The organism is Halobacillus litoralis (genome assembly GCF_009856415.1).
Lineage (GTDB): Bacteria > Bacillota > Bacilli > Bacillales > Halobacillaceae > Halobacillus > Halobacillus litoralis_C.
In genome coordinates, this window is the sequence record NZ_WMEZ01000002.1 from 113,179 (window position 1) to 170,849 (window position 57,671).

60 protein-coding genes, 1 tRNA gene and 1 other RNA gene (2 of these 62 only partly in view) are annotated in these 57,671 nt (G+C 44.6%); 15 read left to right on the forward strand and 47 right to left on the reverse strand.

Annotation, left to right across the window (positions count from 1 at the left end; genetic code table 11):
- On the reverse strand, positions 1-476 hold the beginning of the coding sequence (locus GLV98_RS06265) for a zinc-binding dehydrogenase (RefSeq protein ID WP_160913198.1). Its footprint begins 505 nt before the window's first position; 476 of the gene's 981 nt are visible here — the first part of the coding sequence; its start codon is at positions 474-476; its stop codon lies off the left edge, out of view.
- A 152-nt stretch (positions 477-628) separates the two neighbouring features.
- On the opposite strand from GLV98_RS06265, the gene GLV98_RS06270 reads away from it, so the two are divergent.
- Positions 629-1,015 carry a winged helix-turn-helix transcriptional regulator gene (locus GLV98_RS06270; RefSeq protein ID WP_160913200.1) on the forward strand — a complete coding sequence of 129 codons (387 nt, stop codon included), beginning with the start codon at positions 629-631 and terminating at the stop codon, positions 1,013-1,015.
- A gap of 14 nt (positions 1,016-1,029) precedes the next feature.
- Here the strand turns inward: GLV98_RS06270 and GLV98_RS06275 are convergent, their stop codons facing one another.
- Positions 1,030-1,635 carry a YpjP family protein gene (locus GLV98_RS06275; RefSeq protein WP_160913202.1) on the reverse strand — a complete coding sequence of 202 codons (606 nt, stop codon included), beginning with the start codon at positions 1,633-1,635 and terminating at the stop codon, positions 1,030-1,032.
- A 272-nt stretch (positions 1,636-1,907) separates the two neighbouring features.
- Between GLV98_RS06275 and GLV98_RS06280 the strand changes: the two genes are divergently transcribed.
- From GLV98_RS06280 to GLV98_RS06290, 3 genes are all read left to right on the forward strand, one after another.
- On the forward strand, positions 1,908-2,534 hold the full coding sequence (locus tag GLV98_RS06280) for a spore coat protein (protein WP_160913204.1): 627 nt from the start codon (positions 1,908-1,910) through the stop codon (positions 2,532-2,534).
- Positions 2,535-2,717: 183 nt separating this feature from the next.
- The gene (locus GLV98_RS06285; RefSeq protein WP_160913206.1) at positions 2,718-3,335 is read left to right on the forward strand and encodes a LysE family translocator; all 618 of its coding nucleotides are present in this window, start codon (positions 2,718-2,720) and stop codon (positions 3,333-3,335) included.
- A 62-nt stretch (positions 3,336-3,397) separates the two neighbouring features.
- Positions 3,398-4,153: a YqcI/YcgG family protein gene (locus tag GLV98_RS06290; RefSeq protein ID WP_160913209.1), complete on the forward strand. Its 756-nt coding sequence runs from the start codon at positions 3,398-3,400 to the stop codon at positions 4,151-4,153.
- Here GLV98_RS06290 and GLV98_RS06295 read toward each other — a convergent pair.
- Complete coding sequence (locus tag GLV98_RS06295; protein ID WP_160913211.1) at positions 4,142-5,458, reverse strand: amino acid permease; 1,317 nt, start codon at positions 5,456-5,458, stop codon at positions 4,142-4,144. The genes GLV98_RS06290 and GLV98_RS06295 overlap by 12 nt on opposite strands.
- 120 nt (positions 5,459-5,578) lie before the next feature.
- Here GLV98_RS06295 and GLV98_RS06300 point away from each other — a divergent pair, with 120 nt between their 5' ends.
- Together GLV98_RS06300 and GLV98_RS06305 are read left to right on the forward strand one after the other, a co-directional pair.
- On the forward strand, positions 5,579-6,520 hold the full coding sequence (locus GLV98_RS06300; protein WP_160913213.1) for an arginine deiminase family protein: 942 nt from the start codon (positions 5,579-5,581) through the stop codon (positions 6,518-6,520).
- 325 nt (positions 6,521-6,845) lie between these two features.
- Entirely contained in the window at positions 6,846-7,283 is a 438-nt protein-coding gene (locus GLV98_RS06305) for a YndM family protein (RefSeq protein WP_160913215.1), read from the forward strand.
- Between the two features lie 127 nt (positions 7,284-7,410).
- Here GLV98_RS06305 and GLV98_RS06310 read toward each other — a convergent pair whose 3' ends face one another.
- The 3 genes from GLV98_RS06310 to smpB form a co-directional block, all read right to left on the reverse strand.
- The gene (locus GLV98_RS06310) at positions 7,411-7,836 is read right to left on the reverse strand and encodes a universal stress protein (RefSeq protein ID WP_160913217.1); all 426 of its coding nucleotides are present in this window, start codon (positions 7,834-7,836) and stop codon (positions 7,411-7,413) included.
- Between the two features lie 270 nt (positions 7,837-8,106).
- Positions 8,107-8,469: a transfer-messenger RNA gene (ssrA, locus tag GLV98_RS06315) on the reverse strand.
- Between the two features lie 97 nt (positions 8,470-8,566).
- Positions 8,567-9,031 carry an SsrA-binding protein SmpB gene (gene smpB / locus GLV98_RS06320; protein WP_089651385.1) on the reverse strand — a complete coding sequence of 155 codons (465 nt, stop codon included), beginning with the start codon at positions 9,029-9,031 and terminating at the stop codon, positions 8,567-8,569.
- Positions 9,032-9,188: 157 nt separating this feature from the next.
- On the opposite strand from smpB, the gene GLV98_RS06325 reads away from it, so the two are divergent.
- Complete coding sequence (locus GLV98_RS06325; RefSeq protein ID WP_160913219.1) at positions 9,189-10,055, forward strand: GNAT family N-acetyltransferase; 867 nt, start codon at positions 9,189-9,191, stop codon at positions 10,053-10,055.
- A gap of 94 nt (positions 10,056-10,149) precedes the next feature.
- The gene (locus GLV98_RS06330; protein ID WP_160913221.1) at positions 10,150-10,569 is read left to right on the forward strand and encodes a Thoeris anti-defense Tad2 family protein; all 420 of its coding nucleotides are present in this window, start codon (positions 10,150-10,152) and stop codon (positions 10,567-10,569) included.
- 41 nt (positions 10,570-10,610) lie between these two features.
- Here GLV98_RS06330 and rnr read toward each other — a convergent pair whose 3' ends face one another.
- From rnr to secG, 3 genes are all read right to left on the reverse strand, one after another.
- On the reverse strand, positions 10,611-12,896 hold the full coding sequence (rnr, locus tag GLV98_RS06335) for a ribonuclease R (RefSeq protein ID WP_160913223.1): 2,286 nt from the start codon (positions 12,894-12,896) through the stop codon (positions 10,611-10,613).
- Between the two features lie 40 nt (positions 12,897-12,936).
- Positions 12,937-13,680: an alpha/beta hydrolase gene (locus GLV98_RS06340; protein WP_160913225.1), complete on the reverse strand. Its 744-nt coding sequence runs from the start codon at positions 13,678-13,680 to the stop codon at positions 12,937-12,939.
- Positions 13,681-14,310: 630 nt separating this feature from the next.
- On the reverse strand, positions 14,311-14,544 hold the full coding sequence (secG, locus tag GLV98_RS06345; protein WP_146816818.1) for a preprotein translocase subunit SecG: 234 nt from the start codon (positions 14,542-14,544) through the stop codon (positions 14,311-14,313).
- 347 nt (positions 14,545-14,891) lie between these two features.
- Between secG and GLV98_RS06350 the strand changes: the two genes are divergently transcribed.
- The 6 genes from GLV98_RS06350 (at position 14,892) to ytzI (ending at position 20,736) form a co-directional block, all read left to right on the forward strand.
- Positions 14,892-15,641: a DeoR/GlpR family DNA-binding transcription regulator gene (locus GLV98_RS06350; RefSeq protein ID WP_160913227.1), complete on the forward strand. Its 750-nt coding sequence runs from the start codon at positions 14,892-14,894 to the stop codon at positions 15,639-15,641.
- Positions 15,638-16,552: a 1-phosphofructokinase gene (gene pfkB / locus GLV98_RS06355; RefSeq protein WP_160913229.1), complete on the forward strand. Its 915-nt coding sequence runs from the start codon at positions 15,638-15,640 to the stop codon at positions 16,550-16,552. Before GLV98_RS06350 ends, pfkB begins: the two co-directional genes overlap by 4 nt.
- A gap of 15 nt (positions 16,553-16,567) precedes the next feature.
- Entirely contained in the window at positions 16,568-18,445 is a 1,878-nt protein-coding gene (locus tag GLV98_RS06360; RefSeq protein WP_160913231.1) for a PTS fructose transporter subunit IIABC, read from the forward strand.
- A 56-nt stretch (positions 18,446-18,501) separates the two neighbouring features.
- The gene (locus GLV98_RS06365) at positions 18,502-18,768 is read left to right on the forward strand and encodes a phosphocarrier protein HPr (RefSeq protein ID WP_160913234.1); all 267 of its coding nucleotides are present in this window, start codon (positions 18,502-18,504) and stop codon (positions 18,766-18,768) included.
- A gap of 4 nt (positions 18,769-18,772) precedes the next feature.
- The gene (gene ptsP / locus GLV98_RS06370) at positions 18,773-20,491 is read left to right on the forward strand and encodes a phosphoenolpyruvate--protein phosphotransferase (RefSeq protein ID WP_160913236.1); all 1,719 of its coding nucleotides are present in this window, start codon (positions 18,773-18,775) and stop codon (positions 20,489-20,491) included.
- 83 nt (positions 20,492-20,574) lie between these two features.
- A complete protein-coding gene (gene ytzI / locus GLV98_RS06375; protein WP_160913238.1) occupies positions 20,575-20,736 on the forward strand; it encodes a YtzI protein in 162 nt (53 codons plus the stop codon).
- An 8-nt stretch (positions 20,737-20,744) separates the two neighbouring features.
- Here ytzI and GLV98_RS06380 read toward each other — a convergent pair whose 3' ends face one another.
- From GLV98_RS06380 to GLV98_RS06430, 11 genes are all read right to left on the reverse strand, one after another.
- Entirely contained in the window at positions 20,745-21,335 is a 591-nt protein-coding gene (locus GLV98_RS06380; RefSeq protein WP_160913240.1) for a nitroreductase family protein, read from the reverse strand.
- 10 nt (positions 21,336-21,345) lie between these two features.
- A complete protein-coding gene (locus tag GLV98_RS06385) occupies positions 21,346-21,927 on the reverse strand; it encodes a YdcF family protein (RefSeq protein ID WP_160913242.1) in 582 nt (193 codons plus the stop codon).
- Positions 21,928-22,017: 90 nt separating this feature from the next.
- The gene (gene eno, locus GLV98_RS06390) at positions 22,018-23,304 is read right to left on the reverse strand and encodes a phosphopyruvate hydratase (protein ID WP_160913245.1); all 1,287 of its coding nucleotides are present in this window, start codon (positions 23,302-23,304) and stop codon (positions 22,018-22,020) included.
- A 13-nt stretch (positions 23,305-23,317) separates the two neighbouring features.
- Positions 23,318-24,856 carry a 2,3-bisphosphoglycerate-independent phosphoglycerate mutase gene (gpmI, locus tag GLV98_RS06395; protein ID WP_160913247.1) on the reverse strand — a complete coding sequence of 513 codons (1,539 nt, stop codon included), beginning with the start codon at positions 24,854-24,856 and terminating at the stop codon, positions 23,318-23,320.
- Positions 24,849-25,610: a triose-phosphate isomerase gene (gene tpiA / locus GLV98_RS06400; protein WP_160913249.1), complete on the reverse strand. Its 762-nt coding sequence runs from the start codon at positions 25,608-25,610 to the stop codon at positions 24,849-24,851. Before tpiA ends, gpmI begins: the two co-directional genes overlap by 8 nt.
- 18 nt (positions 25,611-25,628) lie before the next feature.
- Positions 25,629-26,810 (reverse strand): phosphoglycerate kinase, encoded by a 1,182-nt coding sequence (locus GLV98_RS06405; RefSeq protein WP_160913251.1) that lies wholly within the window; start codon positions 26,808-26,810, stop codon positions 25,629-25,631.
- Positions 26,811-26,989: 179 nt separating this feature from the next.
- Positions 26,990-27,997: a type I glyceraldehyde-3-phosphate dehydrogenase gene (gene gap, locus GLV98_RS06410; RefSeq protein ID WP_160913254.1), complete on the reverse strand. Its 1,008-nt coding sequence runs from the start codon at positions 27,995-27,997 to the stop codon at positions 26,990-26,992.
- A gap of 38 nt (positions 27,998-28,035) precedes the next feature.
- Positions 28,036-29,064, reverse strand: a complete 1,029-nt coding sequence (locus tag GLV98_RS06415; protein ID WP_160913256.1) for a sugar-binding transcriptional regulator — start codon at positions 29,062-29,064, stop codon at positions 28,036-28,038.
- A gap of 152 nt (positions 29,065-29,216) precedes the next feature.
- Entirely contained in the window at positions 29,217-29,438 is a 222-nt protein-coding gene (locus tag GLV98_RS06420; RefSeq protein ID WP_160913258.1) for a glutaredoxin family protein, read from the reverse strand.
- A 94-nt stretch (positions 29,439-29,532) separates the two neighbouring features.
- Complete coding sequence (locus GLV98_RS06425; RefSeq protein WP_160913260.1) at positions 29,533-29,757, reverse strand: hypothetical protein; 225 nt, start codon at positions 29,755-29,757, stop codon at positions 29,533-29,535.
- A gap of 258 nt (positions 29,758-30,015) precedes the next feature.
- Positions 30,016-30,091: transfer RNA gene (locus GLV98_RS06430), tRNA-Arg, on the reverse strand.
- Positions 30,092-30,968: 877 nt separating this feature from the next.
- Here GLV98_RS06430 and clpP point away from each other — a divergent pair.
- Positions 30,969-31,556: an ATP-dependent Clp endopeptidase proteolytic subunit ClpP gene (gene clpP, locus GLV98_RS06435; protein WP_089651364.1), complete on the forward strand. Its 588-nt coding sequence runs from the start codon at positions 30,969-30,971 to the stop codon at positions 31,554-31,556.
- Positions 31,557-31,656: 100 nt separating this feature from the next.
- Here clpP and GLV98_RS06440 read toward each other — a convergent pair whose 3' ends face one another.
- From GLV98_RS06440 to lgt, 27 genes are all read right to left on the reverse strand, one after another.
- Positions 31,657-31,911, reverse strand: a complete 255-nt coding sequence (locus GLV98_RS06440) for an HPr family phosphocarrier protein (protein WP_160913262.1) — start codon at positions 31,909-31,911, stop codon at positions 31,657-31,659.
- Positions 31,912-32,041: 130 nt separating this feature from the next.
- Positions 32,042-32,998 carry a DNA-binding protein WhiA gene (whiA, locus tag GLV98_RS06445; protein ID WP_160913264.1) on the reverse strand — a complete coding sequence of 319 codons (957 nt, stop codon included), beginning with the start codon at positions 32,996-32,998 and terminating at the stop codon, positions 32,042-32,044.
- A gap of 33 nt (positions 32,999-33,031) precedes the next feature.
- Positions 33,032-33,985: a gluconeogenesis factor YvcK family protein gene (locus GLV98_RS06450; RefSeq protein WP_160913266.1), complete on the reverse strand. Its 954-nt coding sequence runs from the start codon at positions 33,983-33,985 to the stop codon at positions 33,032-33,034.
- Positions 33,986-33,988: 3 nt separating this feature from the next.
- Positions 33,989-34,873 (reverse strand): RNase adapter RapZ, encoded by an 885-nt coding sequence (gene rapZ / locus GLV98_RS06455; protein WP_160913268.1) that lies wholly within the window; start codon positions 34,871-34,873, stop codon positions 33,989-33,991.
- Positions 34,874-34,889: 16 nt separating this feature from the next.
- Positions 34,890-35,357: an 8-oxo-dGTP diphosphatase gene (locus GLV98_RS06460; RefSeq protein ID WP_160913270.1), complete on the reverse strand. Its 468-nt coding sequence runs from the start codon at positions 35,355-35,357 to the stop codon at positions 34,890-34,892.
- 414 nt (positions 35,358-35,771) lie between these two features.
- Positions 35,772-36,722: a thioredoxin-disulfide reductase gene (trxB, locus tag GLV98_RS06465; RefSeq protein ID WP_160913273.1), complete on the reverse strand. Its 951-nt coding sequence runs from the start codon at positions 36,720-36,722 to the stop codon at positions 35,772-35,774.
- A gap of 117 nt (positions 36,723-36,839) precedes the next feature.
- A complete protein-coding gene (locus tag GLV98_RS06470) occupies positions 36,840-37,856 on the reverse strand; it encodes a tetratricopeptide repeat protein (protein ID WP_160913275.1) in 1,017 nt (338 codons plus the stop codon).
- 89 nt (positions 37,857-37,945) lie between these two features.
- Positions 37,946-38,569 (reverse strand): bifunctional phosphoribosyl-AMP cyclohydrolase/phosphoribosyl-ATP diphosphatase HisIE, encoded by a 624-nt coding sequence (hisIE, locus tag GLV98_RS06475; RefSeq protein ID WP_160913277.1) that lies wholly within the window; start codon positions 38,567-38,569, stop codon positions 37,946-37,948.
- Complete coding sequence (gene hisF / locus GLV98_RS06480) at positions 38,566-39,324, reverse strand: imidazole glycerol phosphate synthase subunit HisF (RefSeq protein WP_160913279.1); 759 nt, start codon at positions 39,322-39,324, stop codon at positions 38,566-38,568. The genes hisIE and hisF overlap by 4 nt, the downstream gene beginning before the upstream one ends.
- A complete protein-coding gene (hisA, locus tag GLV98_RS06485) occupies positions 39,325-40,056 on the reverse strand; it encodes a 1-(5-phosphoribosyl)-5-[(5-phosphoribosylamino)methylideneamino]imidazole-4-carboxamide isomerase (RefSeq protein ID WP_160913281.1) in 732 nt (243 codons plus the stop codon).
- A gap of 12 nt (positions 40,057-40,068) precedes the next feature.
- Positions 40,069-40,698: an imidazole glycerol phosphate synthase subunit HisH gene (hisH, locus tag GLV98_RS06490; RefSeq protein ID WP_160913283.1), complete on the reverse strand. Its 630-nt coding sequence runs from the start codon at positions 40,696-40,698 to the stop codon at positions 40,069-40,071.
- Complete coding sequence (gene hisB, locus GLV98_RS06495; protein WP_160913286.1) at positions 40,698-41,291, reverse strand: imidazoleglycerol-phosphate dehydratase HisB; 594 nt, start codon at positions 41,289-41,291, stop codon at positions 40,698-40,700. The genes hisH and hisB overlap by 1 nt, the downstream gene beginning before the upstream one ends.
- Positions 41,288-42,562 carry a histidinol dehydrogenase gene (gene hisD / locus GLV98_RS06500; protein WP_160913288.1) on the reverse strand — a complete coding sequence of 425 codons (1,275 nt, stop codon included), beginning with the start codon at positions 42,560-42,562 and terminating at the stop codon, positions 41,288-41,290. Before hisD ends, hisB begins: the two co-directional genes overlap by 4 nt.
- Entirely contained in the window at positions 42,562-43,197 is a 636-nt protein-coding gene (gene hisG, locus GLV98_RS06505) for an ATP phosphoribosyltransferase (protein WP_089651350.1), read from the reverse strand. The genes hisD and hisG overlap by 1 nt, the downstream gene beginning before the upstream one ends.
- On the reverse strand, positions 43,190-44,374 hold the full coding sequence (locus tag GLV98_RS06510) for an ATP phosphoribosyltransferase regulatory subunit (protein ID WP_160913290.1): 1,185 nt from the start codon (positions 44,372-44,374) through the stop codon (positions 43,190-43,192). The genes hisG and GLV98_RS06510 overlap by 8 nt, the downstream gene beginning before the upstream one ends.
- A gap of 230 nt (positions 44,375-44,604) precedes the next feature.
- Positions 44,605-46,266 carry an acyl-CoA dehydrogenase family protein gene (locus GLV98_RS06515; protein WP_160913292.1) on the reverse strand — a complete coding sequence of 554 codons (1,662 nt, stop codon included), beginning with the start codon at positions 46,264-46,266 and terminating at the stop codon, positions 44,605-44,607.
- A 13-nt stretch (positions 46,267-46,279) separates the two neighbouring features.
- Positions 46,280-47,797 (reverse strand): class I adenylate-forming enzyme family protein, encoded by a 1,518-nt coding sequence (locus GLV98_RS06520; RefSeq protein ID WP_160913294.1) that lies wholly within the window; start codon positions 47,795-47,797, stop codon positions 46,280-46,282.
- Entirely contained in the window at positions 47,794-48,186 is a 393-nt protein-coding gene (locus tag GLV98_RS06525; protein WP_160913297.1) for a MerR family transcriptional regulator, read from the reverse strand. The genes GLV98_RS06520 and GLV98_RS06525 overlap by 4 nt, the downstream gene beginning before the upstream one ends.
- 823 nt (positions 48,187-49,009) lie before the next feature.
- Positions 49,010-49,828 (reverse strand): hypothetical protein, encoded by an 819-nt coding sequence (locus GLV98_RS06530; protein ID WP_160913299.1) that lies wholly within the window; start codon positions 49,826-49,828, stop codon positions 49,010-49,012.
- Positions 49,829-49,940: 112 nt separating this feature from the next.
- On the reverse strand, positions 49,941-51,608 hold the full coding sequence (locus GLV98_RS06535; RefSeq protein ID WP_160913301.1) for a glycerol-3-phosphate dehydrogenase/oxidase: 1,668 nt from the start codon (positions 51,606-51,608) through the stop codon (positions 49,941-49,943).
- 232 nt (positions 51,609-51,840) lie between these two features.
- A complete protein-coding gene (gene glpK / locus GLV98_RS06540) occupies positions 51,841-53,340 on the reverse strand; it encodes a glycerol kinase GlpK (protein WP_202409946.1) in 1,500 nt (499 codons plus the stop codon).
- The gene (locus GLV98_RS06545; RefSeq protein ID WP_160913303.1) at positions 53,337-54,155 is read right to left on the reverse strand and encodes an MIP/aquaporin family protein; all 819 of its coding nucleotides are present in this window, start codon (positions 54,153-54,155) and stop codon (positions 53,337-53,339) included. The genes glpK and GLV98_RS06545 overlap by 4 nt, the downstream gene beginning before the upstream one ends.
- Positions 54,156-54,260: 105 nt before the next feature.
- Positions 54,261-54,821 carry a glycerol-3-phosphate responsive antiterminator gene (locus GLV98_RS06550; protein WP_160913305.1) on the reverse strand — a complete coding sequence of 187 codons (561 nt, stop codon included), beginning with the start codon at positions 54,819-54,821 and terminating at the stop codon, positions 54,261-54,263.
- Positions 54,769-55,350: an acyltransferase gene (locus GLV98_RS06555; protein WP_160913307.1), complete on the reverse strand. Its 582-nt coding sequence runs from the start codon at positions 55,348-55,350 to the stop codon at positions 54,769-54,771. The genes GLV98_RS06550 and GLV98_RS06555 overlap by 53 nt, the downstream gene beginning before the upstream one ends.
- A 4-nt stretch (positions 55,351-55,354) precedes the next feature.
- On the reverse strand, positions 55,355-55,993 hold the full coding sequence (gene ppaX, locus GLV98_RS06560; protein WP_160913309.1) for a pyrophosphatase PpaX: 639 nt from the start codon (positions 55,991-55,993) through the stop codon (positions 55,355-55,357).
- Complete coding sequence (locus GLV98_RS06565) at positions 55,968-56,924, reverse strand: nucleoside recognition domain-containing protein (RefSeq protein ID WP_160913311.1); 957 nt, start codon at positions 56,922-56,924, stop codon at positions 55,968-55,970. Before GLV98_RS06565 ends, ppaX begins: the two co-directional genes overlap by 26 nt.
- A gap of 13 nt (positions 56,925-56,937) precedes the next feature.
- Positions 56,938-57,671 carry the 3' portion of a prolipoprotein diacylglyceryl transferase gene (gene lgt, locus GLV98_RS06570; RefSeq protein ID WP_160913313.1) on the reverse strand. It continues 100 nt past the right edge of the window, so only the last 734 of its 834 coding nucleotides appear in the window; the start codon falls outside the window, past its right edge; the stop codon is at positions 56,938-56,940.

A 57,671-nucleotide genomic window follows, 5' to 3' on the forward strand; every position in this document is an offset into this window, starting at 1 on the left:
ATACCGAAACCTCCGACACCTCCTGCTCCTGCGTGAATCAAAATGGTTTCCACTTGATCTAAAGGAAGCTTACGGTGGATCGCTTGGTAAGCGGTGTAACCAGCTGTCGGTAAGGCAGCCGCCTCTTCAAAGCTGATTTTATCTGGAATTCGTGAGATCGTATGGGCTGTTGTTACAGTATATTGCGCATAAGCCCCTTTCTTTAGCAAATCACCATGGTAGACCACTCGATCTCCCTTCTTCCACTCCGTCACACCCTCTCCAATCTCGGCAATTGTACCCGCAGCATCCAGACCGAGGATATGAGGATACGTCCAATTGGGATTCCCATTCGTTGCGGTTTTATAATCGACAGGGTTCAATCCAGCCGCATGAACCTCAATAAGAACTTCTCCTTTTTGTGGGTGAGGCTTTTCTACTTCCTCCACCTTCATTTCTTTCCATTGATTTTTATCTTGTAAAAGAAGGGCTTTCATCCGTCTTCATCTCCTTTTTAAACAGTTTCCTTCAACATGTGAAACGATATACTATATACTAACGAGAGGTTCAGATAGAAACAAGAAGGCACTTTTCAGTAACTGAGTTACTAAAGGGTAACCTAACTATGGTTAGAAATGAGGGATACACAATGAAAGAACTGCAATCGGAATACCAATGCGCCATCAATTTAGTGATAGATTTAATTGGAGGAAAATGGAAGGTGTTATTACTCTGGCATTTGAATGAAGGGGACAAGCGGTTCAATGAATTGAGAAGAACCATCCCTGAGATCACTAAAAAAATGCTGACACAACAATTGAGAGAGCTTGAGGGACATGGACTTGTTAAGCGGACAGTTTTTGAAGAAGTTCCTCCGAGGGTGGTGTACTCTACGACCGACTTCGGCCGCAAGCTTCAGCCTGTGCTTTATGGAATGTGTCAATGGGGTGATGATTACGCAGAAAAAGAAGGGATTCAGATGAACAGCTGTTGGACGGGCCAGGATTTTATGGAAAATAAAAGCGACCTTTTGTAAGGTCGCTTTCTTTGTCAGGACATCCACTTCGGCGGCGTATTTTTTTCCCAATAAACCTCGCCGAGTTCATGGTGTTTCATGAAGTCATCCTCTTGCAAATGATAATGGAAATTAAACCAGTATCCTTCACCAGGCCGTTTATCCCTGCGGACATGAAAACGGGCAACTTCTTCATCTGTATGTTTGTTTTGGATATTAAAAATTCTTTCTCCGTATCCCGGAGACGGATCTTCAGTAATTTCATAATAAGGGACTTCATTTTCATCCGCAGATGTAAGTATCTCTTCCATGACTTCTTCGATCTTCGGTAAAATCGTTGTCGTCATGTCTTCATCTACTTTTTCAATAATTCGCGGCCCCATCTTTGTAAGTGTCTGTGTTTTCGCTTGCTCCGTAATTGTTTCAATCCAATCATCAGTCGTCAAAGGCTCTACAGATGATGGCGGTGTTATATCGAAATCTTCCGTTTTAGAGGTATGAGGTGAATCTTGAATATGCCGATCGGCCGACAATTCTTTTTTATCGGCTGCATCTGTGTCGATCTGCATTGGTGGTACGTATAGGCCTAAAGTCATGACAGATATGAGTACAACAAATATTTTTCTCAATAGCGGCTTCATTTCAGACAATCTCCCTCTACTTCAGGATGACTTCATTTTACCATTTTCTACGAAGTTGTCCATAAGCAAAAAGAAACCGTTTCCAGTTCCTCACTTTTATACCTTTTTTTAATGGTCCCCGTCATACCAATACGGGTCTCGAAAGAATAGATCACTTCTCCAGACCGTGCCTTCATTTCTTTTCCTTGGGTTTTTCATGTGGGTTTCTTTCCCCGTACATGAAAAAAGAAAATAAGGAAAACTTAAAAGATGAAAAAGGAGGAGGAAAAGATATGAATCCAAACCAAAGCCAAAACCAGAATCAGCAAGGGCAGCCAATGCCCCAAAATATGATGAATCCTAACCATGGAGGTCACGAGTTATTTGATGCTCATGAAGTCATCGCAAGCTTAATCAATATGCTTGATCAATACCAAATGTATGCACAGCATATTCAGGACCCTGAGCTCCAAAGCATCCAGCAACGCCAACATGCGTTTGTAACCCAAATGTACAATACAATTGTACAAAGTTTCAGCACAGGTCAGGATCCGGCTCAAGAAACCCAACAATACAAAATGCAGCAGAGCAATGAAGTCGTTTACGGAATCAAACCCGGTCAACCAAAGAAACCGAACCAATCAGTCAATGAACTTGCAGATAAAGGGCTTTCTGCCTATATGCTGGGACAAACAAAAACGCTTGCGACTTTACTGTCCATGACTGCCCTGGAAATGACGAACCCTGTTTTGCGCCGTGTTGTTGCAGATAGTGTTCCAAATTTCATCGAGATGAGTTATGAGATTTTCCTTTATCAGAACAAGCATGGATACTACCAGGTTCCACAGTTGCAGCAACAAGACATGAACCAAATGCTGCAAAGCTATACAACCGCACCCCAAGGCAACATGCCACACTAAACAAACAAGGACGCCAGCTTTTCAGCGGGCGTCTTTGTTTGTTTACCTCAAAACTACGTTTGTCACCATCCCTGTGTCACGCACTAAAAAGGAGAACCATTCATAAAAGAGGATTTTATTAATACCCATAGCATTGTTTTAATATAGTATAGGGACAAGCACCTATAAAGGAGGCCCTTTACTTTGCTATTCAGTTATATTCTGCTCGGCTTATCATTATCCGCTCCGATCGGTCCCATCAACGCTGCTCAGTTGGACAAGGGAATTCGGTACGGCTTTTGGCATGCCTGGCTTGTCGGTGTGGGAGCGATGTGCGCGGATGCCTTGTTCATGCTGATGATTTACTTTGGACTTGCTCAATACGTAGAGCTCCCTCTTGTGAAAACATTCCTTTGGTCTTTTGGAGCTTTTGTATTGATTTATACTGGAATTGAAAGTATGACAGCCTCCTATACGGATGAAACGCATCGGTCCTATTCATCGACAAAAATGAAGTCTTTCCGAACAGGTTTTTTTATGGCTTTATCAAACCCTTTGAACATTCTTTTCTGGATCGGTATTTACGGTTCCATTCTAGCCCAGATTTCTTCTCAGTATGAACACACTCAACTCCTTATTTACAGTGGGGGCATCTTTATTGGAATCATGTTATGGGATTTTACGATGGCTGGAGCAGCATCGGGAGCTAGAAGGTGGATGACAGCCAAGTTGTTAAGAGGGGTTTCCATACTTTCAGGACTATTCCTGATTGGTTTCGGTGTTTATTTTGGTTTTCAGGCCGTCAAGATGTTTATCGGGTAGACAGTCACCTATATCTGCTCTCTCCAATAGGATATGGATGTATCCTAGGAGGGAGATTTTTTATGTTGTACACCAAAGAAGAGATAGAGAACCACGTCATTGACTTCGACCTCTGGCAGCATGAGGTTTATGAACAATTTTCGAGCATGATGAATCAGCGGGAAACCCCATATCCATGTGTCCCTGGAATTCAAGGGTTCATGAAAAATATGTTACGTTTCGGGTTTGTGGACGATCCACGTACAGATAAAAGTACAGATCAGTTAGCTGGTTTATTAAAAGAATATGGAGAAATTTCAAGAGATACAGGGAACTATGCTTCGCTCGTCATCTTTTGTGATACACGTGCACTTTTGGAAGAACAAACAACCATCGATCAATATGAAGAGCTTTTCTGGACTATGCTCAACGAAACGCATAAAAAAGACCCGTCCCCGTGGCCTGAAGACATCCCCAAAGAACCTGAAGACCCGGCATGGGAATTTTGTTTCAATGGAGCACCTTACTTTGCTTTCTGTGCAACCCCGGCCCATGAAATAAGGAACAGCCGCCGCTTCCCTTGTCTGTTGCTCGCTTTTCAGCCACGTTGGGTTTTTGATGAAATCAACGATTCTACTCCTTTTGGCAGGAAAATCAAAAAGGTGATCCGCCAGCGTTTGGTGGAGTATGACGGAATTCCTACACACCCCGCATTAAAGTGGTATGGGCAAAAAGATAACCACGAATGGAAACAGTACTTTATAAAAGATGATGAGTCGACCTTATCCAAGTGTCCTTTTACGGCATTGAAAAATAAATGGAAAAGTTTACGCCCCTGACTGGGGTGTTTTCTTTTGTTTCACCCATGTAGCGATTGCGATAATCACTAAAAAGAAAAGACTGACCAAAAAACCGATGCGCGTCATGGAGTCGATCCATGTCCCTGTGACAGCAACAACGATCAGGCTGATACCAAAGAACACGAGCGCTGTCCCCTTTTTTCCTTTCACCATCAATTTTCGATAAGATAGTAAAATAAAAACCCAGTTGTATAAGAGCATCAAGCCTGCTGCTGTCGTTACATATTCGAAAATTCGATCAGGAAGCAGGACGGCAAGAATAATGGAAAGAATAACAACTCCGATCGTCAAAAGAAACGCAGGCTTTGAGACTTTCCCTTCCTCTTTTTCTGCAAATATTCCTGGTGCATCCCCTTCTTCACTCAACGTCATCAACATCGTTGTAACAGCATATAGAGAAGCGACCATCGTTGAGAAACCGGCGATGATCAGAACGCTATTGAACACATGAGGGACCCATGGAAGAGAATATTCCGTTAAGGCGGTAAGAAAAGGACTTTCTTCTGTCGAGATATTCTTCCACGAGGTAAGAGTGATAACAAAATAAAAGGCGGCAACATAAACACCGGTGAGTACAATAAGCATCAACGTTCCAGACTTTGGTGCATCTTTCGGATCTTTCAATTCATTAGCCATTAACCCCATGACTTCAATTCCACCAAAAGCATAAAACGCATAGAGGAGGGCAATCCAAAGTCCTGACCACTCTCCATCAAAAAAAGTAGACACCGGGTTCGTGACAGCCTCCGGTCCGCCTCCTCCAATGACCCCGGTCATAGCAAGAATGGCAATTAGAATGAACATGACAATCGCAGATATTTTAATGAGTCCGAAAACATTCTCCATTCGCTCTACTTGTTGTACCCCAAGCCAAATGACCAAGAGACCGAGGACAGAAAAAACACAGGCCAACATCCACAATGGAATCTTCTCAAACCAAAACTGTGCAAAAATGGCGAGGGCTGTCAGCTGACTCCCCATAATCAACATTTCTGAGGACCAGTAAACCCAGCCGTTACTGAATCCTGCCCATGGACCAAAGGCTTGTTTGGCATAAGTTCGAAACGACCCTTTTTCAGGATGGTTCGCAGTCATGGCGGCCAGTGAACGGAAGACAATATAAGTTCCTACCCCCGCCAATAAATAGGCAAGCAAAACAGCAGGTCCTGCTTTTTCAATGGCGATGCTGGACCCTAGAAAAAATCCTGTTCCAATAATACATCCAATCCCGATGAAAGATAGCTGCCACCAGGATAACTTTCCTTTTTTATGTACCTCAGCCATTCCCACCCCTCCTTCTGCCTATAGTTTGAAATGATTCGTCAGGATTATGTGTAGGAAAGGAAGAATGTTTTTTCGCGGTGGGGAGAAAGTATCAAGAGATGAAAAAGGAGCGTGGCACTTATGATTACATGGACCCCTAATTGTTGGAATGAATTTGACGAACTTAAAAGTGTCGTCGTTTGTACACCTTCTGTCCTCCCTGTCCCTGACAAACAAACGGCAACGGACCTTCGATGGGAAAAGACAGCAGACAGCGAAAAAATGAGCCGTTGTTTTAACAAAATGGTCGATGCCATGAGTAACGAAGGTGTTCAAGTGGTTGACTATTCCACTTTTCTCAAGGATGAGGAAAAGGCTTTCCATGAACAATTAATCAACCGCGTGTTTGTCCGTGACCTCGCCTGTGTGTTCGGAAAAAAAGTGATACCAGGTGAAGCAGGGACAACGATGAGAAGACCAGAGTATGTACATGCCCATAGGGTGTTTGAACAATGGTTTGACGCCGAACAATATTCCATCCACGAAAATGACAGGGCTAATGCTTTAGAAAACGGAGATGTGTTTGTATTAAGCAAAGATGCGGTCTTTATCAATGTTGGAATGAGATCAAGCTACGAAAGCGCAAAAGCCTTAAGAGAAAAATTAATTCCTCTCGGTTTTTCTGAGATTGGTGTCATTGACCTTCCTCGCCGCGGGGATACGATGCATCTCGATATGAATTTCAACATTGCAGGAGAAGGACTAGCTTTAGCCAAAAGCTATATGCGTTATTTTCCTGTCGAAGTTTTATCTGCAAAAGGATCCTCGTATGTGATGATGCACGAATTCCTTGAACGTCACGGCTATGCCATCATTTGGACCGATGAAGTGAAACATACGGTGGCCGATATCAACTTTTTGAACCTGGATCCAGACACATTACTCATCAGCACGAAAGCCCATAAAAAGATCTTCCAACATGAACGATTGAAAAAGAAGCGGTTGATTGAAGTGGATGTTGACGAATTGGAAGCGGGTGGGGGCGGAATTCGTTGTATGACGTTGCCTATCGAACGACGTTAGAAAGCATGTGGAGGCATGCTTTCTTTTTTATGAATAGACAATCAGCACGAGCACACATATGGGAAGGGAACAAAAAAGGGGGCTACAGATCCATGGGCGAATGGTGTAGCCCCGGATGGAGGTGGACAGTTCCGTTACGTCAGTAATCCTGCTCCTTATGGATCAAAGGCCAAGTTGCCGCCCGCACCATAAGACGTCCATGAAACCCCTCCCTACAGCAAATAACACAAAACCGTTTCCTTTTTTCTTCCCTCTGCGTTCTTTTCCTTCTTACGAATGATGAGCAAAGAACTGAGAAAGGATAGAAACGAGGAGGGGTTTTATTTTGGAACACCTTAAATTATTCGCAATGAAATTCTTTTTTACATTTGCGATCCTATTTGTCCTTTTAGGCGCTGGTTTTGAAGTCTCTTTTGAAAATATTTTCCTCATAAGCTTGGTTTTAAGTCTAGTGGGTTATGCTGTCGGGGATCGGATTGTTCTTGACCGTACAAAAAACTCGACAGCCACACTGGTAGATGTCGTGTTAATTTTCGGCTTTGTTTATTTTATGACTGACGCCCTTACAATCGGAGACGGAGTTCTGATCGCATCGGTTCTCTCTGCTTTATCTTTAGCCCTATTTGAATACTTCTTCCACCAATCGGTCGTCAGGACCATGGAAGAAAATGAAACCGACAGCGAGGCTTTCGCTCCAGCAGGGGAATTGCGCACAGAGGTTTCCGAAGAACTGACGCCATACGAAGATGACGAAGGGAAATAGTGAAATACCTGGTCCTCCGACAATAGGAGGACCAGGTATTTTCATTCATAGTTATTCATTCCTTTACTGGTGACAGGAATTCATTAGTATCGGATGTGTTAGAGACTGAATTTAGTTCTGTTTTCACTTACTTAACCATAGTCACTGGACAAGACGCTACATGCAGGACATTAAAACTAACACTTCCTAGAATCTTACTCTTTATAGCACCTAAACCACGCGACCCCATTACGATACTATAAACATTTGATTCCTTTGCTTCTTTAGCAATTTCATAGTCTGGTGAACCAATTCTGATTTTTGTGTGTACCGTTACCTCTTCATTCTCAATGTCTTTCAGTGCATCATCCAATACTTCTTTCGCGTTTTCTTGCTGGTATCTACGCACTTGTTCTTTGCTTACAAAGCGATTAATATTGGGGGAATTGTAATTATATTGAACATTTAAAAGAAGAATCTCAGCATCCATTGCTTTTGCTATTTCCATCGCATGTTTTAAAGCTCTTAGCGAGAAATCTGAACCATCAATCGGCACTAAAATTTTTTGCGACATTAGAATTCGCCCCTTCATAGAATTATGATTAATATACAGCTTAACAAACCAGGGAAAACGCTTTCAATTAATCCCATAAAAAAACCACTCAAACTCATGCTATTCATTTATTTAATTTTTCACTAACTCATTGTTTAAAGGTTTCTTTAAGTGTATTTTATCAAATTTATTCTGTTATATATAAATAATATCTTAATTTTTGGAATGAATTGAGGAGAAATCATGGATGACATCTATAATAAAGCATAAAAAAACCACCAATGTATGTATTGGTGGAGACGGTGGGAGTCGAACCCACGTCCGGAGATATCGGCACTCGGGCTTCTACGAGCGTAGTTGATATATTATATTTCACTGCCTCTTCAGCCTACCAACAGGCTTCCGAGGAGCTAGCCTGATTGTTCTCTTCGTTTTTCCTCAGGCGGTGGAAAAACGCGTAGCCCACTTTAGTTTGAGACCCTTCATCTAGCACATGGGCGATACCAGGAAGGATCAGCTATAGACTACTTACGCAGCTACAGCTAGGTTTTCGTTAGATTCGCCAGTTATATTTAGGCAAATGACGGTTTTACGAGGCGTCGCTCGACTCGCAACCCGAGCTCGACCTATCCCCGTCGAATCCGTAACGTCCCCGTTAGGATTAAGGGATAACAGTCAAGCTGTTCATCCATGTCGTGTTGACGACAAATATTATTATAGCAGAAATATAATATTTTTCAAGGGGGAGACATTAGCGAAGGCTGTCCTTGATCGCACGGTCGATCTCACGCTTCTGCTGTTTACGTTTCAAATCTTCTCGCTTATCATACTTCTTCTTGCCTCGACCAACTCCAACAAGCACTTTAGCCACACCATTTTTAATATACACTTTCAATGGTACTAAAGAATAACCTTTCTGTTGGGTTTGACCGATCAGCTGGTTGATTTCTTTTCGGTGCAGCAACAGCTTACGTGCCCGTGTTGGTTCATGGTTGTAAATATTTCCCTGCTCATATGGAGAAATGTGCATGTTGTGTAAATACACTTCCCCTTTATTGATGCGGGCAAAGCTGTCTTTCAAGTTCAAACGTCCATTACGGATCGATTTGATTTCTGTCCCCTGTAAGACGATTCCTGCTTCGAACGTTTCTTCTATGGCGAAATCGTGGCGGGCTTTTTTATTTTGGGCTAATGTTTTTCCATGTCCTCTTGGCATACCTTTTCCTCCTCTGTTGCGTCCCTTCATTGTACCAAAACTCATAGTCATTTCCAATTGATATCAGGCGGATGAAATTTAATCTTTCTGAATAGACTTTTTCTGTCAGCGTGTGAGAATATAAAGTTGCACATGCTTGATAAAGGAGATACCACACATGGAACAAGTCATGAATGTAAAACCCTTAACGATTGAAGACTATCCGACTCTCAAAGAAATGGACACAGGGATTGAAAACGACTATGTGGTTCGGATTTTTGATCGACTCGTCACTTCTGACAGTCATGAACTCTTCGGTCTTTTTCAAAATGGACAAATGCTTGCGGTCGGTGGTTACAGCTTATTTGGTCAGGATAAATTCGCCATGCTCGGCCGGTTGCGAAGTGATCGGCGCTTTCATATGAAAGGAAATGCCACAGAATTACTCAAGCCTGTCGTTGATCAATTGAAAAAAGATCCAAGAGTTAGCTGGATTGGCGCGAACACACACCTTGGAAATTTACCGGCAAGACGTGTCCTTGAAAAGATCGGGATCGATCAAGGGCCTATCATCCACTACTTGACTCTGAAACGTCCAGATTTATTGACAGGGCACACGCCAGGTCCTGTATGGACGCCTGTCCATGATTTAAAAAGGAAGCGCGACCTACTGACCGGTTTGAATGAAAACGCCTTAGGAACATTTCCATACGAATGCTACTATCCCTTCCCTTTTGACGAGGCTTTTTTCACCGATGATTATTTACAGGCCTGTTCCTTTTTTGAAAATCCCGATCAAAGTCGCTTCGTCATTATAAAAAATGATACAAAAAAATACGATTATTCTCATGTCAAATACTTCTGGGACGATCATTATGATCAGTCCGGCTTGTTTGAAACACTCCTCCATCATTGGAATAACAACCCGGATAATGTCGGTTGTTGGATTGATTTCTCCGACCAGGGATTTAAGAACATTCCTGAATTGACCGCCTATGACGTCCAGGAACCATGGATCCTTTACGGCACTTGGAAAAAGGCATAATTATAAGAAATCTCCCGCATATATTGACAAGCCTCTTCATAGTATTTAGAATCCTCTAAAGGAAAAATTTTAACGCAAGAAAGGATTAAAGACTATGAACTTTATGCAAGCCGTACAGCTGTTAGATGAAGGTCATGCTTTGGAACGTCATACATGGAAGAATTCCGGATATATCGTGAAAGATGAAAAAGGAAAGATTGTTTTCTTTGATCATAATGAACCTACTTTTTACTCTTTAACAACAGAGGATGCTCTCGCTTCTGATTGGGAACAAACAGAGAAGGACCAGTGGACGATCGTCTCTGTCTCTCACGATCGGGAATTGATGCAGGGAAGACTATTTGTTTCTTATCACATTTGTTCTGAAAATGGAGGCAGCATCATGAATAACCACCTCGTGGAAGCAGATGAATTGTCTCAGTGGTCCCGTTTTGTAAATCTGGATCTTGCCAATTCAGCCCGCTATCTGAATGAACAAGATGTAGCCACTGTTCAGAATACAATTAGTGCTTAAAACATAAATGAAAAACGCGCGAATGATTTCGCGCGTTTTTCTTATTTTTTCTTTTTGCTTCCTTTTTTAACGCCTTTGTTTCTGTAAAAAGGTTTGTTCCCTTTTTGTTTGTTTTTCTTTTTATCTTTTTTCCGGTCCGGCCCTTTGGATTTGATCTGTTTCGGGCGCTCTGGACGTTTCCGTTCTTTCCTCGGTTTCATGCCATCAATTTCGAAATCAACCACTCGTTCTTCAATATTAACGTTCGTCACTTTGATGGTTACTTCATCACCGATTCGGTAAACATTTCCTGTGCGTTCACCAATCATGGCATACTGTTTTTCATGGTAGTGATAGTAATCGTCGGTCAATGTACTGACATGCACCAGACCCTCAACCGTGTTCGGAAGTTCTACGAACATCCCAAAGCTGGTTACAGAACTGATGACACCTTCATACTCTTCTCCAATTTTATCCTGCATGAATTCTGCCTTTTTCAGATCATCCGTTTCCCGTTCCGCATCCACTGCCGCACGTTCCATTTCGGAAGAATGACGGGCAATTTCCGGCATTTGATCTTTCCAATGTTTCCGTGTCTTATAATCCAGCTTTTCTTCAACCAAGTATGTGCGGATCAGACGGTGGACGATCAAGTCCGGGTATCGGCGGATCGGAGAAGTGAAGTGGGTATAGAAATCTGTTGCCAAACCGAAGTGACCGAGACCTTGTGGGTCATACTTCGCCTGCTGCATGGAACGCAGCATCAGCTTCGAGATAATCATATCTTCCTGTGTACCCTTTACTTCTTCTAATACTTTCTGCAAGGCCTGTGGATGAACATTATCTGCCGTTCCTTTAACGGAATACCCCATATTGGCAACGAACTCAAAGAAGTTCTGCAGCTTATCTTCATCCGGGTCCTGGTGAATACGGTGAATGAACGGCACATCCATCCAGTGGAAATGTTCCGCTACGGTTTCGTTCGCAGCCAACATGAATTCTTCAATCAGGCGCTCTGCCACAGAACGCTCACGGAGACGGACGTCGACAGCTTTACCTTCTTCATCCACGACAACACCGGCTTCTTTAAAGTCAAAATCAATCGCGCCGCGTCCCATTCTTTTGCCTCTCAAGATACTCGCAAGCTTCTCCATATCTCTGAACATCGGCACAAGCTCTTCATATTTTTTAATCAATTCAGGATCTTCGTCCTGTAAAATGCTATTCACATCTTTATAGGTCATTCGTTCATTGGTCTTAATGACACTTTGGAAGATTTCGTGGTTCACGACTTCCCCTTGGCTATTGATTTCCATTTCACAAGTCAATGTCAGACGATCGACTTGCGGATTCAAGGAACAGATGCCGTTGGACAAACGGTGCGGAATCATTGGAATAACACGATCCACTAAGTACACACTCGTCGCACGTTCTCTCGCTTCCTGATCAATCGGTGAGCCTTCTTTTACATAATAAGTGACATCGGCAATGGAAACCCCAAGCTTATAGTTTCCGTTATCCAGCTTCTTGACCATCACGGCATCGTCAAGGTCCTTAGCATCCGCTCCATCGATTGTCACAATCATTTCATCACGCAGATCGCGGCGGTTCTTGATTTCATCCGGGTGGATTTCATCCGGCGTGTCTGCCGCTTGCTGCAACACTTCCTCAGGAAAGTCCACTTTGATCCCATGCTTATAAATGATGGAGATGATATCAATGCCAGGATCATTTTTATGTCCAAGGATTTCTACGATTTCCCCTTCAGCGCTCATACGGTCTTCAGGGAACTTCGTAATATTCACGATAACTTTGTGTCCATCGATGGCGCCATTGTTCTGACTCTTCGGAATGAAGATATCATTAGGAATCCGCTTATCATCGGCAATAACAAAACCGAAGTTGCGGCTGGATTCATATGTTCCAACAACACGTGTCGTAGCTCTTTCCAGTATACGGATGACCGTACCTTCCGGCCGCGTCCCATCCTCTTTCCGTTTCTCAATGCGAACAAGGACTTTATCATTGTTCATGGCCGAATGAAGGTCGGAATGGTGAATGTACACATCATCCTTATCCTCTTCATCAGGGATCAGAAAAGCGAAGCCTTTCGCATGCATTTGAATACGTCCGCGAATTAGATTCATCTTCTCTGGAAGACCGAAGCGGTTTTTGCGCGTCCGCACAAGCTCTCCCTCTTCCTCAAGTTCATTCAGTACCTTCATGAGGTCCTTGAATTCATCAGAACTCCCAAGTTCCAATGTCTCTTCAAGCTCTTGTACAGATAGTGGTTTTGATGCTGTTTCTTTGAAAAAGTCTAAAATTTGTTGTTTTAACTCTATACTCAATTGTCTTACCTCCTTATAAATGAAGGACAAGACTCCGGCGTCATGACCAGTCCAGAGACTCAAGGAAAGCGAGGACATCTTCGTGCAGCTGCTCTTTTTCCTTATCCATCGTGATCACATGACCAGAGTTTTTGTACCATTTAATATCTTTTTGATCAGCTTCTACTTGTTCATAAATATAGTTTGCACTTTCTGTGTTAATCATTTCATCATTTTCTGCTTGTACAACAAAAGTAGGCGTGTAGATTTGATCGACTTCATCATGGACTTCCGTTATAAATCCGCCTAACTGCTTGAACATCTCTTCTGATTCATTAAGAAGTTCCTGTACTTCGCGATCAATGGTTTCTTTATCTTTTCCTTCTAATTGTTTATACTGTCTCGCTTTGAATTCAAACCCTTGAGTCAATTGTTTCTCATTATCAAAAAACATCGGCGAACACATGGTAATGATGCCTTTGATTGGCTCCGAATACGCAAGCTTCAAGCCAAGGACACCTCCAAGGGACAACCCTGCGACAGCAATTTTCTCATATCCGAGTTCGCGCAAATGGTTCAAGGCGTCCTGAACATCTGCCCACCAGTCCTCGGGTCTTGCTTCAATCAACGCCTCAAGCTCTTTTCCATGTCCTGCATAAATCGGAGCATGAGATGTATAGCCGTGCTTTTGTAAAAACCGGCCTAGCATCCGCACATCGGCAGAGTGGCCCGTAAATCCATGTAGTAATAATACCGCACGTTCTCCTTCCTCAAACGTAAATGGCTGAGGTTGTTTAATTTTCATGTCATTCTCTCCTTACTTCATCTATGTCCTGTTTTTAAGATTTCATTCTAAAGTGCAATGTATTCTATTTTACCAAAATTAAGTTCCCCTGGCACATTTTGAACTTGAACAAGCTATTTCCAGCTATTATTAAGCCAAATGGCAGGATTGTTGAAGGCTCAGTTTCGCGATGTCTCCGGGGTTCGTTGCCTTGTTGGGCGCCAGGGGTGGTGATAAACGCCCCCCTTTCCTCAAAGGAGGGACAGTCTACCCGCTGTTATAAGCATAAAGCTTCTATATTGAGCTTTCAGAATTCAATTACATATAGGATAGAAATTTAACGCTCACACTTCCATCAAGCTGGAAAGCTGCTTATTCCAGATGTATTTTCGAGAGCATTTATAAGGTAAAGGGGCGGAGGGATAAGGTGAGACACCTATGGGACTTGCGGGACAGGTGAGACCCCGCAAGGCGTAAGCCTGAGGAGGCTCACCGCCTGCCCCATGGAAAGCGAACCTTTTCCCGCAGCCCCTAAATCACACAAAAGTCTCGAAACTGAGTCTTCCACAATCGGGAGCTATCGTGCAGGATCAAGTTTGAATAGGAGAACATAAAAAAACTGCGCTTCGTTTATGAAGCGCAGTTTTTTGATTAACCGATAATATATGCAGTTAAGAAAGCTAAAACAAAGAAGAGAACGCCTGTTACAACCGTCGCTTTGTGCAACACTGCGTCAATTCCTCGTGCTTTCTGCTTCCCAAATAGTTGTTCCGCTCCGCCAGAAATCGCTCCTGAAAGACCGGCACTTTTTCCGGATTGCAATAGTACAAGGACGATCATCGCAATCGTGTTGATGGTTAATAAAGTAATTGCAAGTGTTTCCATGATGTGCCCACACCTCCTAAAAACGTACAGATAACTAGTTTAAATGTAGCATAAAAGCCTATCATCAGCAAGCTTATTCTATATTCATTAAAGGTTGAAAAACGAGGATCAGAAATTCTGAAAAGAAAGAGAAAGTCCTATATGAAAAAAACTTGATGAATGAAAGAAATGACAAACTTTCTTGCAGAAGATTTTTAAGGCGCGTAACACTTCCTAAACGCATATGAAACCTTGCACATTTTTGAATACCGATGAATGTTTTTGATTACTTTTGAAAGTTTATGGTTGATTTTTGTAAGGGTTTTCTTTTATTATGATTATAGATAACAAGCAAGGAGTGTAGGAACATGCTTACACCAGAACGCCAGCAGCTAATATTAAAAACAGTCAAAAACGATCATACATCCAAAATCAAACGTTTAGTTGAAGTGACAGGTGCATCAGAATCGACCATCCGCCGTGATTTAGATCAGTTGGAGGAACAAGGACTCTTAAGGCGCGTCCATGGCGGAGCGTCCTTAAGAAGCTCCGCCAGTGAAGAACCAACCATGGGAGAAAAAGTCACGAAGTTTCACAGCGAAAAACAGGCGATCGCCCAATTCGCAGCCTCCCTCGTACAGGAGGGGGATTGTATTTTCATTGATGCTGGTTCGACCACTTTTGAAATGATTCCTTTCCTTAAAGAGAAAAATATCATTGTCGTAACGAATGGTTTGAGTCATCTGGATGCCTTGAACACCCATCAGATCAAAACCTACGTCCTTGGTGGTCTTGTTAAACACCAGACAGGGGCGGTTGTCGGGGCTGGAGCAATTCAAAACCTTCAACAGTACCGCTTCGATCAATGTTTCATGGGAGCCAACGGAGTCACTATACAAGATGGGTACACGACACCCGATCCTGAAGAAGCGGCGATCAAACAGATGACGTTGAACTTATCTAAGAATCGTTATGTCCTTGCCGATCATTCCAAATTTGAGAAGGTCGCTTTCATGAAGTTCTCTGATCTGTCAGAAGCAGAAATCATCACAGATTGTAATAATGAATCGATCGAAGACTATCGCAAGAAAACGAATATAAAGGTTGTGACAACATGATTTACACGTGTACTTTAAACCCTTCCATCGACTACATCATGAACGTCGAAGCATTTGAAGCAGGGGCTTTGAACCGGGCAAAAGAAACCTTCTATTACCCTGGGGGGAAAGGCATAAACGTTGCTCGTGTCATGAAGCGCCTTGGTGTCAAAACAAAAGCACTCGGTTATATCGGCGGCTTTACAGGTACTTTTGTTCAACAGTTTTTAAATCAGGAATCCATTGATCACGCATTTATCGAAACATCGCAAACGACAAGAATAAACGTGAAACTGAAAAGTAACAACGAAACAGAAATCAACGGCCCTGGAGCGGAAATATCAGAACCTCTACAGGAAGAACTCTTAGAGCAAGTGAGAAAGCTTTCAAATAAAGACACACTTGTACTAGCTGGAAGTCTTCCTTCTTCCATGCCGTCCGATTTTTATATAACCATGGCTTCCATCTGTGCTGAAAACGGAACAAAAGTCGTTGCCGATACGTCAGGAACAGCATTGGAGCAATTGCTTGGCCACCCACTCTTCCTTTTGAAACCGAACCATCATGAATTGGGTGAGCTTTTCAACGTCGAGATAGATTCAAAAGAAAAAGCAGTCCTTTACGGAAGGAAGTTAATCCAACAAGGCGTTGAGCACGTCATTGTTTCCATGGGCGGAGAGGGCGCAGTTTATGTAGGGCGAAACCAGGAAATGTTCGCCAATGTTCCTAAGGGTCATGTAAAAAACTCTGTCGGAGCGGGAGATTCTGTTGTATCCGGTTTTCTAGCCGCACTGGAAAATGAGGAAACGATCGAACAAGCTTTCCGTTATGGTGTGGCTTCAGGAAGTGCCACAGCTTTTCAGGATGACCTTTGTGAGAAAGAAGATGTAGAACGGTTGCTGACTGAAATCCACGTTTCCAATATAAACTAAGGGGAGTGAACCACCATGAAAATTACAGATTTACTGACGAAAGAAACCATCGTATTGAATATGTCTGCCTCTTCCAAACCAGAGGCAATCGATGAGCTTGTCGGTCAATTGGATCGTGCTGGTAAGTTGAATGATCGCGATGATTTCAAGCAAGCCATCGAGGCACGTGAACAGCAAAGCACGACAGGGATTGGCGAAGGAATCGCCATTCCGCACGCCAAAACTTCTGCCGTAAAAGACCCTGCCATCGCTTTTGGCCGGTCGCAGGATGGATTAAATTATGAATCGTTGGACGGACAGCCTACGAACCTCTTTTTCATGATTGCAGCTTCTGAAGGCGCTAACAACACGCACTTAGAAACACTGTCCCGCCTTTCTTCCTTTTTAATGGATAATAAATTCCGTCAACAACTGGAAGAAGCTAAAACGGAAGCAGATGTGATTGAAGCGATTAACGAAAAAGAAGCAGAAGAAGAAGATCATGGTGAAGAGACGGCAGATCAACCAGCAGGAAAGATTTTGGCCGTCACTGCATGTCCCACTGGTATTGCTCATACCTTTATGGCCGCTGATAAATTGAAGGCTACGGCAAAGGAAATGGGTGTGAACATTAAAGTGCAAACCAATGGATCTGGCGGTATCAAAAACCGATTGACCAATGAAGATATCGCAGAAGCGGACGCCATCATCGTTGCAGCAGATACAAAAGTCGATATGGAACCATTCAATGGCAAGCCCGTTATTGAAGTTCCTGTCGCAAAAGCTATTCACGAGCCAAAAGAATTGATAAACAAAGCCGTAAATAAAGATGCACCTGTATATCAAGGCGGGGGAAGCAATAAAGAATCTTCACAAGAAAAAGGCCAGCGTAAAGGTGTTTACAAACACTTGATGAACGGTGTTTCTAACATGCTTCCATTCGTTGTCGGTGGAGGGATTTTAATTGCCATCTCCTTCTTCTTCGGTATCGAATCAGATAACCAATTCGCACAAATGTTAAGTACGATTGGCGGAGATGCGGCCTTCTTCTTACTCGTCCCTGTATTAGCCGGTTTTATTGCGATGAGTATTGCTGATCGTCCTGGCTTTGCTCCTGGTATGATCGGTGGTTTCATTGCTATTACTCAAACGGTCGAAGGTGCCGGTAATGGGTCTGGTTTCTTAGGCGGTTTAATTGCGGGTTTCTTAGCTGGTTATTTGACACTGCTTATTAAGAAATGGTTAGAAGGTTTACCAGCCATTCTTGATGGTATGAAAACGGTCCTTTTCTATCCGGTTCTTGCAATCTTCGGCACAGGAATGATTATGTTACTAATCAACCCAGCATTGACTAGCGTTTACACGGCTCTCTTCGGTTTCTTAGAAAGTATGAGTGGGTCCAACTTAGCATTGCTTGGACTAATTGTCGGAGGTATGATGGCGGTTGATATGGGAGGCCCGGTGAACAAGGCTGCCTACACATTCGGAATTGCAGCTCTTGATGCAGGGAACTATACCTTTATAGCAGCTGCAATGGCTGGTGGAATGGTTCCACCCCTTGCCATGGGCTTAGCAACGACCCTTTTCAAAAATAAATTTACGAAGCAAGAACGTGAAACAGGGAAAGCCGCTTATCCGCTCGGAGCATTCTTCATAACAGAAGGAGCGATTCCATTCGCCGCAGCGGACCCGGCTCGTGTCATCCCTTCTATGGTCGCAGGGAGTGCTCTCACTGGTATGCTGACCATGTTATTTGGAATCGGCCTGCGCGCCCCTCACGGCGGTATTATCGTCGCTCCACTCGTAGAAGGCGGGGTCATGCAAATCGTTCTTTACCTAGTGGCAATCATTGCCGGTACAATTCTTTCAGCAATTGTTGTTGGATTCTTGAAAAAAGACCTTCAAAAGGCTTAAAATAATAAAGTTAGGGTAAGTCATAAACAATAGCATGTTTTAAGGAGGAATTATAAATGGTAGAGAAAACATTTAAAATTACATCATCAGACGGTGTTCACGCTCGTCCAGCAACTGTACTTGTACAAAATGCAGGAAAGTACGAGTCTGATATTAACCTACATTACAAAGAAAAATCCGTAAATCTTAAATCCATCATGGGAATCATGAGCCTTGGGATTCCTGCAGACGCTGAAGTTAAAATCTCAGCGGAAGGCAGCGACGAACAAGAAGCGATCGACCATATGGAAACAACAATGAAGAACGAAGGCTTGGGGGAATAACAGCATGACACAGCTTCAAGGTATTGCAGCTTCCAACGGAATCGCGATTGCAAAAGTGTACCGCTTGGAAGCTCCGGACCTTTCTTTCGATAAGAAAGATATTGAACAGCCGGAACAAGAAGTCAAGCGCCTGCACGAGGCTCTGGATACATCAAAATCAGAGCTAGAAAAAATTAAAGAACATACAAGAAAATCTTTAGGTGATGAACACGCGGAAATCTTTTCTGCACACCTATTGGTCTTGAGCGATCCAGAATTGATCCAACCGATCGAAGATAAGATCAAGAGTGAAAATGTGAACGCAGAAGCAGCTCTTTCTGAGACTGCAAACATGTTCATAGACATGTTCAAAGGCATGGATAATGAATACATGCGTGAACGTGCGGCAGACATCCAGGACGTAACAAAACGTGTAATGGCTCACCTTCTTGGTGTGACATTCCCGGATCCTGCGCTAATCAATGAAGAAGTTGTCATCGTCGCGGACGATTTGACACCTTCTGATACCGCTCAATTGAACAAACAATACGTAAAAGGGTTCACGACTGATATCGGAGGCCGTACGTCTCACTCGGCCATCATGGCTCGTTCTCTTGAAATTCCTGCAGTCGTTGGAACAAAAAATATCACTTCCCAGGCTGAGAAGGATACCATGATCATCGTCGACGGAATCAATGGTGATGTCATTATTGATCCAAGCGAAGATCAAATTGCAGAGTACAAGCAAAAACAGGACGATTTCGAAAAGCAAAAACAAGAGTGGGCGAAGCTTAAAGATGAAGCGACCGTCACTTCTGAAGGCGACCACGTGGAGCTGGTAGCGAATATCGGAACTCCTGACGACGTTGAAGGCGTTTTGAACAACGGCGGAGAAGGTGTCGGTCTTTACCGCACCGAGTTCCTTTATATGGGCAAAAGTCAGCTTCCGACAGAGGAAGAGCAGTTTGATGCTTACTCTTCTGTTTTGAAGCAAATGGGAGACAAGCCAGTCGTCGTACGTACACTGGACATCGGTGGAGACAAAGAGCTTGACTACTTGGATCTTCCTGAAGAAATGAACCCATTCCTAGGTTACCGTGCGATTCGTCTTTGCCTGGAGCGTGACGATATTTTCCGCGTTCAGCTTCGTGCATTGCTACGTGCAAGCGTCCACGGAAACTTGAAAATCATGTTCCCGATGATCGCTACACTGGAAGAATTCCGTCAAGCGAAAGCAATCCTTGACGAAGAACGTGCTAATCTCAAAGAAGAAGGTCAGGATGTTTCAGATGAAATCGAAGTCGGAATGATGGTTGAAATTCCTGCAACAGCAGTCATTGCCCGTCAGTTCGCTAAAGAAGTCGATTTCTTCAGTATCGGTACCAATGACCTGATTCAATATACAATGGCAGCAGACCGTATGAACGAGCGCGTCTCCTACCTTTATCAGCCGTACAACCCGGCGATTCTTAACCTTGTCAACAATGTAATTGAAGCCGCTCATGCAGAAGGCAAATGGGCTGGCATGTGTGGGGAAATGGCTGGAGATGAAATTGCCATCCCGCTTCTACTTGGACTTGGTTTGGATGAATTCAGCATGAGTGCAACATCCATCCTGCCTGCCCGTACGCAGATCAGAGATCTATCCAAAAAAGAATGGACTTCTTACAAAAAAGAAATCCTTTCTATGGGTACAGCAGAAGAAGTTGTCGCTTTTGTCAAAGAAAAAACACAAACGAAGTAGTATTTGTTTAACGAGTGTGGGACAATAGGTGTGTGTCGACTTGCTTTCGGCTCTAGTTCTAAACGAGAAAGAGATGTGTTTCCATGACATTTACTGTGATCATGATTGTATGTATCGCGATTGTTTTGGGGATTGCCGCTATGTTCGGCATGGCGGTCTCTAAAGGCTACGATTACAAACACACCGTTGACCCATTACCAGACGACAAACGTCATAAAGAAGATCATAAAAAAGCTGACGCTTAAAGATAGCGTCAGCTTTTTTCATTTCCGTCATATAGGTGAAGTTTCTGGTGGATGGGTGTTCGCACCTTCGGATTCGGGATCCGTTTTGGATATCCCATTTGCAGTACAGAAACCAATTTGAAGCGCTGGCTATCGAATCCTATAGCTTCAGAAAATTGTTCATCATGTAAATACGGACTCGTCGTCCAAAGAACGCCTACTCCCGCTTTCCATGCCAGGAGCTGTACATTTTGTATATAGGCACAAACAGCCGCGTAATCTTCTTCATACTTGCGAATATCCTCATCTCTTTCCATATAGATCAAAGCGTGATGCGGTATATTCAATAAAAATTCCCGAATCCCTTCCTGGAGACGTTTCGTTTTTTCTTCGTCATAACCATCAAAGAATCCTTGTCTTTGATAACTTTCCATTACGACCTGGGCATACGCTTCTTTCCCTTTATCCTGGTACAATCGTATCTGCCACGGTTCTTTCATCCGATGGTTAGGCGCCCACGCAGATTCCGCAAAAATGCGTTCCAACACTTCCTGATCCACTTGTTCCTCTTTATACTCATGAATCGAGCGACGGCTTCGGATCGCTTCTAACAATTCCATCACGTACACCTCACAACATGATCAACTTTGTCACCGGTTGTCCCATCCAATAGCCCCATTCACGCAAGAAGAATGGCACTTTCGTTTCCATGCTTTTATATGCCGAATACTGAGTCGGGACACCTTCGACCTTCATATTCAGATGTTTGGCCATGGCCACAGCCCTCTTTAAATGAAATTGGTCGCTGACAATTAAAAAGGAACGGATCCCTTTTTCGTGACTGACTTCTTTCGCATTACTCAAGTTATCTTCGGTGATCAGTGACCGATCCTCAAACAGAATATCTTCTTCTTTTACTCCATGCTCCATTGCATAATCTTTTCCTACTTCTGCTTCAGAGGAGGCTGCTTGTTCACTTTTACCGCCAGTGAGAATCAAGTATTCGACGCGTCCTTCTTTATATAGTTCTATTCCTTGCTTCAAACGCCCTTCAAAGACAGGGCTTGGCTTTCCATTCCATTGTGCGGCACCAAGGACGATGGCGGCATCGGCATCCGTTGCTTTCTCATCCCCATAGGTCCACACGGAATACCCCGTGTATAATGCATAGGCTAACAATATCAGTAAAATGATTTGAATGAGTCTTTTCATATCTCCTGGTTCTCCTACTCCCTGAATATATGTTCCATCATATCATAGAAAAAAGCCTCTCTGAATCATCAGAGAGGCTCATTTTGTAACTTATTTATTCAAGTTGTAGAATGCTTTCTCGCCAGCGTATGTTGCTGTTCCAAGCAGCTGGTCTTCGATACGAAGAAGCTGGTTGTACTTCGCTACACGGTCTGTACGGGAAGGAGCACCTGTTTTAATTTGACCCGCATTTGTCGCAACAGCGATGTCCGCGATTGTCGCATCTTCTGTTTCACCAGAACGGTGAGAGATAACAGCAGTATAACCTGCGCGCTTCGCCATTTCGATCGCTTCAAATGTTTCAGTAAGTGTACCGATTTGGTTCACTTTGATCAGGATGGAGTTGCCAACGCCTTCTTCAATCGCACGGCTAAGCTTCTCCGTGTTTGTTACGAACAAGTCGTCTCCGACAAGCTGTACGCGGTCTCCGATGCGGTCTGTAAGAAGTTTCGTTCCTTCCCAGTCGTTCTCGTCAAGACCGTCTTCGATTGAAACGATTGGGTACTTGTTCACAAGCTCTTCATACCAATCAACCATTTCTTCAGACGTACGAACCACACCTTCACCTTTCAGGTTGTACTTGCCATCTTCATAAATCTCTGAAGAGGCTACGTCCATCGCAAGCTTCACTTCTACGTCAGGCTTGTACCCTGCAGCTTCGATCGCTTCAATGATTGTAGATAGTGCTTCTTCGTTAGAACCAAGGTCAGGAGCGAATCCACCTTCATCACCTACACCAGTGTTGTATCCTTTGCTGGAAAGAACTTTCTTAAGAGAGTGGAAAATTTCTGCTCCCATACGTAGAGCTTCTTTGAATGTTGGTGCACCAACAGGCATAACCATGAATTCCTGGATGTCTACGTTATTGTCTGCGTGCTCTCCACCGTTCAGAATGTTCATCATTGGTGTTGGAAGCGTAGCCGCTGTGAAGCCTCCAAGATATTTGTAAAGTGGAAGACCTACAACGTCTGCAGCCGCGTGTGCAACAGCCATGGATACACCAAGGATTGCGTTCGCTCCAAGGTTTCCTTTGTTTTCTGTACCATCAAGTTCTCTCATCATTTGGTCGATGATCACTTGTTGTGTGACGTCCATACCTAGAAGGTTTGGAGCAATTTTTTCGTTTACGTTATCTACAGCGTTTTGTACACCTTTGCCAAGGTAACGCTCTTTATCACCATCACGAAGTTCAACCGCTTCGTATTCACCAGTGGAAGCGCCACTTGGAACAAGTGCTGTACCGAAAGCTCCGGATTCTGTATAAACTTCTACTTCAACAGTCGGGTTACCACGAGAGTCAAGGACTTCACGTGCATATACGTCAGTAATGTAAGGCATGAATATCTCTCCCTTATTTTTTAATTAGTGATTTTCCTGTCATTTCTTCAGGTTGTTCAACGTTCAAGAGTTCTAGCAATGTTGGTGAAAGATCACCAAGAATTCCTCCATCACGGAGTTCCGCCCCATCTTTCGTCACAATGACGGGTACAGGGTTTGTCGTATGAGCTGTCATAGCGTCTCCATCCAAGGTCGTCACCTCATCGGAGTTTCCATGGTCAGCTGTAATGATGGCATGGCCACCTTTTTCATGGATCTTGTCTACGATTTTACCTAAACATTCATCTACGGCTTCAATCGCTTTAATGGTCGGTTCAAGCATTCCTGAGTGTCCAACCATATCAGGATTGGCGAAGTTTAGAATGATCGCATTGTGTTTCTCTGCATCGAGGGCCTCAAGAAGGGCATCTGTAACTTCATAAGCACTCATCTCTGGCTGCAGGTCATACGTCGCGACTTTAGGAGAATCGATGAGGATGCGCTCTTCCCCTTCGAATTCTTTTTCACGACCACCGCTCATGAAGAACGTCACGTGTGGATACTTCTCTGTCTCGGCGATGCGCAATTGCTTCATGTCATTGTCAGCAAGGACTTCACCGACGGTATTTTTCAAATCGTTCGGTGGAAAAGCAATCTTACTTCTGACTTGGTCGCTGTATTGCGTCATACCAACAAAGTGAAGATTTTTCGGTGCGTTCTCTCCACGCTCATAACCGTCAAAGTCGTCATTTGCGAATGTACGGGAAAGTTGGATGGCACGATCTGGACGGAAATTGAAGAAAATGACACTGTCTTCATCTTCTACCGTTCCAATCGGGTTGTTGTCATCGTCTGTTAAAACGACAGGCTCAACAAACTCATCGTACACGTCCTGCTCATATGAATCTTCAATCGCTTTGATCGGATCCTTGTACGTCGGACCCTCACCATAGGCGATGGCATCGTAAGCTTTTTTCACACGTTCCCAGCGATTGTCACGATCCATCGCATAATAACGTCCGGAAAGGGTAGCCATTTGACCTACGCCTACTTCTTCAATCGCTTCTAGCGTCTGCTTGATATAAGTCTTAGCCGATTGCTGACCAACATCACGACCATCCAGGAATGCATGGATGTAAACTTTTTCAAGCCCTTCTTCTTTCGCCAGTTTCAAGGTGGCAATCATATGGTTAATATGACTGTGAATACCGCCATCAGATAACAGACCGAAGATATGAAGAGCTTTGCTTTTCGCCTTCGCTTCGCGAACCGCGTTCAGCAACACTTCATTTTCAAAGAAGTCCCCTTCACGGATGGAAAGGTTAATTCTTGTGAGACTTTGATAAACGACTCGGCCTGCACCGATGTTCAAGTGTCCAACTTCAGAGTTACCCATTTGACCTTCTGGCAGTCCGACAGCTTCCCCGCATGCCGTTAATTGAGAATGGGGGAATTGGTTCCAGTAACGATCAAAGTTTGGTGTGTTCGCTTGTTTGACAGCATTGCCTTTCTCTTCATCACGAAGAGCGTAGCCGTCAAGGATGATTAAGGCAGCAAGGTTTTGCTTACTCATTCTTACCTGCCTCCACTAGTTTTAGGAAAGAATCAGCTTCAAGGCTGGCTCCTCCTACTAGAGCACCATCAATGTCGGACTGAGATAGTAGTTCATCAACGTTTGCAGGCTTCACACTGCCGCCGTATTGAATGCGAACAGCTTCCGCTGCATCCGCACTTACATAATCACTGACAACTTTACGAATGTGTGTACAAACTTCATTCGCTTGTTCAGAAGTCGCTGTACGACCTGTGCCAATCGCCCAGATCGGCTCATATGCAATGATTGTCTCTGCACATTGGTCATTCGTGAGGCCGTCCAATGCTTTTTTCACTTGTGTCTCAACAACATTCATCGTTTCGTTTGATTCGCGTTGTTCTAGAGATTCCCCAACACAAATGATCGGTGTCAATCCGTGGTTGAATGCAGCATGGACTTTTTTGTTTACCTCTTCATCTGTTTCCTTGAAGATTTCACGACGCTCGGAGTGGCCAAGTACGACGTAAGAAACACCAAGCTCTTTCAGCATGACCGGACTTACTTCACCAGTAAACGCACCGCTTTCTTCAAAGTGCATATTTTGGGCACCGATTTTAAGACTAGTGCCTTCTGTTTCTTCTACAAGTTTTTGTAGAAAAGGAAATGGAGCACAAACAACCGATTCTACCTGCTCAGAGGAAGGAACTTCGTTTTTAGCTGTTTGAATAAAATCTTCCGCTTCACGGTGGTTTTTATTCATTTTCCAGTTACCAGCAATTACTTTTTTACGCATAGGTTTCACCTCTCCTTTTTATTTATCGTTCAACAAGGATACACCAGGAAGATCTTTACCTTCCATGAATTCCAAGGAAGCACCGCCGCCTGTGGAGACGTGGTCCATGTCATTTGCATATCCGAATTTCTCAACGGCTGCTGCAGAGTCGCCTCCACCGATGACCGTGTAGCCATCTGTTTCAGAAAGGGCATTCGCTACAGCTTTTGTACCGTTAGCAAAAGATTCGATTTCAAAGACTCCCATAGGTCCGTTCCAGATGACCAATTTAGAATCTTTAATGACCTTTGCATATTTTTCTCTCGTTTTCGGACCGATATCAAGGGCTTCCCAGTCGGCTGGGATGCTGTCGATTCCGACTTCTTCCTTGTTCGCAGAATCAGAGAAATCATCAGCAACAACGACATCTTCAGGCATAAGGAAGTTGACGCCCTTTTCTTCTGCTTTCTTCATATATTCTTTAGCTAAATCGATTTTGTCTTCTTCTAGCAGCGATTTACCGATTTCATGACCTAGTGCTTTGACGAATGTGTAAGCAAGACCTCCACCGATGATCAAGTTATCAACTTTATCGATCAAGTTGTCGATGACACCGATCTTATCTTTCACTTTCGCACCACCGATGATAGCTGTGAATGGACGTTCAGGATTGGACAGCGCCTTACCTAAAACATTGATTTCTTTCTCCATCAAGAAACCAGCAACGGCAGGGATATGCTCAGCAACACCTGCTGTGGAAGCATGCGCACGGTGAGCAGCACCGAAGGCATCGTTTACGTAGAGGTCAGCCATGTCTGCAAAAGCCTTGGCTAATTCCGCATCATTCTTCTCTTCACCAGGATGGAAGCGTACGTTTTCGATCAGAAGAACATCACCGTTTTCCATTTCAGAAATGGCTTTGTTTACTTCAGCTCCGTGTACTTCATCCGTTTTTGTAACGGTTTGTCCAAGAACATCACTCAGACGCTTGGCTACAGGGTCAAGACGAAGGTCTTCGACAACTTCCCCTTTTGGGCGTCCAAGGTGACTGGCAAGAATGACTTTTGCACCGTTTCCAGTCAGGTGCTTGATTGTAGGGAGGGCAGCTTTAATTCGAGTGTCGTCTGTGACCTCTCCCTCGCTCATTGGTACGTTGAAGTCGACACGGCAAAAGACGGTTTTCCCGCTCACTTCAACGTCGCGGATTGTTTTCTTATTCATAGAATGACAACCTCCTTGGTTTGTGGTCAGGTTCATCGCCTGCCCTTATGTACGTTTCCACAGTTTCATTGTGCAGAAACGCCGTTAAGCAGGATGCGAAAAAACATGGATAAAGGAGGAGGACCTGAGACCTCCTCCTTTCCAGCTTTTTCATAGTATTTTCTAAAACGGCTCAGATATTACAAGCCTTGGTTTTTAAGGTATACAGCCAAGTCTACACAACGGTTGGAGTAACCAGTTTCGTTGTCATACCAAGAAACGATTTTAACCATGTTGTTTTCAAGGATTAGTGTAGATAGACCATCAATGATTGAAGAGTGAGTGTTGCCATTGTAGTCCGTAGAAACAAGTGGTTCGTCACTGTAACCAAGGATTCCTTTAAGGTTACCTTCAGCTTCTGCGCGAAGAGCTTCATTCACTTCTTCAGCAGTTACATCTTTATCAAGCTCAGCAACCAAGTCTACGATGGAAACGTTGGATGTTGGTACACGCATAGCCATACCGCTAAGCTTGCCATCAAGGTGTGGAAGAACTTTTGCAACGGCTTGTGCAGCACCAGTTGTCGTAGGGATGATGTTCTCAGCAGCTGCACGAGCACGACGGTAATCTTTGTGTGGAAGATCAAGGATCTGCTGGTCGTTCGTGTAAGAGTGAACAGTTGTCATCATACCGCGCTTAAGACCGAACTTCTCGTCAAGAACTTTTGCGTATGGAGCCAGGCAGTTCGTTGTGCAAGAAGCGTTAGAGATGACGTGGTGAGAATCTTTGTCATACTGATCTTCGTTTACACCCATAACGACTGTAAGGTCTTCTTGCTTCGCTGGAGCAGAGATAACGACTTTCTTAGCACCTGCATCCAAGTGTTTCTTCGCATCGTCACGCTGAGTGAAGCGACCTGTAGATTCGATCACGATATCTACGCCAAGATCTCCCCAACCAAGTTGAGCTGGATCTTTTTCAGAAAGTACTTTGACTTCTTTTCCGCCGACAATCAGGTTGTCACCGTTTGTTGTCACTTCTTGCTCAAGCTTACCGTGTACAGTATCGTATTGAAGCAAGTGTGCAAGCATGTTTGCATCTGTCAAATCGTTAACCGCCACTACCTCTACATCATTGTTGTTCAAAGCAGCACGGAAAACATTACGTCCAATACGTCCAAATCCGTTAATACCAATTCTTACTGTCATGCAAAATTCCTCCTTAGGATGATTGAAATCATATTTATTTAAAGGGATAAATCCCTTATTAACTCTTGGGCTGCACCTTCATCAGTAATGAGGACATTACTCTGGCCCGGCTGGAAATAAGATGAGATGGCTTGTGCTTTCGAACAACCTCCAGCAACAGCAATGACATGTTTCGCACGTTTCAGATCTTCTAATTGCAGACCGACCGTACGTACTTTGTGAACGATCTCACCCTCCACATTGAAATAGTAACCAAAAGCCTCGCCTACCGCGTTGTACTTTTTGATTAATTCCATCTGTTCAGGAGAAGTCTTTCTCCGTTCTGCCATCGTTAGCGCATCCCCGACTCCGTGAATGACGATTTCAGCATTGCGGATGATGTCCAACACTTCTTTGATCGAAGGTTCTTCTTTTATCGTCTGATAGGATTCCTCACTTAATGGATCGGGTACATATAAAAGACGATAGTCACCTCTTGCTTTTTTCGCCATTTCCGCGCAAATCGTGTTGGCCTGGTTTTCAACTCTTTCACCTAAACCGCCACGTGCAGGTACGTATAAGCACTGATCAGCTCCAGATAGCGGCGTCATCACTTGCGCGACTGAAGCCATTGTCGTTCCGCCTGTGATGGCGATCGCCTGATTCGGCGACATATGTTCTTTCAAATATTGGACACATGCTTTTCCCATCTCTTGTTTTACCCAATTAAGCTCATCGCTATCACCTGGAACAACAACGACATAGTCTAAATTTAATTTATCCTTTAATTGTTGTTCTAAAACCTTTATCCCTGAGACCTCTTTAATAAACTCAGCCAACTGTTCGAGAATGTTCTGCCCTTCATAACTCAAGTGCATACCTCTTGAGGTAATCTCCACAGCTCCCTGTTTGTTCAAAAAGTCCACTTCGCTTCGGACAGTCCGTTCAGCAAGCTCAACACTTTCAGCCAACGCTCTCCGTCCTACAGGCTGCATGATCTGGATATAATACAGCAGCTGATAACGCCGCTGAATAACGTCCAGAACATCCGGGAATAATTTTTTTTGTAAGTCGATGAACGCTCTCATGGAAAAAGCCCCTTCTTTGAAATGGTGCCAACCGGGATGTATTACGTCCCAGCTAGTCATATTATGTCCCGCTCGGAGCAAAAAAATATCTTATTTCAATTTTCATATTACCAGTGGGGTCGTCCACGTGCAAGCGAAAACCTGGACCTTTTTCATTGTAAACGCTTCATTAGTTCGAAGTAATCAATTTGACGATAATCCAACTCTTCCTCACCGATTTTTAATACCGGTATCTCGAGCATATACTTCTCCAGCCATTCGGGATCGCTCTCAATATCCACCAATACTACTGTGACATCAAATAGAGACAACAAGTCCTTGACTTCATCACATAACCCACAGTTTTCTTTTACATACAATATTACTTCAGACATCGACATGCCTCCCTGATCTTACATGTTCATCCTACCAAAAGACCATCGCCTCATCCATTCTTCTGCAGAACTTAAACACAAAAAAAGACACGCTTCAAGAAGCATGTCCCTTTTTATCATAAAAACCGTTATCGATTTTCAACTTCCGTTTATCCAAGAAATCCGATAACTCTTCGCCTACATAATTTTCGGGTGTCCGTTTCAATGACTTATAGTTGAAGGATAACTTTTGTTGCTCCTGCATATCGAACACGTGAATCCGCCTGTCTTCAGAAACCTCTTCGGTCGACAACATTTTATAACGGATTAGGTTTGTCATAAATACCCCTCTTCTAAATAAAGCGAAAAGTCTGACTTTATTTATTTTATAGTAACATAGAAAAAGCGCGAAATAAACATCATTGCGATAATAAACCCAAATAAACGTTCGTATAATTCCTGTGAGATTTCTGTTCAATTATTATTTAAATAACACTTATGTAACCGTAAAGGATCACAAGAGGTTATTATATTAATATAATGATATTTCTGTAAAAAAAGGACCTCCCTTACATTTAAGGAAGGTCCATCTAGTTAGCGCGCCCGAGAGGATTCGAACCCCCGACTGACGTAGAACCGGAATCTACCGCTCTATCCAACTGAGCTACGGGCGCAAAAGCGACATGCATTTAATATTATAAGGAGAATCCCTCAAAAACGCAACCCATTTTTTCAACCTTGAAGAAAAGCTTCCTATTTTAGAAGACTCAGTTTCGAGACGTTTGTGTGAGCGGTTCGAGGAGTCCGTGGGTGACTCGCTTTCCGCGGGAATACAGGGAGCACCTTCCGAATAGGCCTTAATAAATCTTATCTGGTTGAAATAATGAATGAAGTTTGTACAAAAACACACACGTTTGTGTCTCCATTCGCTTTACATGCGGACGTTTCCCAGCCCTTGTTTCCACGCCTTATTCGTGCAGGTTTTGAAAAAACGACTCAATAACGGTGTAGTTAAGCAGGTCTCCGTTCCAGAACTCGGCAGGTTACTGTTAGAGGGATTTCGAGAACCTCACATGGCCAAGGGGCGGAGGGAAACGGTGAGACTCCTATTCTAAGTGTGGAGGCACCTTGGTCAGCGGCGTATGGACTGGACTGAGCTGGCGGAGATAAAGGAAACACGAAGAGCGTAGCGATTCGATGTTGACTTATCGTACAAAAGCGAGGGAAGTCTCACTAGCCGCTAGGCGCCCGGAACCGGATATGATGGGAAGTGCGTGGTAGATGAGAATTGAGTTTCCCACAGTCCTGTCATATAGCTTAATTATAGGATGGGACGTTTATATAGGTAAATTTAGGGTATGATGGTAGAAGGAATTGGAACACATCACATAGAACGAATAAGAGTAACCGTTTTTCATACTTAAAAGGCGTGAGAACCCTTGCTGAAATAAAGGATAAAAGGTCGATTGTTTTTGTTTGACCTTTATTGACCTTATAGGTATGATGAATGTATTCCATCATTATTAATTTGATGTTAAGGAGGAATTTCAAATGAATTTAGTCCCTACAGTTATTGAACAAACAAACCGCGGAGAACGTGCCTATGATATTTATTCCCGCTTACTTAAAGACCGCATTATCATGCTAGGAAGTCCGATTGATGATAACATCTCAAACTCTGTTGTTGCACAGTTGCTTTTCCTTGCGGCTGACGATCCAGAAAAAGATATTTCCCTATACATCAACTCTCCTGGTGGATCGATCACAGCTGGTATGGCGATTTATGATACGATGCAGTTTATCAAACCGAACGTATCTACAATCTGCACAGGTATGGCTGCATCTATGGGTGCATTCTTGCTTAACGCTGGTGAACCAGGTAAACGTTACGCACTACCTAACAGTGAAGTCATGATACACCAACCTCTGGGAGGAACCCAAGGTCAGGCATCTGATATCGAAATTCATGCGAAACGCATTATCAAAATGCGCGAAAAACTGAATAAAATCCTTGCTGAGCGTACGGGACAGCCGATGGAAGTCATCGAGCGCGACACAGATCGTGATAACTTCATGTCTGCGCATGAAGCGGTTGACTATGGCTTGATCGACAAAGTAATGGAGAAAAACGAACAATAAGCAAAACACAAAATCCGCTGTGATCACACAGCGGATTTTTTTGTCCTGTATGAAAACGTTCCCTCATTGGAGAACGTTCATTTTTTCACATAAATACCGATTACTCATTCTTCACAAAGTCGGTAAGCACCTGAACCGCTTCTTCTTCATCGGAACCGTCTGCAATTAATTTGATTTCCTCATCCGTCCCGACAGCAAGGCTCATTAACCCCATAATACTTTTGGCATTCACACGCTTCTCACCTTTTTCAATGAAAACATCTGCGGTGAACTTGTTCGCTTCTTGTACGAATTGTGCTGCTGGTCTTGCCTGTAACCCCGTCTCAAGTTCGATCGTTATCGTCCTTTCAATCACCTGTCATTCTCCTCTCATTCTATATTTCAACTTCTTTGTAAGCGGATTCAACACTGAGAAAAAAGAACGCTCTCTTATAGAAAGCGTTTATAATTGTATTTCATTATAGCATGAATTTGTTAAGGAAACATTAATTTCTTGTGTTTTCTGTGACTTCACCTTTTCTAACTTTTTCAGCGAACTCGTCGATTTTACGCAGGCGGTGATTGATGCCTGATTTACTAATTGATCCACCAGAAACATACTCCCCAAGCTCTTTCAAAGAAACTTCCTGATGCTCTAACCTTAAGGATGCAATCTCCTGCAATTTATCTGGGAGGGCTTCTAAGCCTACGGTCCGTTTAATGAATTTTATGTTCTCCACTTGTCGGAAAGCTGCACCGATCGTCTTATTCAAATTTGCGGTTTCACAATTGACGAGACGATTGACGGAGTTTCTCATATCCCGGACGATCCTCACATCTTCAAACTTGAAAAGAGCCTGGTGTGCTCCGATATTGCTGATAAGCTCCGTGATTTTATCCGCTTCTTTCAAGTAGGTGATGTATCCTTTTTTACGACTGAGTGTCCTCGCGTGCAACCCGAAGCTATTCATAAGCTTACACAACGCCTCGTTGTGTTCCTCATCAGATGAATAAATTTCAAGGTGATAGGAAGAGGTCTCTGGGTTGTTGACGGAACCTCCTGCAAGAAATGCCCCACGTAAATAAGCCCTTTTACAACACGTATCGCTCAAGTACTTTTGAGGAATGTCTGGATTAATGGAAAGAGGACCTTTCAAGATTTGAAGATCTTCAAGAACGACCTTCGCTTTCTCCGTCATCCTTACAATATAGACATTGTTCTTTTTCAACCTCATCTTTTTCCGAACAAGGAGTTCTACCGGGTAGGGATAAAGCTTTTTGATTAACGTGTAGATCCTTCTGGCAATCGCTGCGTTTTCCGTTTGTACATCCAGAATGTACTCACGATTGGAAAGGGAAAATGTGCCGTTCATGCGTACAAGGGCAGCTAGTTCCGATTCCATGCAGCAAGTATCTGCTTCTACATTCGTTAATTCTTTTTTGATCTCTGATGCAAATGACATGATGTACACCCCCTTCTACCTACCACGCAACACCTATAGCATGGAGTGCAATAACTTTGCTAACTTCTCTGTGTCATGACGTAACATAGGCTTGCTATGGTCGATGATATCTTCTTCTATAACTTTCAATCCCATGGATTTAATTCTTTCAATATCGTAAATGACGGGCTCCGCATTTTCTTCAGCATACGCAGCCCTCACCCCTTGATCGATCGGTTGATTATGCACAATCACTGACTGTAACACACCTTCTCCAATATGATCAAATAAGGCCTGGATATGGTCAGCAGCCGTGTAACCAGAAGTTTCTCCCTCCTGCGTCATCACGTTGCATATATAAGTGACCATCGCTTTCGTTTCTTTCAGAGCCTGCCCGATTTCCGGAATGATGATGTTCGGTAAGATACTTGTGTAAAGACTTCCGGGAGAGATGACAATCAAATCCGCGGATTTGATTGCTTCTACGGCTTCCGGCAAAGGCTGAACCGGCGTAGGGCTCACGTACACCCTTTTTATTTTCTTGTTCTGCTTTGGAATGCTTGACTCACCGGTAACCACTGTTCCATCCTCCATCTCCGCATGAAGGTTCATGGAATGGTTCGCAATCGGATAAATATGACCACGCACATTCAAGACTCTGGAGATTTCTTTAATCCCTTTATAGAAGTCTCCCGTCATGGATGCCATCGCAGCTAGCAAAAGGTTTCCCATGGAATGACCGGACAAGCCGTTGCCTGCTGCAAAACGGTGTTGGAAAAGATCAAGGAGCATCGGCTCAGCATCGGAAAGAGCAGCCACGACATTCCTGATATCCCCCGGGGCAGGAATAGCCATCTCGTTACGCAAGCGTCCGGAGCTTCCACCATCATCAGCAACCGTGACAATGGCTGAAAGGTCGATCGGTAAATTTTTCAACCCGCGCAAAAGCACAGGCATTCCGGTCCCGCCACCTACAACGACGACACGCGGCTTGGTCTTATGATCCATCCGTTACAAACCCTTTCTTTTATCAATGTCTCTGTGCGTGACATGGGTCACGAAATCAGTGGAGAAATATTCCGATAAATGCTCAGCAAGCGCAACAGAGCGATGTTGGCCGCCTGTACAGCCGACTGCAACGACAAGTTGGCTTTTCCCTTCACGTTTGTATTGAGGTAGCATGAAGTGCAGCAAGTCCTTCAATTTTTCAAGGAACTTCTGTGTATCTGTCCATTTAAACACATAAGAGGATACTTCTGTGTTCAGCCCTGTCAACGGGCGCATATGCTCAACATAGTGCGGGTTTGGCAGGAAACGGACATCAAACATTAAGTCTGCATCAATGGGAACGCCGTATTTAAAGCCGAAGGATACCATTTGAATGGAAAACACCTGTTGTTCCTTCTGGCGATACTTTTCAATAATTCGCTCACGGAGTTCTTTCGGCTTCAATGATGTCGTATCAATAATCGTCTGCGAACGGCCTCTCAGCTCATCCAGCATTTTTCTCTCTCTACGAATACCTTCAAGCGGCAAACCTTCTTTAGCAAGGGGGTGAGATCTTCGTGTTTCTTTATAGCGGGAAACAAGCGCCTGATCTTCTGCATCAAGGAAAAGAATGTGTTCTTGCAGCCATTCCTCTTTTCCAAGACGGTCTAGAGAATCAAAGAGCGCGTCGAAAAATTCCCTTCCTCGTAAATCCATCACTAGCGCCACATTTTGGATATTGTTGCTGGAATCTTTCATCAGTTCAAGAAATTTCGGAAGCAGCGCCGGCGGTAAGTTATCGACACAAAAAAAACCGAGATCTTCAAAGCTTTGAACAGCTACGGTTTTCCCTGCCCCTGACATCCCTGTGATGATTACTAACTGAGTATCGTTGGCATTTACTGGCATCTTTCATCGCTCCCCATTAGTCAGGTCGTGACGGATCCAAATCTTGATCAATCAAGCGGAAGTCCGTCGTATATACAAATGTTCCATATACTTGCTCTTCACTACTTAAGATGTGCTTGAAAATTCTCCGATCTCCCTCTGCCATCGGCTTTTGAAGAACTTCTTCAACCGGAACCCATTCCAATTCGCCTTCTTCACTTTCATCAAGCAAATCTCCCGAATAGCTCGTACTGTAAAAAGTAAACATCATCCATTCTTGAGCGGTTTTCTCTTCTTCCCTCATAATGAATGTAAAGGAACCACGAAGCTCAGGATGATCAATGGAAAGTCCGGTTTCTTCTTTAAACTCACGGACGACGGAATCTTTGATATTCTCTCCGGCTTCCATCTTTCCACCAGGGGCTACATACCAGCCTCTGCGTGGTTTTTTTAACATCAATACGGAATCATCAACTCTCAAAATACAATTCGCTACACGCTGCATCGTTATGGTCACCTCAATTTCTTTCTAGAGGGCATCTCCACCCATTATACAATGAATACACAGGTTGCTACAATATTATGTTCCACAGCCTGGATTGAAAACAATTTCCTTAAACTTATCTGTAATCTAAACCCGGTCCGTTTAGAAGAACCTGTTTCGAGATTATTGTTTGAGGGACGATGACTAGGTAAACGGCTCGTCCTGCTCCACTCCCCACACCTCTGATCATCGATCCTTCTTTAACCCCGTCTATTCACATCCAGATTTAACAAATCAACACAAAAAAAGACACAGATGACGAGCACCTGTGCCTCATAGAGATTAATCTATTAAAAGGGGGTCAATTAATCATTTCCATCGTAACAGGAAAATATTTCATCGGTGTTACACCCGAGTTAAAATGTTGTTTCTTTTTTAATTGACGACCTTCAATTCCTCTAAAAGATTTTCAATATAGTGCTGGGCAGATTGTGCGGCGATACTTCCATCACCAGTTGCTGTCACAATTTGGCGCAATTCTTTTTCACGGATATCTCCGGCAGCGAAAACGCCTGGTACTTTCGTTTCCATGTTTTCATCTGTTTCGATATATCCTTGTTCATTCGTGATGCCTAAGCTTTCGAAAGGTTTGGACAATGGAATCATTCCGATATAAATGAACGTACCATTGGTATCAAAATTGTATTCTTCATCTGTTTTTTTATTGTGAAGCGTAACGCTTCCTACTTTTCCATCTTTCTCATTGATGGATTTAACAACGGTATCCCAGATGAAATCGATTTTGTCGTTATCAAACGCACGGTCCTGAAGAATCTTTTGGGCACGTAATTCATCACGACGGTGAACGATTGTTACTTTGCTTGCAAAGCGAGTAAGGTAGACACCTTCTTCTACTGCAGAATCTCCTCCGCCAACAACGACTAGTTCTTTATCACGGAAGAATGCTCCGTCACAAACCGCGCAATAAGAAACACCGCGGCCGCCGAGTTCTTTTTCACCTTGCACACCAAGTTCTTTATATTGAGCACCTGTCGTTACGATGACGGCACGTGCTTTATATTCTTTGTTACCGGCTTTGACCGTCTTGTATTCCTTGCCATCCACCACTTCTTTGATGTCGCCATACGCATATTCGGCACCGAATTTTTTCGCGTGGTCGAACATTTTATTGGATAGATCTGGTCCAAGAATACTCTCAAAGCCTGGGTAGTTTTCAACGTCTTCTGTATTCGCCATTTGACCACCCGGAATTCCACGCTCGATCATAAGCGTATCCAAGTTGGCACGGGAGGTGTATACAGCAGCTGTCATACCAGCAGGACCTGCTCCGGCAATAATGACATCATAAATGCGATCTTCACTCATCAATCTTCACTCCTTATGAATCCAAATAATCTCAGTTGCAATTCCTGTACATATCATAGTAAATCATACGAAAACCGTCCATTAATGTGCTTACAGGTGAGGGAAATGCATGTTTACCTATACATGCTCCCAGGGGCCGCCTTCATTCCCCATCTTCGGGAATTGTTTGCAACCCTTTTCCCATAGCTGCAACGCCTTGGATGGATGGCCTGTATGATAAACGGAAATGCTGTACCACTTATAGTAAACTCTCCGGCGAGTGACCTGCTTATTTCGAAGCGATCTGAACCGTTCGACCGCTTCTTGATAATAGCCTGCTCTTGCTAGAGTTTCAGCTACGGCTAGTTTTTGTTGTTCATGCATAGGAAATACATTGCGGAGCCGTTCAATGTGAAAAGCCGCTTCTTCCGTCAAACCCTGCTTTAAATAAAAGGTAGCCAAATTCACATCACAGTGAAGGTTCGTTGGTTCTTTTTCCAGGATCTCTTTTTCAAACTGAATCGCTTCGTCACGCTCTCCGTTCATGAACAAAGCATAGGCGTATCGGTGTTTGGCGATTTTGAAGTCCGGGAAATGCTCCATCATTTCATCAAGAACACTTAACGCCTGATCCCACTCTTCGTGCTCTAAATGATAAAAGGCGGTTTCCTGATAGATGATCAGCTCATCTTCATCCTCGAACGCCCAATCATCGTCTTCATCTTCTTCCTCTAATGAATCCAACATCTCGCTCAATTGTTTAGCCGCCTCTTCAAATTCACCGTCACCAGGTTGCTCTAAATAAGTGTCGACATATTTTTTTGCATCATTAAGAAGACCAAGATGTGCGTAATTATTCGCCATCAGGTAGTAACAATCGACGTATTCTTTGCCGTGTTCAGCCAATACCTCGGTGAGTACCTGATTGGCGGCATGATAAGAGCCAACTTCTGTATAAACAACAGAAAGTTGGCATGGATACAATGGTTCCTCGGGAGAAGCTTCAACCGCCTTTTTCAGCCACTTGACAGCAGCACTGAAACGACGCTTTTGAAAAGCTTGAATCCCATGAGAAAAATAAAATGAACCTGTAGGTACAAATGGGATAATGTTCGTATCCTGTTGTGCTGTAGTTCCTTTTAGTGTTGTCGTCATGACTGTCCCCCTGTTTCCGTTTCAAATCTCACTAATTATGCAGTATAACATAAAAGCTCACAGAGAAATAGGAGAAAAGTGTAATCCGTTTAGGAATGGCGTTTTTCCAAAACATCGAGAACATCATCCAGTGGGACTTGACGATCAGTCAGGATTAATAAGAGGTGGAATAAAAGATCCGCAGATTCCAATGCGATTTCTTCCGGATCATCATTTTTGGCAGCAATGATGACTTCCCCTGCTTCCTCACCGATTTTCTTCGCAATCCGGTCGACACCTTCCTGGAACAGAGTGGCTGTGTAAGAGCCTTCAGGAAGGGTTGCTTTTCGATCAGCCAGAACTGTTTGAAGCTCATCCAGGATTTGATAGCGATTTTCTTTGGGCTTCCTTTCCGAATCAGTCAGTTCTTCAGAGAAACAACTATAATCCCCTTTGTGGCATGCTGGCCCCGAGGGTACTACTTGAACAAGCAACGCATCCTGGTCACAATCATAATGGATACTTCTTACTTCCTGTGTGTTCCCGGAAGTCTCCCCTTTGTGCCACAATTCCTGGCGGGAACGGCTGTAGAATACCGTTTCACCGATCTCCAACGTTTTTTTCAAAGATTCTTCGTTCATATAAGCTAAGGTCAGCACAGCTTTTGACTTTGCATCTTGTACGATTGCTGGAACGAGACCTTGTTGATCGAATTGAATTTCATCGATATTCATCGGACTGGCACTCCTTTTTCCTTCAAATAAGCCTTCACGTTTTGCACGGACGTCTCTTTATAGTGAAAAATCGATGCGGCAAGTGCAGCATCTGCGTCAACTTCAGTAAATACGTCATAAAAATGTTCACTGGACCCTGCCCCGCCGGATGCAATGACAGGAACATTCACGACTTCCTGTACGGCTTTTAATAGAGGTAGGTCAAAACCGGATTTTTCCCCATCTTTATTCATGGACGTAAGCAGAATTTCTCCCGCTCCAAGCTTGACCGCTTCTTTCGCCCAGTCGGTGACGAGCCAGTCGGTCGGCGTCCGCCCCCCATGCGTATAAACACGCCAGTTCACTGCCTCTTCGTCGTACTTCGCATCAATCGCCACAACGATGCACTGACTTCCGAAGTAATCCGCACCTTCCGTAATTAAAGCCGGCCTTTTCACAGCGGATGAATTCAAGGATACTTTATCTGCTCCATTGCGGAGCGTTTCCTTGATATCCTCAAGCGTCCGAATCCCACCACCGACTGTAAAAGGAATAGCAAGTTCAGAAGCAACAGATCGGACAACATCAATCATCGTTTTCTTTCCTTCATGGCTGGCAGAAATATCGAGAAAGACAAGCTCATCCGCCCCTTGTTCGTCGTACACTTTTGCAAGTTCGACAGGGTCGCCGGCATCGCGGATATCAACGAACTGTATGCCTTTAACGACACGGCCTTCTTTCACATCCAGGCAGGGAATGATTCGTTTGGAGAGCATTCAGTCCACCTCCACATCGAGCGCTTCTTTTAAGGTGAATTGGTTCGTGTACAAGGCTTTTCCAACAATTGATCCAATGACATTTCGACCCTTATATTCTTTCAGCTCAATAAGGTCATCCAAGCCTTTAATGCCTCCGGATGCAATGACGTCAACACCTGTTTCTTCAGCCAACCGAACGATTTCCTTCGTATTCGGGCCAGAAAGCATGCCGTCTTTTGCGATATCTGTATAAATGAATGTCTTCGCTCCCGCGGAAGCGAGGTCCTTCCCTAAATCCACAGCCTTCACTTCCGATTGTTCCAGCCATCCGGCTGTCGAAACAAAACCGTCACGCGCATCCAGTCCAATGGCTATCCGTTCTCCATACTTTGAAAGCAGCTGTTTGGTTGTTTCCACATCGCGGACAGCAAGAGAACCGATGATGACCCGATCGACGCCCTTATCCAAGTAAAAACGGACATCTTCTTCTGAACGTATTCCACCACCGATTTGTACACGGCAGTCCAATTCCTGCGCCACTCGTAACACATGTTCCGCATTTTGTTTGGAACCTTGTTTTGCTCCATCAAGGTCGACCATATGAATCCATGAAGCCCCTGCCTCAGCAAATTCCTTTGCCACCTCAAAAGGGTTTTCCCCATAGACGGTTTCTTTATCAAAATCGCCTTGTTCAAGACGCACACATTTTCCGTCACGCATATCAATCGCAGGATAGATCGTAAAGCTCATCATTAAAACTCCTCACTGTTTGCACATTACTTTACAAAAGTTCTCTAATAACTGCATGCCGGCTGTCCCGCTTTTTTCCGGGTGGAACTGGCTGGCTACAAGGTTTTCTTTCCCAATGATTGCAGGGACTTCCATATGATAATCAGACGTGGCATATAAAATAGAAGGATCATCCGTCTTCACAACAAAAGAGTGGACAAAGTAGACGTGGTCTTCCTTTACGTCTGTCATCAAAGGTTTATCTGGTTGATGAATTTCAAGTTGGTTCCAGCCCATATGTGGAACTTTGTAAGAACGTCCTTGTTCATCAATGCCTGGAAAACGGGAAATGGTGCCGGGGAACAACCCTAATCCTTCTGTAAGTCCGCCTTCTTCACTGCTCTCGAATAACAGCTGCATCCCTAGACATATACCGTAAACCGGTGTCCCTTCTGCCACTTTATCTTTTATAAAATCTATGAATCCATGTTCTTGAAGTGCTTTCATCGCATCCGGAAACGCGCCTACCCCAGGAAGGATGTATCCATCACAGCCTCCCAACGACTCCGGACGGTCACCGATTTTATAGTCCACGCCGAGTCGTTCAAGCGCTTTTGAAACACTGAATAAATTTCCCATACCATAATCGATGATGCCTATCATTATAAACTTCCTTTCGTACTCGGGACTCCTTTGACACGCGGATCGATTTGCGTCGCTTCATCCAAAGCACGTGCGAAGGCTTTGAACATCGCCTCAATAATATGATGGGTGTTATGCCCATGATGTAAGACGATATGTAAGTTCATCCGAGCTTCTACGGCAAGCTTCCAGAAAAATTCGTGGACATTTTCCGTGTCAAAGGTTCCGACGCGATCTTTCGGAAGCTCTGCACGCCACTCGAGGTGCGGACGGTCACTCAAATCAACCGCTACCGTGACAAGTGTCTCATCCATCGGCAGCGTCATGGAACCATATCGCTTCATGCCGTACTTATCTCCGACGGCTTCTCGTAACGCTTGTCCTAGACAAATTCCGATATCTTCGGTTAAGTGGTGATCATCCACTTCCACATCACCTCGTCCGACAACGGATAAATCAAAAAGGCCGTGTTTTGTGAACAATTCCAGCATGTGAGAAAGAAAAGGAACCTGGACATCCAAGTCTGCTTTTCCTCCTCCATCAATGCCAAGTTCAAGCTGTATATCCGTTTCTCTCGTTTTGCGTTCGATTCTTGATGCTCTCGTTTCTGTCATTTCCATCGCTCCTTACGTGTCTCTACTGCGCGTGCGTGGGCTTCCAACCCTTCCAACCGGGCGAACCGGGCAATTTTGTCGACGTTCGTTTCGAGGGCCTGTCTGCTGTATGAAATGATGCTCGATTTTTTCACAAAATCATCGACATTGAGAGGACTTGAGAAACGCGCTGTCCCATTCGTTGGCAGGACATGGTTCGGTCCAGCAAAATAGTCCCCGACTGGTTCACTGCTGTACGGCCCTAAGAAAATCGCTCCAGCATGCTTGATCTTTCCGAGCTCCTGAAAAGGATCTTCAGTCACGATTTCCAGGTGTTCAGGTGCCATTTCATTGATGGTTTCTACCGCTTCTTTCCATGATTCACAAAGGACGATCATTCCGTAGTCTTCCACGCTCTTTCTTGCGATATCTGCACGTGGCAGGGAATCCAGCTGTAATTGCACTTCTTTTTCCACAGCCTTCGCAAGTGTCTCACTCGTTGTCACAAGGGCGCTTGACGAACGCGCATCGTGTTCGGCTTGAGAAAGAAGGTCGGCGGCGATTTCTTCCGCACGAGCGGTTTCATCAGCAAGAATAGCGATCTCACTTGGTCCAGCAATCATATCAATATCGACATCTCCGAAAACTTCCCGCTTCGCAAGCGCAACAAAAACATTTCCTGGCCCGGTAATTTTATCGACGGAAGGAATCGTTTCTGTTCCATAAGCAAGAGCGGCAATGGCCTGTGCGCCGCCAACTTTGAATACATCTTCAACCCCAAGGATCTGCGCAGCAAGCAGGACACCGTCTGGTACTTTCCCATCCTGCCCAGGAGGAGTCACCATGACAACCCGCTCCACGCCAGCCACTTGCGCTGGAATCACATTCATGAAGACAGAGGAAGGATAAGCGGCCGTTCCCCCAGGCACGTAAACACCTGCGGCATCAATCGGTGTGATTTTCTGCCCTAAGAGGGTGCCATCTTCTGAACTGTCAAACCAGGAAGCGGTCTTTTGTTTTTCGTGGAAAGCACGAATGTTGTCCGCAGCCTCCTGAAGGATTTGAACGAACTCCCCATCGAGAGAGGCATACGCTTGTTCGAACTCTTCTTTTGACACTTTGAATGTTTCCATAGTGGCTTTGTCAAAACGCTTCGTATATTCTTTGACCGCCTCATCGCCTCGGCTCTTCACCTGTGAAATGATGTCCTGGACGGCTTTCCGCTGTTCTTCCGTTCCTTGATCGACGGAACGCTTCAATGACTTTAAGTCGGACTTATTCATGATCTTCATCAGCGCTCCCCTTCCATCACTTCACTTAGTTTGCTTACCATTTCTTCAATCTCGGTGCTCTTCAACCGGTAACTGACCGGATTCACAATCAAACGCGACGTAATATCGGTAATCTTCTCATACTCGACCAGGCCGTTTTCTTTCAACGTACGACCTGTCGATACGATATCGACAATCCGATCCGCCAATCCAATCAGAGGCGCAAGCTCAATCGATCCATTCAAAGGAATGATTTCAATCTGTTCACCCTGCTCGCGGAAATAGTCAGAAGCGACTTTCGGGTATTTCGTGGCGATCTTCGGCGCGATCCGGCTCAACGGCTGGTCAGGTAATCCCGCAACAGCTACATAGCAAGGGCTGATTTTCAAATCAAGTACTTCGTAAACATCCCGGTCCTGTTCTAACAGGACGTCTTTACCGGCGATCCCGATATCTGCCGCTCCATATTCCACATATGTGACGACATCCATCGGTTTAGCCATCATGACACGGATGTTCTGTTCAGGAAATTCTAAAATCAGCTTTCTTGACTCATCCATGTCCGCTTCAAGCTCATAACCCGCTCGTTTCATCAGTTCAGCCGCTTCTTCGTAAATACGGCCCTTCGGCATGGCAATGGTCAACGGCTTACTCATCACGCTCACCTCCGCCTTTCGTCAAATCGATCGTTTCTGATAATTCCGCTTTAAATGCCTGTAAGTCCGGGATTTGGTCCACGTGTTGTAAAAGGACCGCCTGCCCAGCCTCACGATAGTGTTTCGCTTCCTTCAGCCCTTTTCCGTAACTATCATCGTCGACAATGACACCGATTCGCCCATCATCCGACTCTTGTTCGTTCAATGCTTCTACGAGACGTTCCAGGTGGATGGCAAAGCCAGTGGCTGATGCACTGAGCTGGAAGGAAGGCAGCAAGGTATCATAGCGGCCTCCGTTACAAAGAAGTGCCCCAAGGTTTGGCGCATAGCCTTCGAACAAAATGCCGGTGTAATAGTCCATATGGCTGATCAAGTTCAAATCAAAGTGAATGTATTTTTCGACCTCATACTGTTCTAGCAGACGATACAATTGCTTCAATTCATTCACGGCCTGCATGCAAGCTTGATTGCGCGCAAGTGAACGACTGCTTTCAAAGATTTCTTCGCCGCCTTTCAGTGCGAGCAGCTGAAGGAGAGCATCTTTTTTATCGTTTGGAACAGAAAGCTCCTTCACCGCTTCCCTGTATCCAACGTAATTTTTGCGATATAAGTAATTTAAAAGATATTCAATCGTATCTTCATCATCTCCGAGCAAATCTGTGAAAAAGGCTTTCACATAGCCAATGTGACCGACCGTAATAACAAAATCATCTAGTCCCGTTTGTTTCAAAGATTCCACAAGGAGGGCGATGACTTCTGCATCCCCATAAGAGGAATGGTCGCCAATCAATTCCGTTCCGACCTGTTCAAATTGAGCCGGCTTCCCTCCTTCGGTCTGCTGGGCACGGAATACCGGCCCTTCATACGCAAGACGAAGAGGAAACTCAGCATCCTTCAGCTGAGAAGCAGCCACCCTTGCAATTGGTGCTGTCATGTCCGGTCTCAATACGAGCGTGTGTCCTTGCTGGTCCAATAGCTTGAACAACTGCTGGTCAAGCGTCGCACTCACTTTTCCTACCGTTTCGTGATATTCCATGATCGGCGTATCCATGAACGAATATCCGAACGAAAGAATCGCATTCGATAATTGTTGGCGTGCTTTTGATTTTTGGTTATAAAAAAAGGGAAGCGTGTCCCGCATTCCCAGTGGTTTTTCAAACATCAGGCGTTTAACCAATGGCATTCATCCTTTCTTCAAATCCTTTAGCTTGCTAATATGCTAACATGATAAAGATAGAGCGTCAATGAAGAAACTCCTTAGCTTTGTTCCCCTTCTTATCATAGCAGAAACCGCTTCATAAATACGGACTTGCAGCGTGAGGTTTCAGTTAGGGGACGTGGAATAGACGTCGGAGGACATTAGATCTCTCCGACCGCAAAAAAAGACGCACAAAAGTGTGCGCCTCTTTACGTTAAAGCTTTATTCAATTGTAGGATCTCATCGGCATAACGAAGAGCCATTGGTTCTGCACTCGGTTCCTCTTTTTGCATCTGTTGGTGAATGAACAGTTTCCCAACCTTTTCAAACCTTGGTCCCTTTTCCATCATCTCCAGAGCAACAACGGCCTCATATAACAAAGCCATTTTTTCAGCCAGGGATTTGCTGTAATAGGTTTGTACATCAGCTGGCTGTTTTAACACTTCATCTGCATATGGAATGAATGTCAAGACCGCCTCTTTCACAAGGGTATGCTCTTTCCCTTTCTTCTCAATGTTGTCCAAGCGTTCTTGTATATGTTGCACGAACAACTCATGGCCTTGATATTTGTTGAAAAGTTTTAAGACTTCAAGTCCGAGGATGTTCGCCGTTCCTTCCCAAACCGTCAACACTTGAGCATCACGCAAAAGTCTTGGTGTGACAAAGTCTTCAATGTATCCATTTCCTCCGTGCATCTCGATCGCCTCGTGTGTAAAATCTACGGCCTGTTCGGCTGTTTCCTTTTTCAGGATGGCGATCCGGACACGGTTCAGGATATGTTCTTCTATTCTTGTTTCTTCTGGTTTACGGGCCACTTTTTCAAAGGCTTGGATCAGGTCGAAAACCGCTCTCGTTTCCACTTCCTGTTTCACCGTCATGGAAACTAGCGTGTCCTTCACCATCGGATATTCGATCAACGCCTGGCCGAATGCATTTCTTTTAGTAGCATAATCCTGGGCTTCTGTTAAAGAACGCCGCATAATTCCAATAGAAGCGACCGCATTACAAACACGGGAAAGGTTCAGCGCCTCCATCATATAATAGAACCCACGCTCCGCTTCTCCTACCATAAACGCTTTTGCCCCGATAAATTCAACCTCAGCGGATGGAACGGCACGGACACCAAGCTTATCTTTCAGCCTGCGGATTTGAATACCATTCAAGTCCCCCTCCTCATTCCTCCAGGGAACGAGAAACAAGCTGAGACCTTTCGACCCCGAAGGTGCGCCTTCTGTACGGGCCAGAACCATGGCCACGCCACAAGCACCTGCGTTGCTGGCAAAATACTTTTCACCATGAATTCTGTAATGGGCCCCTTCTTTAATGGCTTTCACTTCATTGGCGCCCACGTCTGAACCGCCCTGACGTTCCGTAAGAAAAGTCGCCCCTTCATAAAGCTCCACCTCTCCCGTCGAGATCACATGCGGTAAATATTTCGCTCTCAATTCTTCATCCGCGTAATGATCGATCAAATAGGCAGTGGCCATCGTTAACGTCACCGGGCAGTAAAAGCCAGGCTCTGCCTGGGAGAGAAGATAACCCTGAGCATAGGAATACAGGTAGTCGCCTTTTTGTCCAAGCTCAGGGATGTCCTTATGAAGATAACCGACGATTCCTTCGCCATAGGTTTCTTCTATTGTTTTTTTGTATCCTTCGTTCAACCACACTTCTGAAATGTCATGGCCCATCTTGTCATATTTGATCAACTTCGGTTGACCTTCTCGGTCGGTGTGAACCGCCCGTTCATCAATCTCCTGTGCACATTTCTCACCGAAAAATCGCAGTCGATCATTGGCCCACTGATAAAAAGGTTCATCCCATGCTTCCTTCAAGAGATCTTGAAGATTCTCATCTCTTTCGTAAAAGTTCATCGTGTCCCCTCCCTTACACTTGACGCGCCTGTCCACGTAAGCGATGCTTCAATAATTTACCCGTCGCATTTCTCGGCAGCTCGTCCATTTGCTCATAAATCTTCGGAATCTTATAGTCTGCTAAATGCTTTTGTAAAAAGCTACGGCATTCATTTTCTACATCTGTGATCTGCCCGTTTTGGACGATATGTGCTTTGACGGTCTCGCCCCAATCCGGATGCGGCACGCCAACGACAGCCACATCATCAATATGCGGGTGCTGCAACAAAAGTTCTTCTACTTCGCGTGGGTAAATATTGACGCCACCCGATATGATCATATCTTTTTTACGGTCAATGACCCACAGGTAGCCATCTTCATCCTTCTCCCCCATATCACCAGTAAGCAGCCAGCCATCACGGAAAGTGGCGGCCGTTTTTTCTTCATCTTTATAATAGCCTTTCATAATTCCTTCGCCTTTAAGAGCGATTTCGCCCACCTGACCATTTCCTACTTCTTGTCCACTTTCATCAACAATACGTACTTCACAATGAAGCGCTGCACGTTTTCCGACACTTCCTGCTTTTTCATCATGCTCCTGCGGAAGCAGCAGTGTCCCACTGGGTCCTGCTTCTGTCAGACCATACAAACAGCAGAGGCTGTCTGTTTCAAACTGTTCTCTCACAAACTCCACTTCTTTTTTAGACAAAGGAGCGCCTCCATAGGTCCAAAATTTCACCCAGCTCAAATCCGTTTCTTTTACTTTAGGATGCTTGGCTGTCATTAAATATGCGACAGGTGCCCCGAAAAAGTGTGACGCCCTTTCCTTTGAAGCAAGCTCGAGCAACAGGTCAGGAGTGAATGTAGGAGCAATGATGTGCGTGGCACCTACGAAGGTTCCACCTGCTAAAAAGAGATGTAATGGTGCGGAGTGACTGAATGGCATCATATGAAGCATACGGCTGGATGGCTTCATCTCCAGTTCTACAGCCATCATGGAGGCTACGGTCAAAATATTTTTGTGGGTAAAGACAACGCCCTTCGGCTGCCCCGTGGTGCCTGATGTATATAAAATCGAAGCTTCTTCATCTTCATGAGCTTCATTCACCATTTCAAGCGGTTCCTCTTTTGCGAGCATGTCCGAATACGAGTGCCATCCCCCGTCCGCATTCCCTGTTTTTATGAATGTGCCCTCCCTTTCATCTGCAAGTCCTCTCACTTGATCAATAAGCAAATCATGGGTGAGCAATGCGACGGCATCACTATGATCGTAAATATAAGTAATTTCACTCTGTACCAAACGAGCATTAATCGGGACGACGATGGCACCAAGCCGGTGGATGGCAAAGTAGCTGATAACAAACTCTTTCGTATTTGGCATATGGATGATTACCTTATCTCCATCCTGAATTCCTAACCTCATCAAACCTCTGGCACACTGATTCACCTGACTGTTCCACTCATGATAAGTCAAACGTTCTTCAGGTGTAACAATCCCTTCTTTTTCCGGGTATTTACGAGACTGGTAAGCTAATAATTCAGAAAGATTCATACAGGATCTCCTCTCCGTTCCTTTAATTCTTCTTCGAATTTGTCGAGCCACTGCCCCATTTCCGCTTTTAACTGTTCCAACTCCTGAATCCGGTCGTCCACCTCCTGCATTTTTTCTCTTCCATAGGCAAGCGTCCGTTCAAGCTGACGGACTCCTGAGGGGTCCTGGTCGAAAAGATGGATCATTTCCTTGATTTCATCAAGCTGGAAGCCATACTTTTTCCCACGAAAAACAAGCCCGAGGCGTGTCAGATCCTTCGGAGAAAAAGAGCGGTGCCCGCCCGAGCTGCGGGAAGGTCTGATCAGCCCAAGTTCTTCATAGTATCGGATGGTCCGCTGAGTCACATCAAATTTTTCGGCCACTTGTTGTATAGATAAACGTCCTGTCATTCGATCCCCTCTCATTGAATGAAAATTCTAACAATTTTACTATACCATTAACGTTAACGTAAGGTTCAACTATAAAAATATGGAAATTCACAATTAAAAAAGCACCTTACTAAAAAGGTGCTTTCATAAAGTATAGCTCCCTATTCTTGAAGACTCAGTTTCAAGATGTTTGTTGGAGTTTAGGGGCTCCGGGAAACCGTTCGCTTTCCATGGGGCGGGCGGTGAGCCTCCTCAGGCTACGCCTTCCGGGGTCTCACCTGTCCCACACGTCCCATAGGAGTCTCACCGTTTCCCTCCGCCCCTTTACCATATAAGTGTCGCGAAACCACATCCAGAATAAACAGCTTTTACCCCACTAAAAACAGAAGAAAAACCAACTCCCACGCTGGCTATTTTGGGTAAAGACTGCCATAGAGCGCTTTATGCATATAATGCCAGAGTAGTGGAAGACAGTCTCCTTCGGTATAGGGGTTCGTTACCCACATAAGACGGATGGGGTGGTTGGGAAGCTGCGAGACTCCCGTAGGAGAAAGGAGATAGGTGAGATCCCGCAGGACGTAGTCCGAGGAAGCTCACCACTCCCCCACAGGAAAGTGTTCAAATGCGGAATCGCCCTGGTAGACACGACTGGCATAAGCCGAATAGCAACGGAATGTGCCTTTTCATTCCTTTGCTGTTCGGCTTATGACGCGAGTGTCTGGGCGATGGAGCTGGACGAGTAGCTTCCCAGCCACCCCTGACGCTCATCCCAAGCAACGAACCCCGGAACATCTCGAAATCAAGTCTTCCACAATCCTGCCATATTCTTTAATAAAGCAGGGGTTTATCTTTCTTTGGAATGGAGGAGGAATAGGAAAGCGAGGAGGGAGGCAGGGATGTTGTCGCGGATGTTCCATTCGACTAAGTAGCCAGGCATTTTTTCGAATCGCTCCGCCGCTTCCCGAGGAATGGCTCCTCTTTTTATAACCGCCCATACCTTCCCTTCATGGTCTCTAATCTTAAAATGCCCGATGAAATCATCACCTTCTGCACTCCAGCGGCATTGATCTCCTTCTATATAGCGAGTGATACACTGCCCGGTCGTTTTATTTTTGGTTTGCTTTGTGTAAGCCACATAGGCTCCTTCTTTGTGCTGGATATATCCCCTCCACTTAAAACCGCCTTTTTTCTCAATCTGATAAAGCGGTTCGCCGGCCTGATTTTTGAAAGTGAATATGGCTGGTCTGAACTGGTCATAAGAAAATACAGCGGTAAACATCGTTAAAGCTTTATGTTTCCACTCGACATTTTCCTGAATTTCCCCATAGGTCTTCCCATCCATATCAAACAAGCCAGCCTGAAAGGATTTAAGCTTATTTTGCCCCATATACATCCTTGCAGGTACTCGTTCTAAGGCGTTTTTTGTAGGATCCGGTTCAAAATCAGAAACGGTTTTGGATTTTTGAAGATCAGCGTAGCCACCTTTTAGAAGCCCAGCTCCTGTGATGGCAAAAATCGCTGCGTAAACGACAGAAATAATAAAACTGCTGGGATTAACTGTGACCATCCCTAGGATAAAAACAATCGATATGGAGGAGAGAAGGATTCCGGTCCATAATTGTCTTCTCGCATCTTGATAAATCATGGTTTGAACAAGTGACATCTTAAATCCTCCTTGAAAAAGAAGCTTTACTATAAGTACGAATGAAAGCAGCGAAAGGTTTCAAGAATATGTAAGAAAAAGACTTCTCCCATGAAGGAGAAGTCTCTAAAATTTATACGTATTCGATTGGTGTGACAGCCTCTTCTAAGAGTTGATCGAGTTGTTCCGTATATTCCTGTTTTTGCTGTTCACTGTAATCCAGTGCTTTCGCCATATAGTTGATGACGGATGTTTTGTGATCACGGACCCACTGGATGTTGAAGAATAGCGCAGCCGTTCGGCGGACAAAAAAGTCGACAGGTTTATACGTCATTTCTTCTTCCAAAGCATAGACGAGCTGGGCAAAGACCACTGGGTCGACCCCTTCTTGCGCTGCTTCTTCTTTACGATCTTTGAAGTTGTTGAAGACTTTATCGACATTTGAACCGTACAGCTGGATCAATTTGTCGGCATCTTCTTTCGTTACTCCTAGAGATTCGCCAATTTGAATTCGCTCTTCTTTATATTTCTTGAAACCTTTGGAACCTCCAACTTCACCACCGGAAATCGGCATGTTTTTCGTTTCAGAGTCAGAATAACGAATGCCGTACTCTTCCATCAACTGGTCACGAACGAGGTCAATGGCCGTTTGTGCCATTTTGCGATATCCGGTAAGTTTTCCTCCGGCCATGGAGATCAACCCAGAGTCTGATACAAAAATCTCGTCTTTACGAGAAATTTCAGATGGATCTTTCCCTTCTTCATGGACGAGTGGACGCAGCCCTGCCCAGCTTGATTCTACATCGTCAGCTGTTACCTCGACCGTTGGGAACATCGTCTTCATGGCGTTCAGAATATAATCACGATCGTCTTCCGTCATTGTCGGGTGAGCAATTTCCTGATCGTAGGTCGTATCGGTTGTCCCCACATAAGTCTTGCCGTCACGTGGAATGGCGAAGATCATACGACCGTCCGGGCTGTCGAAATAAATCGCTTGTCTCAAAGGAAAGACGGATTGGTCGAAGACGAGGTGGACACCTTTCGTCAGCTGTAGCGTTTTTCCTTTCTTCGAGCCGTCGATTTCACGCAATTCATCAACCCATGGTCCGCCTGCATTGATGATTTTTTTCGCTTTGACATGGTACTGTTCTCCTGAAACGGTATCTTCCACTTTCGCACCAACAATCGATCCATTGTCATCGTAAATGAAATCCACGACTCTCGCGTAGTTCGCAGAACAAGCGCCATACTCTACGGCTTTTTTCATCACTTCAAGTGTGAGACGCGCGTCATCGGTTTTATATTCCACATAGTAGCCTGCGCCTTTCAAGCCTTCTTTTTTCACAAGTGGTTCACGTTCTAGAGCTTCCTCTGCACTCATCATCGTTCGACGTTCTGATTTTTTCACGCCCGCAAGGTAATCATACACCCGAAGACCGACATTTGTTGAAAATGGACCGAAGTTACCACCTTCGTGGAATGGGAGCATCATCCATTCTGGTGTCGTCACATGAGGGCCATTTTCATAAACGATCTCTCGCTCTTTCCCTACTTCAGCGACCATTTTTACTTCGAACTGTTTCAAATATCTCAAACCGCCGTGCACCAGTTTTGTGGAACGACTGGATGTACCTGCTGCATAATCCTGCATTTCGACAACCGCCGTTTTCATGCCGCGGCTCGCTGCATCGAGAGCGATTCCAGAACCTGTGATTCCACCGCCGATGACGAGGACATCCCACTCCTCCTGTGTTAGACGGTTAAACTGATTTTGCCTTTCGTAACTTGAAAATGATTGCATGCTATCTCTCCTTCTTCCGTTGTCTTCTAATTCATGGTCTGATACGGGTATTCCCTTTTTCAGCAAAGAATATGTGTCGGATAGCTCATCGAGTGCCCATTCATGTCATAAAAAAAGAGACCACGAAAACTCTTATGCGCATTGCATAAAGCTTCGTGGTCTCTCCGTATCTCCGACCGATTTCATTAACTTGTAGCTCTATTATATCAGAGAGGGAGATGTTTTCAAGGATTTATTCTTCTTGCTTGAACACCCTTGTTGCTTCCACAGCTTTTTGCCAGCCTTTGTATAGTTTCTTACTTTTCTCTTCATTCATACTAGGCTCGAACTCTCTTTCCACTTTCCATTGGTTTGCGATCTCCTGTCGATCTTCCCAGAAACCTACAGCCAGCCCGGCCAGGTAAGCCGCACCAAGAGCCGTTGTTTCATTGACCTCTGGACGCTCAACCGTTACATCAAGCAAATCACTTTGGAACTGCATCAAGAGATTGTTTTTAACGGCACCTCCATCGACACGGAGTTTTTTCACTTCGATGCCAGAATCTTCGACCATCGCATCCACGACATCTTTCGTCTGGTAAGCAAGAGATTCAAGCGTAGCTCGTACAAAGTGAGCTTTGGTCGTTCCACGCGTAAGACCAAAGACAGCCCCACGAGCTTCACTGTCCCAATAAGGCGTGCCAAGACCGACGAAAGCAGGAACCACATAGACACCGTCAGTAGATTTCACTTGTCCGGCGATTTCTTCACTCTGTGGCGAGGATTCAACCATGTTCAAACCGTCACGCAGCCATTGAATGGCAGAACCTGAAACGAAAATGCTTCCTTCCAGAGCATATTCGACTTTTCCATCAATGCCCCAGGCAAGCGTTGTCAAAAGTCCATGTTCCGATTTGACCGCTTCTTCTCCTGTATTCAACAGCATGAAACCACCGGTTCCGTATGTGTTCTTGCCCATTCCTTTCTCAAAACATGCTTGTCCGAAGAGCGCTGCCTGCTGATCTCCAGCAATACCTGCAATCGGGACTTCTTTACCGAAAAAGTGATAGTCTACCGTTTTTGCGTACACTTCAGATGAAGGCTTCACTTCAGGCAGCATGCTTTTCGGCACCTCTAAGATATCGAGCAGCTCGTCATCCCACTTCAAGTCGTGGATGTTGTACATTAATGTACGGGAGGCATTGGAATAGTCGGTGACGTGTGTTTTTTGTCCGGAAAGTTTGTACACAAGCCATGTATCGATCGTTCCGAACATAAGATCTCCGTTTTCCGCTTTTTCTCTCGCTCCGTCAACATGGTCTAAAATCCATTTCACCTTCGTTCCTGCAAAGTACGGATCAAGCAGAAGACCGGTCTTATCTCTGAATGTATCTTCCAATCCTTGTTCTTTCAATTCATTACAGATGCTCTGCGTTTGACGGGACTGCCAGACGATTGCTTTATAAATCGGTTTGCCCGTGTTTTTGTCCCACACAACCGTTGTTTCCCGTTGGTTCGTGATGCCGATGCCTGCGACCTGATCCGCTTCAATGTCTGATTTTCTAAGCACATCAGCAATACACGCCAGAACAGATGTCCAAATCTCATTCGCATCATGTTCGACCCAGCCCGGCTTTGGAAAATGCTGCTCGAATTCTTTTTGGGCGGTTTCTACAATCTTTCCTTCATGATTGAACAAAATTGCTCTTGAACTTGTTGTACCCTGATCGATTGATAAAATGTACTGTTTCATGATTCCACTCCTTTTTCAGATTTCTGAACTTTTTTCAGCTCCACACGCATGGAGGAAAGTAAAATAAGTAAAATGATAACGGTGCCAATCCAGAACCAGCCATTCGCATTCGTTTCGAAAATGGCTTGATAAAATAACCCACCATAGATCCCGCCGATGACCGGACCAAAAACAGGGATCCAAGAGTATCCCCAATCCGATCCCCCTTTTCCTGGAATCGGTAACAGCGCATGAGCCAGTCGAGGACCTAAATCACGGGCTGGGTTAATTGCATACCCCGTTGTCGCACCCAGAGACATCCCGATGGCTACAATAAGCAAACCGACAATAAGAGGGTTTAGCCCCTGTGTAAAATCATTCGCGCCGATAAACAGGATTCCCATGACTAATACAAATGTTCCGATGATCTCACTGACGAGGTTTGAAATCGGGCTGCGGATGGCAGGGTCTGTACAAAAAATCGACTTGATCGCCAACTGATCTTCTGTATCCTTCCAGTGAGGAAGGTAGTGAAAGAAAACGATGACGGCTCCCATGAATGCACCGGCCATCTGAGCGGTGATATACATCGGAACTTTGCTCCAGGGAAAATCTCCGACCGTTGCAAGTCCGAGTGTGACGGCAGGGTTGATATGAGCCCCTGTCACTCTTCCTACAGCATAAACACCCATGGCTACAGCAAGTCCCCAGGCAATTGTAATCAGTACCCAGTTCCCTTCTGCTTTTGTTGCTTTTAAATTTGCACCTGCGATGACGCCTCCCCCGAAAATAATGAGGATCATGGTGCCAATCAGCTCACCCATGAATTCAGTCATGATGTGATCTCCTTTCTGTGTACCACGTTTGACGTACAAAAAACCACACAACATTAGTTTGATCTAATCATTGTGTGGATCCGTCAGCCTCTTCACGAAAGGTGATTATGTATTCTCGCTGTTAAAACGCCATAATTCAGAACGTGAAGTAGAGACTGCAGAAGCACCAGAAGCAAGTGCTTGATCGACTTCTTCCTTAGAACGAATCAAGCCTCCAGCAATGACAGGAATGCCGATATGCTCCTTAATCTCTTTTATCATTCCCGGTAACACACCCGGTAAAACTTCAACGTAGTCCGGGGCTGTTTTTTGAATGATCTTCACATTATGTTCAATCGCCTGGCTGTCAATTAAAAACAACCGCTGCACAGAAACAAGATGATACTTTTTCGCTTGCTGAATGACGTGGGCTCTCGTTGAAATAACTCCATCAGGCTTCACTTCCTGCCCTATGTATTCCATGCCATAATCATCCGCTTTCAAACCTTGAATCAAGTCTACATGCACAAAAACTTTTTTACCAGCCTTTTGTCCGATTTTGACAAGTTTCCTTAAAAGGCCCAACCTGCTCTCCAAAAGGATGATATAATCCGTTTCACTTTCTAACAAGGCTTCAAATTCTTTGATTTTTTTCACTGCAGGCAGAACCGACTGTGTCAAAGTCATTCTTCTCCCCCGTTCTTTCTCCGTTCTTTCTCCGTTCTTCCATCTGCTCTTTCGTATAGATGAGCTGCATCGGGTTTCCACCGACGAAGGCACCTGGAGGCACATCTTTATGCACCAAAGTCCCGGCAGAGACAACGGCACGGTCACCGATTGTGACACCAGGAAGAATCGTCGTGTTCGCCCCGATCAAAACTTCATCCCCGATCACAACATTTCCGAGACGGTATTCCTCAATCAAGTATTCATGAGCGAGAATCGTTGTATTGTAACCAATGACCGAATTCCGCCCAACCTCGATTTTCTCAGGAAACATAACATCCACCATGACCATCAAGGCAAAGGCCGTTTGATCCCCGACTTTCATATGGAGAAAAGTCCGGTACAACCAATTCTTCATAGAAAGAAAAGGGGTGTACCGGGCCATTTGAATAACGATGAAGTTTTTGACCACTTTGAAAAACGGGACCGTCTTATAAATGTGCCAAAGTGAATTGGCTCCTTTGACCGGATAGCGTTCCGTTTTCCTCATACAGTCATCCTCCTGTAATTTTTAATAGATCACGCATATTATCAAGCATATAATCAGGGTTCAAGTCGTCGAGTACTTTTCTTCCTTTTACCGTCCAGGCGACCCCTGCTGTTTTCGTCCCGGCGTTCTGCCCTGCTTCGATGTCGTGCGTGTTGTCACCGACCATCATGGCTTCAGATGCCTGCGATTCCAGCTGATTCAGTGCCTTAACGATCGGTTCAGGATGTGGCTTCGCATTCGTGACATCATCCAGCGTGACAACCGTTTCAAATAATCCATCCAGATTCGTCAGTTCAAGACCCATATGAACAGTGTTACGCATTTTCGTCGTTACAATGCCTAACTTGTAACCTTGATCCTTCAGCGTTTCGATTGTTTCCACCACGCCCTCATAGGCTTTTACGTAACGGTTGTGGTTTTCAATGTTATGTTCACGATAAGTCTCGACCATTTCCTCTACTTTATCAGGATTGACTTTGTATAAGCTCTCCCGTAAAGGCGGACCGATAAAGTCAAGAATCTCTTCACGCTCATAAGTGCGATCGGAATATTGTTCAATTGTATGGGTGAAAGAAGCGATGATCAATTCGTTTGTGTCGATCAACGTTCCATCTAAATCAAAGAGAATGGTACGTATGCTCATTGGAAGGATCCTTTCTTTTCTGTTGTAGTCTGTTCCAAACGAAGCCGACGGCAGCCGTTAACACAATCGCCGTCATTAAGCGAATCAAAAGCAGTGGCCAAACGGGAATACCAAGCGGAATAAAGATCAGTGTATCCTCAACCACCGCGTGACAGGAGACGAGGAAGAGAATGGCTAAGTACATATCTTTTTTGGAAACACCATCTTCCTCTACGGCCTGAATCATCAAGCCTGCACCGTAAGCGAGACCGATCGTCAGTCCTGCGACAAGGGTCATCGATGTGTTCCGCTCCATCCCAAGAACCCTGGTTGCAGGAGCGACCCAGCCAGAAAAACGGTCAAGCCACCCTTTTTCACGGAGATACTGCATGAAGATCATTAAAGGGATGACAATCAATGCAAGCTGCACGATCCCCATGAAGGCGGTTTGCACGCCTTGAAAAATAATCTCCGTCCATCCATTTGGATCGGCTGTCTTCTCAGGAGCAAAGCCATATTTCGCGGTTTCGCTTCCGCCTTTCCAAAAAATGTTGATCAGGGCAGCCGAAGCCAATGCGAGACTCAAGCGGACGCCGGCTACAAACCACCAGCTCACACCCACCCTTTTAGCCACCGTTGATTCAATCAGTAAGTTATGGGAAAAGGAAAGCATCACGGCAAGAATGAACACTTCTTTTACCGTGAATTCGAAAGAGATGATGGCCGCAATTCCTGCATAAAGGTTTAAAAAGTTTCCTAAAACAAGAGGAACAGCAGCTTCACCGGATAGGCCAATCCATCCCATTAAAGGTTCCAATTTCTCCATCACCCATGGGAGGACCGGCGTGTACTGAAGGATCGTGACAATTAACGTTACAGGAAAAATGACTTTCCCAAGCGTCCACGTCAATTCCAATCCTTTTTTACTCCCGCGTTTGAAAATCCCCTTCATGTTACCTGCTCCCTTATTTTACTTTCTTTCCGTTATAATATTTATTCGCCATGCCATTCTTTCTGCGGTAGATCATTGTTATTACCGCTCCAATGACAAGCACGATGGAGATAAATTGTGCCGTACGAATCTCACCAAAGAGATAAAGGCTGTCTGTCCTCATGCCTTCGACAAAGAAACGACCGACAGAATACCAAATCACATAGCTCAAGAACACTTCCCCACGGCGAGGATTAAATTTATGACGCAATACTAATAGCAATACAAATCCAATGATATTCCACACAGATTCATATAAAAAGGTCGGGTGATAGACCGTTCCGTCAATGCACATTTGCTGATTGATGAAACCAGGCAAATACTGCATAAAGTTATTATAAAAAGATTCGGATACCGGACCACCGTGGGCTTCTTGGTTCATAAAGTTTCCCCAGCGTCCAATCGCCTGTCCAAGAATGATACTTGGCGCAGCAATATCCGCCATCATCCAAAAGGACAATCCTTTAATTTTCGTGTAAATATAGGCGGTCAACACGGAGCCAATCAGGGCACCGTGAATGGCGATTCCGCCTTCCCACACGGCAAAGACTTTCCACCATGGTCCACCAGCATAACGATCCCATTCAAAAATGACATAATACAGCCTGGCACACACGATGGCTGCCGGAATGGCAAAGACGACAATATCGACCATATAGTCTTTTTTCAAACCGAGACGTTCGGTCTCTCGCGTTGCAATCCATAGTC

Coding starts and splice junctions, on each gene's coding strand:
- hisF (WP_160913279.1), bottom strand. CDS start 39,324: ATGCTCTCCAAACGAATCATTCCCTGCCTGGATGTGAAAGAAGGCCGT.
- hisIE (WP_160913277.1), bottom strand. CDS start 38,569: ATGAATATCGATGAAATTCAATTCGATCAACAAGGTCTCGTTCCAGCA.
- GLV98_RS06535 (WP_160913301.1), bottom strand. CDS start 51,608: ATGCAATCATTTTCAAGTTACGAAAGGCAAAATCAGTTTAACCGTCTA.
- ptsP (WP_160913236.1), top strand. CDS start 18,773: ATGACACAGCTTCAAGGTATTGCAGCTTCCAACGGAATCGCGATTGCA.
- GLV98_RS06525 (WP_160913297.1), bottom strand. CDS start 48,186: ATGACAGGACGTTTATCTATACAACAAGTGGCCGAAAAATTTGATGTG.
- GLV98_RS06340 (WP_160913225.1), bottom strand. CDS start 13,680: ATGAAAATTAAACAACCTCAGCCATTTACGTTTGAGGAAGGAGAACGT.
- GLV98_RS06365 (WP_160913234.1), top strand. CDS start 18,502: ATGGTAGAGAAAACATTTAAAATTACATCATCAGACGGTGTTCACGCT.
- hisB (WP_160913286.1), bottom strand. CDS start 41,291: ATGACAGAAACGAGAGCATCAAGAATCGAACGCAAAACGAGAGAAACG.
- eno (WP_160913245.1), bottom strand. CDS start 23,304: ATGCCTTACATTACTGACGTATATGCACGTGAAGTCCTTGACTCTCGT.
- pfkB (WP_160913229.1), top strand. CDS start 15,638: ATGATTTACACGTGTACTTTAAACCCTTCCATCGACTACATCATGAAC.
- GLV98_RS06550 (WP_160913305.1), bottom strand. CDS start 54,821: ATGACTTTGACACAGTCGGTTCTGCCTGCAGTGAAAAAAATCAAAGAA.
- GLV98_RS06330 (WP_160913221.1), top strand. CDS start 10,150: ATGAACTTTATGCAAGCCGTACAGCTGTTAGATGAAGGTCATGCTTTG.
- hisA (WP_160913281.1), bottom strand. CDS start 40,056: ATGAGCTTTACGATCTATCCTGCGATTGATATGCGTGACGGAAAATGT.
- GLV98_RS06460 (WP_160913270.1), bottom strand. CDS start 35,357: ATGCAGCGTGTAGCGAATTGTATTTTGAGAGTTGATGATTCCGTATTG.
- trxB (WP_160913273.1), bottom strand. CDS start 36,722: ATGAGTGAAGATCGCATTTATGATGTCATTATTGCCGGAGCAGGTCCT.
- ppaX (WP_160913309.1), bottom strand. CDS start 55,993: ATGAGCATACGTACCATTCTCTTTGATTTAGATGGAACGTTGATCGAC.
- smpB (WP_089651385.1), bottom strand. CDS start 9,031: ATGCCAAGAGGACATGGAAAAACATTAGCCCAAAATAAAAAAGCCCGC.
- ytzI (WP_160913238.1), top strand. CDS start 20,575: ATGACATTTACTGTGATCATGATTGTATGTATCGCGATTGTTTTGGGG.
- hisG (WP_089651350.1), bottom strand. CDS start 43,197: ATGAGTAAGCCGTTGACCATTGCCATGCCGAAGGGCCGTATTTACGAA.
- tpiA (WP_160913249.1), bottom strand. CDS start 25,610: ATGCGTAAAAAAGTAATTGCTGGTAACTGGAAAATGAATAAAAACCAC.
- gap (WP_160913254.1), bottom strand. CDS start 27,997: ATGACAGTAAGAATTGGTATTAACGGATTTGGACGTATTGGACGTAAT.
- GLV98_RS06325 (WP_160913219.1), top strand. CDS start 9,189: ATGGAACAAGTCATGAATGTAAAACCCTTAACGATTGAAGACTATCCG.
- rapZ (WP_160913268.1), bottom strand. CDS start 34,873: ATGCCAGTAAATGCCAACGATACTCAGTTAGTAATCATCACAGGGATG.
- GLV98_RS06555 (WP_160913307.1), bottom strand. CDS start 55,350: ATGAGGAAAACGGAACGCTATCCGGTCAAAGGAGCCAATTCACTTTGG.
- GLV98_RS06275 (WP_160913202.1), bottom strand. CDS start 1,635: ATGAAGCCGCTATTGAGAAAAATATTTGTTGTACTCATATCTGTCATG.
- hisH (WP_160913283.1), bottom strand. CDS start 40,698: ATGATAGGCATCATCGATTATGGTATGGGAAATTTATTCAGTGTTTCA.
- whiA (WP_160913264.1), bottom strand. CDS start 32,998: ATGTCATTTGCATCAGAGATCAAAAAAGAATTAACGAATGTAGAAGCA.
- hisD (WP_160913288.1), bottom strand. CDS start 42,562: ATGAAGATCATGAATAAGTCCGACTTAAAGTCATTGAAGCGTTCCGTC.
- GLV98_RS06310 (WP_160913217.1), bottom strand. CDS start 7,836: ATGTCGCAAAAAATTTTAGTGCCGATTGATGGTTCAGATTTCTCGCTA.
- GLV98_RS06380 (WP_160913240.1), bottom strand. CDS start 21,335: ATGGAATTGTTAGAAGCGATCCGAAGCCGTCGCTCGATTCATGAGTAT.
- GLV98_RS06350 (WP_160913227.1), top strand. CDS start 14,892: ATGCTTACACCAGAACGCCAGCAGCTAATATTAAAAACAGTCAAAAAC.
- GLV98_RS06405 (WP_160913251.1), bottom strand. CDS start 26,810: ATGAATAAGAAAACAATCCGCGACGTTGAAGTGAGCGGGAAAACCGTC.
- GLV98_RS06290 (WP_160913209.1), top strand. CDS start 3,398: ATGTTGTACACCAAAGAAGAGATAGAGAACCACGTCATTGACTTCGAC.
- GLV98_RS06295 (WP_160913211.1), bottom strand. CDS start 5,458: ATGGCTGAGGTACATAAAAAAGGAAAGTTATCCTGGTGGCAGCTATCT.
- GLV98_RS06280 (WP_160913204.1), top strand. CDS start 1,908: ATGAATCCAAACCAAAGCCAAAACCAGAATCAGCAAGGGCAGCCAATG.
- clpP (WP_089651364.1), top strand. CDS start 30,969: ATGAATTTAGTCCCTACAGTTATTGAACAAACAAACCGCGGAGAACGT.
- GLV98_RS06530 (WP_160913299.1), bottom strand. CDS start 49,828: ATGTCACTTGTTCAAACCATGATTTATCAAGATGCGAGAAGACAATTA.
- secG (WP_146816818.1), bottom strand. CDS start 14,544: ATGGAAACACTTGCAATTACTTTATTAACCATCAACACGATTGCGATG.
- glpK (WP_202409946.1), bottom strand. CDS start 53,340: ATGAAACAGTACATTTTATCAATCGATCAGGGTACAACAAGTTCAAGA.
- GLV98_RS06425 (WP_160913260.1), bottom strand. CDS start 29,757: ATGACAAACCTAATCCGTTATAAAATGTTGTCGACCGAAGAGGTTTCT.
- gpmI (WP_160913247.1), bottom strand. CDS start 24,856: ATGAGTAAGCAAAACCTTGCTGCCTTAATCATCCTTGACGGCTACGCT.
- GLV98_RS06270 (WP_160913200.1), top strand. CDS start 629: ATGAAAGAACTGCAATCGGAATACCAATGCGCCATCAATTTAGTGATA.
- GLV98_RS06565 (WP_160913311.1), bottom strand. CDS start 56,924: ATGAAGGGGATTTTCAAACGCGGGAGTAAAAAAGGATTGGAATTGACG.
- GLV98_RS06415 (WP_160913256.1), bottom strand. CDS start 29,064: ATGAGAGCGTTCATCGACTTACAAAAAAAATTATTCCCGGATGTTCTG.
- GLV98_RS06520 (WP_160913294.1), bottom strand. CDS start 47,797: ATGAATCTTTCTGAATTATTAGCTTACCAGTCTCGTAAATACCCGGAA.
- GLV98_RS06545 (WP_160913303.1), bottom strand. CDS start 54,155: ATGACTGAATTCATGGGTGAGCTGATTGGCACCATGATCCTCATTATT.
- GLV98_RS06450 (WP_160913266.1), bottom strand. CDS start 33,985: ATGGATCATAAGACCAAGCCGCGTGTCGTCGTTGTAGGTGGCGGGACC.
- GLV98_RS06470 (WP_160913275.1), bottom strand. CDS start 37,856: ATGACGACAACACTAAAAGGAACTACAGCACAACAGGATACGAACATT.
- GLV98_RS06420 (WP_160913258.1), bottom strand. CDS start 29,438: ATGTCTGAAGTAATATTGTATGTAAAAGAAAACTGTGGGTTATGTGAT.
- GLV98_RS06300 (WP_160913213.1), top strand. CDS start 5,579: ATGATTACATGGACCCCTAATTGTTGGAATGAATTTGACGAACTTAAA.
- GLV98_RS06385 (WP_160913242.1), bottom strand. CDS start 21,927: ATGAAAAGACTCATTCAAATCATTTTACTGATATTGTTAGCCTATGCA.
- GLV98_RS06515 (WP_160913292.1), bottom strand. CDS start 46,266: ATGAACTTTTACGAAAGAGATGAGAATCTTCAAGATCTCTTGAAGGAA.
- GLV98_RS06360 (WP_160913231.1), top strand. CDS start 16,568: ATGAAAATTACAGATTTACTGACGAAAGAAACCATCGTATTGAATATG.